This window comes from Burkholderia sp. BCC1999 (genome assembly GCF_905339975.1).
GTDB lineage: Bacteria > Pseudomonadota > Gammaproteobacteria > Burkholderiales > Burkholderiaceae > Burkholderia.
Genome location: NZ_CAJPHP010000006.1, coordinates 280,180 through 331,992 on the forward strand (window position 1 = coordinate 280,180; position 51,813 = coordinate 331,992).

Sequence of the window (51,813 nt, forward strand, 5' to 3'; positions counted from 1 at the left end):
ACCTGCCTATCGCGTGATTCCCACCCGTTTTCCGGCGATCAACCTGTTCGACCGCGTGGCGTCGGCCGACGATTTCGACGCGCTGTATGCGCTCGAATCGCTGACCAACGATCGCATCCGCAACGAAATCGGCGCACTCGACCTCGTACCGCCTGCCGAGCGCCGCTACGGGCTGGGCTGGGGGCCGATCATGGCCGCGTTCACGCACCTGAATCCGCAGGGCAGCCGCTTTTCCGACGGCAGCTACGGCGTGTTCTACTGCACCCGCTCGCGCGATACGGCGATCGCGGAAACGCGCTATCACAGCGCGCTGTTCCTGGCCGCGACGAAGGAGCCGCCGATGCGCCAGCAAATGCGGCTCTATACCGTGCTCGCGCAGGGCAGCGTGGTCGACGTGCGTACGTGGCCGCAGCGCGATCCGGCCTTGCTGCATCCGCTCGACTACGGCGCGGGGCAGGCGCTCGGCCGCGCGGTGCGCAACGCGGGCGGTGCGGGGATCGTCTATCCGTCGGTGCGCGACCCGCGCGGCGAGTGCCTGGCGGCGTTCCGCACCGCGCTGCTGCGCGATTGCCATCACGCGGCCTATCTCGAATACAACTGGAACGGTTCGGGCGTCGATGCGGTGTTCGAATTGAACCAGGTCGGCTAGCGTTCGCGCGCTCGCGGGCGCTCGCAGGACGCGTGCGCCAGCCGGTCCATCAGCCCATCAGGGCAGCGGCCAGTCGCCCGCGTGGCGTGCGCGCGCCTCGGCCTGCGTCATCGACCACGTGCTGCCGGTACGCGGCTCGGCGAGCGTGAGCCGCCCGGAAGGCGCGAACGCACCCGTGTCGATGAACCATTGCGCACCGATCCGCTGCGGCGCCCGCACGGGTGTGTGTCCGGTGCAGGTCAGCGACAGCCCGGCCTGCCGCGCCGGATCGGCGAGCCCCTGGACGAGATCGCGGCCCCAGATCAGCCGCTCGCGTACGTCGTGCGCATAGCTGCCCGTGTCGAGATCGGCGTCCGAGCCGAAGAATTCCGCATGCAGCACGTTGAAGCGCCCGGGGCCGTCGCCGATCACGCGCACCAGCGGTAGCGCGTCGACGCGCGCCGCATGCGCGTGCAGCCGTTCCGGCGGCAGGTCGGCGCCCCAGTCGCCGCCGATCCCGCGCCACGCGTCCGGCGACAGCTTGCCGCGCGACACGAGGCTCAGCACTTCCTCGTGGTTGCCGCGCACGACGTGGCACCACGGGCGGTCGAGCAGGTCGAGCGTGGCTTCGGAGGCCGGGCCGCGGTCGACCAGATCGCCGACCGAGAACAGGCGGTCGCGGGCCGGATCGAAGCGGATGTCGTGCAGCAGCGCGCGCAGCACGTCCACGCACCCGTGCAGGTCGCCGACGACCAGGTCACGGCCGGCGGCATTCGCGGGGTGGTGGCAGAGGGGGGCGGTGGCAGTCATCCCCTTATCTTAGGCGCTCGCGCCCATCGCCACGTCGCGATGGAATGGCGATAATCGGGGCGCGTTACCCGCCGGGGCGGCGCAGCGGGCTGCCCCGCGCGCCGTTCGAACCCTTTCCATCCGCTTTCGGAATCACACGATGACGTTTTATCCGCAGGTATTACGCAACCGGCCGCGCATGGTCGCGGCGTTCGTCGCAGGCGTGCTGTGCGCGGTGCTGCTGCCGTTTCCGCTGCGTCCGGCCGTGCGTGCGCTGATCGGCTGGGATTGCGCGGTCTGGCTGTATCTCGTGCTGATGTGGGTGCGCATGGTCACCGCGCATCACCACAAGGTGCGCGAAGTCGCGATCCGCGAAGACGAAAACGCGACGACCGTGCTGACCGTCGTGTGTTTCGCGACCGTCGCGAGCGTGGCGGCGATCGCGATCGAACTCGCGACCGCCAAGAGCGTGGGCTTCAGCGCGGGCCTCAGCCACTACGCGATCACGGGCGCGACGCTGTTCGGCGCGTGGTTCCTGATCCCGACGATTTTCACGCTGCATTACGCGCGGCTCTATTACGGCTCGCCATCCAATGACCGCGCGCTGCGTTTCCCCGATCGCAATCCCGAACCCGATTACTGGGATTTCCTGTATTTCGCGTTCACGCTCGCGGTCGCGTCGCAGACGGCCGACGTGTCGCTGGCGAACCGCTCCGCGCGGCGCTCGGTGCTGGCGCAGTCGATCCTGTCGTTCTACTTCAACATGGCCGTGCTCGGGCTGTCGATCAACGTCGCGGCCGGCCTGCTGAGCTGACGCCGGTTACTTGAGCAGGTCGTACGGGCCGCCGCGTTCCAGCGCCCGCTGGTACGCGGGCCGCGCATGGATTGCGTCGAGGAAGCGTGCGATCGCGGGATAGCGGCTGCCGCCACCGCGCGCGGTCGCGGCTTCGAGCGGAAAGCTCATCTGGATGTCGGCCGCGCTGAAGCTGTCGCCGACGAACCAGCCCGTGCGCTGCAGCGCACCGTCGATATGGCCGAGATGCAGCGCGATCTGCGGATCGACGAAGCCCGATTGCAGCGTGTCGGCGATCTTGCGCGCGATCGGCCGCGCGAAGAACGGCATCGGCGCATGCGCGATCCGCAGCGCGACGAGCTTGAGCAGCAGCGGCGGCATCGCCGACCCTTCCGCGTAATGCAGCCAGTACGTGTAGTCGTGCCGCTCGGGCGTGCCGGGCGGCGGCGCGAGGCGTCCGTTGCCGTAGCGCTCGACCAGGTACTCGATGATCGCGCCCGATTCGGCGAACGTACGGCCCTCGTCGGTAACGATGGGCGACTTGCCGAGCGGATGGATCGCGCGCAGTTCGGGCGGCGCGAGCATCGTTTTCGGATCGCGCTCGTAGCGGACGATCTCGTATGGCACATCCAGTTCTTCGAGCAGCCAGAGCACGCGCTGCGAGCGCGAGTTGTTCAGGTGATGGACGGTGAGCATGGCGAGGCCGGAAAGGGGCGGGAACGACATCATACCCAGCGCGCGCGACATGCACGCGGATCCGGTCCCGCGCCGCTTTGGGCCGCTTTGGGCCGCTAGGCGCGCCGCACCGCGACCCACGCTCCCCAGAACAGGCTCGAGAAAAAGCGCAGCGGCGTATCGAAGCCCGCATCGCGCAGCAGGTCGAACACGGCTTCCTCGGAGGCCGGTGGATCGGCGCCCTGCAGGATCTTCGCGAGTTGCGCGCGCACGGCGTCGGGCGTGGCGCCCTTCATGCGCCAGCGCTGCTGCCACGCGTCGAGCAGGCGAGGGTGGTCCGCGTAGCGGCGATGGTTGCCGGCGAGCACGAGCGGCGCGCCGGGTTTCAGGCGCCGCGCGATCGCGTGCAGCAGCGCGGCCTTCGCATCGTCGCCCGGCACGTGATGCAGCACGCCGATCAGCGTCGCGCCGTCGAACGTGGGGGCATCGGGCAGCGCATCGACGCTGTTCTCGACGAAGCGTGTGCGCGGCCCGAAGCCCGCGGCCTCGACGTTCGAGCGCGCAAGCGCCAGCATCGGCGCGGACGGGTCGGCCGCCGTGAATTGCCAGCCCGGTTCGAGCGCGGCCGCCACGCAGATTTCCTGCCCCGTGCCGCCCGCACCCGCGACGAGGATGTGCGCATCGGTCACGCCGATCGCCGACGCGAGCATGCATGCGCCGAGTTCGTGGCACGCATCGTAGCCGGCGAGCGCGATGCGCGATTGCTCGGCATATTCTTGCGCGCGTGACGGATCGAATTTCGCGGCGCTGGCGGGAAGCGACATGGCGGGTTCCTTGGGTTTGTGGCGGACGACGTGTCCGCGAGCATGACGCGGATCGTAGGGGCGCGCGGCCCGCGCAACAAGGCGGGCAGACATTCCGGTATGCCGACTACCCGACTCGCCGGCACATGCCGGCGTGCCTGTTTTCCAGGGGTCGATTCGCATTTAAAAATGTCTGACCAGCTCGCATCGCGATGGCGAATCCGGCGCATACTCGGTTCTCTCCCCCCGCCTGGCCGTCGCATGCCGGGCCCCGATGCGCCGCGCCACGGGCGCGGCCATGCCGCTCGGCACGCACGAGGAGCGCATGATGTCCGATTGTCCGCACGATCCGTACGCGCAGCACTACATCCATTGTTTGCCGTTTGGCGCGCAGCCCTGTGGCGCGCTTTGCACGACACCGCGCACGCATTTCCGCGTGTGGGCGCCGGGCAGTACACAGGTTCAACTCGAACTCGATTCCGGCTCCGACCCGACGCTCGTTCCGATGTCGGCCGCCGGCCCGAACTGGTTCGAAGTCTTCGCCGACTGCGGCGCGGGCACGCGTTACCGCTATCGCCTCGACGATGCCGTGTCGATTCCCGATCCCGCGTCGCGCTCGCAACCCGACGGGCTCAACGGCCCGAGCGAGGTCGTCGATCCGCGCGCGTTCACGTGGCGCAACACGTTCTGGCGCGGGCGGGCGTGGGAAGACATGGCGCTCTACGCGATCCGCCCGCACGCGGTGGGCGGCTTCGAAGGCGTGCGTCGCCGCCTGCCGCAGCTCGCGCGGCTCGGCGTGACCGCGCTGGAACTGCTCGCGTCGCCGCACGACAGCCTGCCGTTCGCGCCGCTCGCGGCCGAGGGTGGCCCCGACGCGCTGAAGGCGCTGATCGACGAAGCGCACGGCTACGGTCTCGCGGTGCTGCTGGAGCTCGACTACGCGCGCTTCGGCAGCGGCACCGATGCGCTGCGTCACTACGCGGCGCCGTTCTTCCATACGCGCGACGATCCGCTGCAGGCTGCGCCGCTGGCGCTCGATCATCCGGAAGTCTGCGATTTCTTCTGCGACAACGCGCTGTACTGGATCGACGAATACCGTTGCGACGGGCTGCGCCTGCGCGAGGCCGACCGGATCGGCGTGTCGTGGCTGCGCGAGATCGCGGACCGCGTGCGCGCGGCCGTGCCGGCCGACCGGCTCATCCATCTCGTGCTCGGCAGCGAGCGGCATCCCGCGCATCTCGCCGATACCCATTTCGATGCGCAGTGGAATGGGTGCGGCGAACGCGCGCTGCATCGGCTGACAGGGCGCGATACGTCGGCCCACGAAGGCATTTCCGCGCACCAGTCGATCCACACGCTCGCGCGCGCACTGACCGCGGCCGGTGCGGCATTCCAGCCGGCCGCGTCGGGAGAGGGCATGGCGGCCGACAGCGCGCTGGCGCTGACGTCGCTCGTGCTGTCCGACGGCGCATGGCGCGACAGCGGCCAAAGCGACCAGGAGCAGGAGGCCGGCCTGGCCGCGCTCGCGCTGTCGCTGCTCACGCCGCAGATCCCGTTGATCTTCGATGAAACCGCGCGCGATGCCGATCGTGCGCATTTCGTGCAGTCCGCGCTCGCGGTGCGCGCGAAGCTGATTGCGCCGCGGCTGTCCGATTGCCGGCCGCAGGACGCGCATGCGCTGAAGGCGGACGGCGACGGCGATGCCGACGCGCTGCTCGCGTCGTGGCGGCTCGCCGACGACGAGACGCTGACGATCGCGCTGAACCTGTCGCCCGATGCGGTGCGCTTCGATGCGCCGAGAGGGCGCGTCGTGTTCGAGACGCCGGCACGCGCGCGCGACCGTGTCGATGAAGGGGAATTGCCGCCTTATTCGCTCGTCGCGTGGCTGACGGGCGACGTCAATCGCTACGCGCTGACGCACGACGCGCGGCGTATCGATGACGGTTCGTGGCGCGGCATGCGTCCGAACCTGAACGCATGAGCCGATGACGGCGTGAGGGTTGGAAGGCCGGGTGCATGCGCGCCCGGCCGTGCGGCAGGAACGCCCGGACTTACCAGAACCCGCGAATGCCCGCGATGCCGTACGCGCCGTGGCGGCGCGCGTCGTCGAGATGCGCATGCGTCATTCCGCCAAGCGCGAAGACGGGCAGCGCGACCTGCGCGGCCAGCGCATCGAATTGCGCCCAGCCGAGCGTCGGCGCACCGGGGTGACTGAGCGTCGGCAATACGGGCGACAGCGTGACGAAGTCCGCGCCCGCGCGCGCGGCCAGCAGCAGATCGTCATGCGAGTGACAGGCGGCGGACACCCATCGTCCGGCCGGCAGCGGCCGCTGCGTGGCGGCGCGCAACGCGGTGCCGTCGAGATGCCAGCCGGCGCCGTCGAGCCGCATGACGCCGGCGGCATCGATCGGCCCATTGAGCATCAGGTGCGCGCCGGCCGCATCACAGCGCGCGAGCGCCGCGGCGGCGAGTTGCGCGAACGCGGCCGTGTCGAGCGACTTCACGCGCAGTTGCACGAGCGTTTCACCGCGCGCGAGCACGGCCGACAGCCGGTCGAGGAACGCCGCGCAATCGGCCGCCGACGCGGACGCCGGTTCCGGCGTGATCACGTAGCAGTGCGGCAGCGGTGCGGCCGTGGCGTTCATCGCGTGTGGCGCTGCGCGGCCGTCATTCGTCGGCCTCTTTCACGACCTTCGGATAGATGCGCACAAGCACGATGCGCGGCCCGTTCATCTTCTTCACGACGATGTCGAAGCGGTCGAATGACACGCGCTGCCCTTCGGTCGGCAGGTCGCTGAGTGCATGGATCACGAGGCCGCCGACCGACTCCGCGCGACCTTCGTCGATGTCGATGCCGAGTGCCTGTTCGAGCGACACGACGGGCAGGCTGCCCTTGCCCATCAGCGTGCCGTCGTCGAGGCGGCTCCAGTCGGCATCGCCCTGGCGGAATTCGTCGTGGATCTGGCCGACCAGCGCGCCGAGCAGGTTGTCGAGCGTCAGGAAGCCGATCGGCTTCTCGCCCTTGTTACCGACCAGCGCGAAGTGCGGCGCGCCCTTGCGGAAGCGGCGGAACAGGTCGAGCGCCGGCGTGTCGGGCCGTACGTACTGCACGGGGCGAACGTAGTCGGACAGGTCTTCGAGCGCCGCGCCGGCATGACGCGCGAGCAGCAGGTCCTTCAGGTGGATCAGCCCGCTCACCTGTTCGCGCGACGCATCCTCGAACAGCGGATAGCGGCTGAAGCGGTGCCGCGCGACGATCTCCATGTTGTCCGGCAGCGGCAGGTCGCGCCGCAGGCCGATCATTTCATGGGCCGGCCGCATCAGGTCAGACACGGTCATCGACGAAAAATCGAGCGAATGCGCGAGCGTGTTCCACTCGTCGTCGCTGTACGTGCCGCGCGCCGGCTGGGCGGCATTGCCGGCCGTGCTGCGGCGGCTGCGCAGGATCAGCTTCAGCTCGTCGGTCGAGTAGTGTGCGTCGCCGCCGTGGTCGGCCGACAGCCCCGCGAGCCGCAGCACCGCGTTGGCGCTGTTGTTGAGCACCCAGATCGCCGGATACATCGCCCAGTAGAACGCATACAGCGGCAGCGCGACCCATAGGCCGACCTTCTCGGACTGGCGGATCGCCATCGATTTCGGCGCCAGTTCGCCGACGACGATGTGCAGGAACGAGATCAGCGAGAACGCGAACACCAGCGAGATCAGGTGCACGACGCGCTCCGACTGCACGCCGATCAGGTCGAGCACCGGGGTGAGCAGTTGCGCGAAGGCCGGCTCGCCGACCCAGCCGAGGCCGAGCGACGCAAGTGTGATGCCGAGCTGACACGCGGAAAGGTACGCGTCGAGGCGGCCGTGCACGATGCCGAGGATGCGGCCGCGCAGGCCGTGCTTGCGGGCCAGTGTCTTGACGCGCGTGGCGCGCAGTTTGACGAGGCCGAATTCGGCCGCGACGAAGAACCCGTTGAGGGCCACCAGGAACAACGCGCCGATGAGCGCGAAGATCTGTAACAAAGAATCGCTCCGGTTATGACAGGCCCATCAGTATAGAGCCAGAAAGGAATTTGTAATGTCTCGGGCGGCCGAATACTTACACCGGCGCCTCGCAGGGGATGGCGAACGTGAGGGTTGCCGGCGCACCGTCGGCGAACGCGGTATGCGAGAACGTGCCGCCGTGCGCGAGCGCGACGCGCTGGCACAGCGCGAGCGTCCAGGCGATCCGCTTCGCGTCGCGCTCGCGCAGCATCTCGCGCCGGGCGAACGCTTCGAACGCGTGCGGCTGCGCCGGATCGGCGAGTGCGGCGGCATTCACGGTGCAGGTGACGCGTGCGGTGAACTGCGCGCCGTCGCGCGTGCATTCGAACGTCACGCGTGCGCCGGCGGCGCTGGCTTCGACGGCGGTCGTCAGCATCGTCCACAGCGCCTGCGCGATGCGCGCGCGGTCGACGGTCAGCGACGGCTCGCCGTCCGGCAGCGTCGCATCGAGCGCGACCTGCCGTGCATCGGCGAGCGTCGCGCGCACGAGCGCGATCGTGTCGTCGAGCAGCGCGCGCAGCGCGAACGGCTGCGGCTCGAGTGCGAGCGTGCGGGTTTCCGCGCGCGGCGCGTCGAGCACCTCGTCGATCAGCGCAACCTGCTGGTCGATGCCCGTGCGGATGCCCGCGAGCGCGCGTTGCAGGTTCGGGTCGGCATTGGCGAGCTGGCGCTCGAGCACGTACGCCCAGCTGTGCATCGCGTTCAGCGGGCTGCGCAGGTCGTGCGACGCGGTGGAGAGCGCCTGGTCGCGCAGGAACAGCGCGGCCTGGGCAGCGTAATGCGCTGCGCGTTCGCGCAGCAGGTCGGCGGCGGGATCGACGGAAGTGGACGTCACGGAGCTGGCCTGTCGGAAGCGGTTGGCGTGCAAGTCACGCGAACCGCCATTATAGGGACGGTGCGTGTCACGCCGGCAGCGCGTCCTCGTCCTTTTTCCGGGCGTCGCCGTTCGGCAGCAACTGGCAGGCGAGCAGGCCGGCCAGCATCAGCGCGCAGCCGACGAGCGCGCGCAGCGTCAGCGTTTCGCCGAGCGCGGCCCAGCCGGCGATCGCCGCGAACACGCCTTCCATGCTGAAGATCACGGCCGCGTGCGCGGGCGCCGCGTCGCGTTGCGCGACGACCTGCAGCGTATAGCCGACGCCGACCGACAGCAGCCCGCCGTACAGCAGCGTCGGCAGTGCGTTGCGCAGCATCGCGCCGCTGACCGGCTCGATGACGAGGCCGACCGCGAGGCATGTCGCGCCACATACGACGAATTGCATGAACGCGAGCACGAGCGGATTGTGGCGCTTCGCGAAATGGCCGACGGCCATCACGTGCGCGGCGATGATCACGGCGCCGGCGAGCTGGAACCAGTCGCCGTACAGCACCGAGAAGTGCTCGTTGATGCTGAGGAAATACAGGCCGATCGCCGCGAGCAGCGCGCCGAACCACGTGCCCGGGCCGATCCGGTGACGGGCGAACACGCCCATCAGCGGCACGATCACGACGTACAGCGAGCTGATGAAGCCCGCGTTGGCGATGCGCGTGTATTGCAGGCCGATCTGCTGCAGCGAAATCGATACCGCCAGCAGCGCGCCGAGCGCGAGACCCGGCAGCAGCAGCGCCGGCTCACGGCGGATCGCCGCGAACTGCGCGCGCGACGCCGTGTTCAGCATCAGCAGCGGCACCAGCACCAGTGCGCCGAGCAGGAAGCGCAGCCCCGTGAACAGGAACGGCCCGATCACGTCGAGGCTCAGGCGTTGGGCGACGAAAGCCGAGCCCCAGATCGCGGCGGCGGCGAGCATCAGCAGGTTGGCACGGAGGTGCTTGCGGGCTTCGAGCTTCATTGGAATTCTTCTGATGATTGCGGGCGGCGTAATCCGCTAGTTTACGCCGAGATTGCAAGGCCGTCGGCAAACCTTCGCAATGCGGTGGCGGCGCGTGCGTCGCGTACGCGCGAATACAGCACGACCTGCGACAGCGGCAGCGGCGGCAGCCCGAATTTCGCGCCGACGTCGACCAGCGTGCGCGGTGCGACGCGCCGTGCCAGTGGGCAGACGGCCAGCCCCGCGGCGGCGGCGGCCGTGACCGCCGCCACGCCGCCGCCCGTAAAGCGTTCGCGCCACGGCCGCCCTGCGCGGTCGAGCGCGCGCAGCGCGGCGGCCCGCACGCCGCACGGGTTGGCCAGTACCGCGAGCGGTAGCGGTTCGCCCACGCGCGGTGCCCAGTCGGGCGCGGCGAGCCACGCCAGCGGTTCTGAAAACAGCAGCGTGCCGTCTTCGCGCGGCGGATCCTCGCCCGGCTCGTGCCGCACGATCACCGCATCGAGCCGGCGTTCGTCGTATTGCGCGAGCAGGTTCGTCGACGTCCCGAGATGCATTTCCAGCGACAGCCCCGGATCCTGCCGATGCAGGCTCGTGAGCACGGCCGGCAGGTCGGGCACCGCGACGTGCTCGCTGACGCCGAGCGACAGGCGGACCGTGCCGGCCGAGATCGCGCCGAGCGCGTGATCGTGCGCATCGAGCAGCGCGCGGGCGGCCGGCAGGAAATTCTCGCCGTCGGCAGCCAGCTTGACGACACGCGGCGTGCGCGCGAGCAACGGCTTGCCGAGATGGGCCTCCAGCCGCTTCAGCTTCAGGCTGACGGCCGATTGCGTGGTGCCGAGTGCATCGGCGGCGCGCGTGAAGCTGGCGAGATCGGCGACCAGCACGAAGGCGCGCACGGCATCGAGATCGAGTACTTTCATTTCGAATGTAAATGAATGAAATATTCATCAATGACTGTTCATTATAGTTCTGCGCGCCTAACCTGACCCTGTGTTTCCGTTCTTCAACGTCAATTTCACCGACAGGAGCAGGACCATGCCATTCACTCGTATCGCCGTACGCGAAGGCAAACCGGCCGCCTACCGCGCGGCACTCGTCGACGGCGTGCATCGCGCACTGATGCAGACCTTCAACGTGCCCGAGGACGACATCTTCATGGTCGTGACCGAGCATGCGGCCGAGAATTTCGTGTACGGACGTCATTACCTCGACGTCGAACGCAGCGACGATCTGGTGATGATCCAGATCACCGCGAACAACACGCGCACGCTCGAGCAGAAGCGCTCGCTGTACCGGACGATCGCGGAGAACCTCTCGCGGAAGCCCGGCGTGCGACAGCAGGACGTATTCATCAGTCTTGTCGAGGTACTGAAGGAAGACTGGTCGTTCGGCAACGGCCTTGCGCAATACGCCGTTTGATATCCGACAGGGCGGCAGGGCCAGATCGTCGCCGGCGCGTTTTTGCGACGTGTACTATTGAAGCTGCTTCACGGGCGACGCCGGCGCGGTCGATGCGCCGGCGATTCTTCTTGTGCGGGAGCCTTCATGTCGCGTGTGCTGGAAATCGTGTTGTCGCTGTCGCTGGAAGGTTGGCCGGTCAAGGCTGCGAGTCGCACCCGCGGCACGCAGCGCGACTTTGGCGCCGAACTCGTACGTGCGTGGCGGATCTGCCCGCAGGTGCGGATGCGGCGCGGCCATGAACGCGTGACGATCGAGCCGTGCCAGATCGAGGAGGCCGAGGCGAGCCCCGGCGCAAGCTGGTGGACCTGGGTCGAATCGAACGCGCATGGCAGGCGTGTCGTCGCGGCGCGCACGAAGGCGTTCGCACCCGGCGTCACCGAGCGCGAGCTGTTCGATGCGGAGCATGCGGGCATCGTCGTCGCGATGCCGTTACCGGTACCCATGACGACGACCGCAACCGATGCCGCCGCACCGACCGACGAAGTCGATGGCGTCGCGCCTGACGCCGCCGCGCCTCCGGAGGCAGGTGCGCAGCCCGAAGCGTCGGCGCTGCGCCTCGTCAGCGAACGGCGGCGCGGGCGGTGGGCCGACGACAGCGGCGTCGTGGTCGAGATGACGCTCGACGACATCACGCTGTACGGCGGCGGCGAGCCGCCACGCCGCTATGTCGAGTTGCGTCTTGCCGCACCCGACTGGGAAACCGTCGCCGCGCGCACGGCCGCGTTGCAGGCACTGTTTGCCGCGGCGCGCGAACTGAGCGGTGCGTGGCCCGCGTTCGTGCAACTGACGAGCGTGATCGACCGCGCCTGTGCGGGCGAGCCGATGGCCGCCGGACTGGTCAAGGCGCAGCTCGTCGACCTGACCGGCATCCGCACGCAACGCGCCGCACTGTTCGCGCTGTCCGGCGATATCACCGCGCAGTGGCTCGGCAACGAGGGCGGCGTGCTGGATCGCGACGATCCCGAATTCGTCCACCAGATGCGCGTCGCGCTGCGCCGCCTGCGCACGCTGATGCGTTTTTTCCCGCTTTTTGCCGACCGCCAGTGGCGCGACACGCTCGGCGTCGACCTGCGCTGGCTCGCCGCACTGCTCGGCACGGTGCGCGACTGGGACGTGTTTTCGACCGAAAGCCTGCCCGCGCTGATCGCCGCCGACGGCGGCGACGGCGACTGGGATGGCACGCTCGACGCGGCACGCGCGCAGTCGATGGCCGCGCGGGTCGAGCTGCGGCAGGCGCTGCATTCGGCCCGCTACGCGCGGCTGACGCTCGGCTGGCTCGAATGGCTGAGCACGCTTGCGCTGCCGGCGGCCGAAGGCGGCGATGCACCGTCGCTGCGGCGGCACGCGACGAAGCGCGTGCGCCGGCTGTTCGGCCATCTCTACGCATCGCCGTCGCTTACGTCGCTCGATACGGCTGCGCGCCACCAGGTGCGGATCGATGCGAAGCGGCTGCGCTATGCGCTCGAGTTCTTCGCGTCGCTGGCATCGCGCCGCACGCGCAGCGAGACGGTCAAGACGCTCACGCGCGTGCAGAGCGTGCTCGGCGAAGCGAACGACACGATGGTCGCGCTGCATCACCTCGAACAGCTGGCGGCGCCGCCGTACCAGCTCGGTTTCGTGCGCGGCTACGGCGCGGCGCTCGAACAGCGCGCGGCGCGCGACGCCGAAACGCTGCTGGCCAGCCTGCGTCCGCCGAAGCTCGACGGCAAGCCGGGCCGAGCAGCGCGGTGACTATAATGGCCGCCCGTTTCTCGCACGCATCCCGATGACCGACGCACCGCATTCTTCCTCGTCCGCCGAACCGCTCGAACTGGGCGGCGAGCTGTGGTTGCGCGCCGGCGAGCAGACGCTCGGCGGCGCGACGCGCATCGCGCTGCTCGCGGCGATCGGCGATACCGGTTCGATCACGCGCGCGGCGAAGGCCGTCGGCCTCAGCTACAAGGCTGCGTGGGACGCAGTCGACACGATGAACAATCTCGCCGGCGAACCGCTCGTCACGCGGTCGACGGGCGGCAAGGGCGGCGGCGGCACGACGCTGACACCGCGTGCGACGTCGCTGATCGCCGCGTTCCGCACGATCGAGCGCGAGCATCGCCGATTCATCGAGGCCGCGAGCGCGGCCGTCGCCGGCTTCGACGTCGACTGGGCGCTGATCGGCCGGATCGGGATGAAGACCAGCGCGCGCAACCAGTTGTTCGGCAAGGTCGCGTCGATCGTGCGCGGCACCGTCAACGACGAGGTGACGCTCACGCTGCCCGGCGGGCAGCCGGTCGTTGCCGTGCTCACGCACGAAAGCGCCGATGCCCTCGGCCTGCGGGAAGGCGCGGATGCGTGCGCGCTGGTGAAGGCGTCGTGGGTCGTGCTCGCGGTCGACGCTGGCGGGCCCGACCTGAAGGTGTCCGCGCGCAACCGGTTGCGCGGCAGCGTCGAAGCCGTCGCGGCGGGCGCGGTGAACAGCGAGGTGACGCTGGCGCTCGACGGCGGCGGGACGCTGACGGCCGTCGTCACCAACGACAGCTTCGCGGCGCTGCAACTCGACGTTGGCCGGCCGGCGATCGCGCTGTTCAAGGCATCGAGCGTGATTCTCGCGGTGACGGGCTGACGAAGCACCGGAGCGGTGCGATTCGAAGATCGTATGACGGACGGGGCGAAGCCGGCATCGCACAGTGCGTGCGCGGCGCCGGCTTCGTTTCCGCTTTCAGCATATGCCGCTACGCGCGGCTTCTCTCAGGCTCCAACCTGCCTGCCACGACCACGGCCTCGCGCGTTCAGGTGACGCGCGTCGGCCACTCGGCGTGCGGCGGGTTCGCCTGCACGCGTCCTTCGCTCAACTGCACGACCTGGTCGCCGAATGCGGCGACGTCGTCGGGGTCGTGCGAGATCAGCACCATCGGGATATCGAGCCGCGCCTGCAGCTCGGCGAGCTCGTGGCGCATGCGCTGGCGCATCGCGCCGTCGAGCGCCGCAAACGGTTCGTCGAGCAGCAGGATGCGCGGTTGCGCGACCAGCGCGCGCGCCAGTGCGACGCGCTGCTTCTGCCCGCCCGACAGTTGCGACGGATACTGCCCCGCGAGCGTTTCCAGGTCGAACGCGCGCAGCCAGTACGCGACCTCGGGCGGCACCGCTTTCGCGCGCGGGTTGCGCAGCCCCGACGTGAGCCCGAACGCGATGTTCTGGCGCACGTTCAGATGCGGAAACAGCGCGTAATCCTGGAACAGGTAAGCGACCCGACGGGCGCGGGTCGGCACGTCGATGCGGCGCGCGGCGTCGAACAGCGCTTCGCCGTTCAGCGTGATCGAGCCTTCGTCGGGCGACAGCAACCCTGCGATCGCCTGCAGCGTCATGCTCTTGCCCGCGCCGGACGGCCCGAACAGCACGACGCGCTGCGTCGTCGCGGTGAACGACATGTCGAGCGTGAAGCGCCGCTCGGCGTTCGCGTAGGTCTTGCGGATGTCGACGACGAGGCTCATGCGGGCCTCCGCCGAAGCAATCCGGCCGCGCAACGATATGGACGGGGCACGCGCTTCATGTCAGCTGGCTCCGCCGGGCGCGCGACGGCACGAGCCAGCCGGTCGCGAGCAGCACGAGCACGCAGGTGATCGACGTCACCAGCACGAGGAAGTTGGCCGTGTTGTCGTCGCCGGCCTGCACGGCCGCGTAGATCGCGACCGACAGCGTCTGCGTGCGGCCGGGCAGGTTGCCCGCGATCATCAGCGTCGCGCCGAATTCGCCGAGCGCGCGTGCAAACGCGAGCAGCGCGCCCGCGAGAATGCCGCGCGTGGCGAGCGGCAGCGTCACGCGGAAGAACACCGCGACTTCGCCGAGCCCGAGCGTGCGCGCCGCGCGTTCGAGATGCGGGTCGACGCCTTCGAACGCGGCACGCGCCGACTTCAGGATCATCGGAAACGCGACGACCATCGACGCGATCACCGCGCCTTGCCACGTGAAGACCAGCTCGATGCCGAGGTCGTCGAGCCACGCGCCGAACACGCCGCGCCGGCCGAGCAGCACGAGCAGGTAATAGCCGAGTACCGTCGGCGGCAGCACGAGCGGCAGCGTCAGGATGGAATCGACGACATCGCGCAGCGGCGAGCGCCAGCGCGCAAGCACGAATGCGGCCGCGACGCCGAGCACGATGTCGAGCGCGGTTGCCCAGCCGGCAACCTTCAGCGACAGCAGCAGCGGTACCCAGGCGTCTTGCATCGCGTGACGCTCACTTGCCCGCGGGCTTGAAGCCGAACGTCGACAGCACGGCCTGGCCCTGCGGCGACGCGACGAAGTCGATGAACGACTGCGCCTGCGCGGCGTGCCGGCTGTCCTTCACCACGGCGATCGGGTAGGTGATGGCCGTCTTGGTCGGTACCGTCAGCGCGACCTTCACGCGGCCCGGCATGATCGCGGCGTCTGTGCCGAACACGAAGCCCGCGTCGACCTCGCCGCGCGCGACGTAGTCGAGGCTCTGGCGCACGTTGGCGGCCAGCACACCCTTCGCGCTGACGGCATCCCACACGCCGGCCGCGCGCAGCGCGCCTTCGGTGTAACGGCCGACCGGCACCGATGCCGGGTCGCCGTATGCGATGCGCTTCACGCCGGGCGCCGTCAGGTCGTTCAACGACGTCGGTGCGGCCGTGCGGCTGTCCGCCGGCACGATCAGCACGAGCGAGTTCGCCGCGAAATCGCGACGCGTGCCGGGCACGATCACCTTCTCTTCCGCCGCGCGATCCATTGCCTTCTGGTCAGCCGACGCGAACACGTCGGCCGGCGCGCCCTTGGCGATCTGCTGCATCAGCACGTCCGATGCGCCGAAGTTGAACAGCACCTTGGTGTCCGGATGCTGCTTCTCGTACGCGTCGCCGACGGCCTTGAACGCGTTCGTCAGGCTGGCGGCGGCCGACACGACCAGTTCGTCGGCGGCGCAAGCGGGCGCGCTGAACGCGACACCGGCAGCGGCAAGCGTGGCGATCGGCAGCAGGCGGAGCAGGGTGCGGCGAAGCGGACGGACGGATGAGCGCATGATGGATTCGTTTTGAATGGGTGGAAACCGTAATCGTAATATAGGGTGGGTTATAACGCTCGACATACCGTTCATGCGACGGCGCGCATGAAATGGTCAGACCTGAAAAGGGGCGGCCGGGCGGCCGGTCACGTGCGAAGCGGGCGCGTCGACGATTCGGTGCGCTGCAGCGACGACGGCTGCGACGCGGGATGGTAGTTCGGGTTGGCCTTCCAGCGCGCGCGGACGAACGGGCGCTCGTGGCCGGACAGTTGCAGCGCGACCTTGGTGACCCAGCGATGCGACGGCACCGTGATGCCGTGCAGCGCGACGGTGACGATCGCGAGGCTCGCGACGACCGCCGGCACCGACCAGCGGTGCGGCACCGCGCGCCACGAGCCGGCGATGAACGCGAGCGCGGCGATCGCGCCGACGATGCAGCCGGTGATCGATTCGGACGGCGAATGTGCGTCGAGTGCGACGCGCGACACGCCGACCGCGACGCCGGCCGCGAGCCCGAGCGCGATGCCGGCGATCCGCACCGGCGTGCGCGTGCGGATCAGCGCAAGGAAGATCGCGACCGGATACACCGACGTCGACAGCATCGCATGGCCGCTGAACCCGGTGAAATCCCACGCGCGGATGCCGATGCCCCAGCCAAGGAACGCGATCTTCGTGAGCGCCACCACGCCGATCGCAGCCGCCAGCACGCCGAGCCACGCGGCCGCGCGCTGCCACGAGTAGCCGAGTGCAAGCCAGACGGCGATCGTGATCGCGAGCGGCAAGGTCAGGCCGGCGCCGCCGAACGCGGTAATCATGATCCACAGGTGAGACGACAGGTCGAACATCGGGAAGGGGACGAACGAAGGCGGGGAGAATGCTTAAATCAACGCGCGAGCCGGGAAGAACGACTACAACGGATACAAGCGGCGAAACCCCAGTATAGCGCCGCGTGTGCATGAGGCCCGTTTTTTGCGCCGGCGGGAACTATCCGCATGCAGGAAAAATCCCAGAAACAATGTTATGGTGCATTGCACAAAGTCGAACGATGCATCCGTTGCGACGCCTTCATGGCGCCCCTATTTTTCCTGACTGCGAGCCCGATCGATGACCAAAAGTCTGACCAAGGTGTGGGTGGGCGGCATGAAACGCATGCTGTCTCCGGTCGCCAAGCGCGCGGCGCGCGATGCGCAGCGCATCACACGCGACGCACTCGAGGCTGCGGCCTCTCCCGCTGAATCCGATTTGTCCCCGCCACGCGAATCGCGCGTGCGTCCGCGTGCTGCCGCGTGGGCGGCGGGCGAGTGGACGCGCGGCGAACATCCGATGGCGCCCGCGCTCGGGCGCCTCGTCCAGAATCTCGCGTACGGCCTGTACGTGCCGCCTGGCCGCCGGCGCGGCACGATGCCCCTCGTCGTGATGCTGCACGGCTGCCAGCAGTCCGTCGACGAATTCGTGCAGGGCACGCGGATGAACCTGCTGGCCGACAAGCACGGTTTCGCGGTGCTGTATCCGGAGCAGTCGTTGCGCGTACACGCACACGGCTGCTGGCACTGGTATGAAGATACCGACCGCGCGGGCCGTGGCGAGGCGAACACGGTGGCGTCGCTGGTCGATGCGCTCGTCGACGAGCACGGTTTCGATGCGTCGCGCGTCTACGTTGCGGGGCTGTCGGCCGGTGCGGGTCTTGCGTCGCTTCTTGCGCTGCACCATCCGGACCGCTTCGCGGCGGTGGCGCTGCATTCCGGTCCCGCGCTCGGCGAGGCGAATTCCGGCATCACCGCGATGGACGTGATGCGGCGCGGCCTGCGACAGAACCCGGCCGCGGTGATCGATGCGCTGGTCGATGCGGCTGCGTATCCCGGCATGCCCGCGCTGATCGTCCAGGGTGACGGCGACCACGTCGTCGCGCCGAAGAATGCCGATCAGCTGACGGTGCAGTTCATGCGCCTGAACGGGCTGGCCGATGCCCGCGGCGCACTGCGCGGCGGCGAACGCGTCGAGACGCGCGAAGCAGGCGCGCAGATCACCGACGTGTGCCGCGACGGCGAGCCTGTCGTGCGGCTTTGTCATGTGAAAGGGCTCGATCATGCGTGGTCCGGTGGCGACGAAGCCGTGCCGTTTCACGCAGCGGTCGGCCCCGATGCAAGCGCGATGATCTGGGCTTTTTTCGAGGCCAATCAACGCACTGTGGCGACCTGACGACGCACCCTCCGATCAATGCTAGCCAAATCCTAGGGTTTTCCCTATAATTCGGGAAAACCCTAGTCAAAGAACCTTTGGATTGCGAGATCGAACATGTACCTGCTGAGCCACCTCTTCCTGATGCTGACCAAGAACGCTGAAAAGGCCTCGAAAGAGCGCGCCGAGGCGTACCTGGCCGATGCCACCGACATCTACGATCTCGAATTCCGCATGCGCAAGATCGATCGCGAAGCGGCGATGAACCGCCCGTACTCGATCGGCTCGCGCTAAGCAGCGCAGGCGGGCGCGCTGGCCCGCCGTTTCGACGAATCGCGCAAATGGGCGCGTGCGGCTACATGCCGCACGCGCCCTTTTTGCATGTGCGCTCCAGCGTCGCGTCAGACGACCGTCAGGCGCACCGGCACGTTGTTGCGCGTCGCGTTCGAATACGGGCACACGTGGTGGGCCTTTTCGACCAGCGCCTGCGCGTCTGCCTTGTCGAACCCGGGCAGCGACACGCGCAGCTCGACGTCGAGCCCGAAGCCGCCTGCGTCGTTCGGGCCGATGCCCACTTCCGCCGTGACCTGCGTATCGGCCGGCAGCGCCTGCTTGTTCTGGCCGGCGACGAATTTCATCGCGCTCAGGAAACAGGCCGAGTAACCTGCGGCAAACAGTTGCTCCGGATTCGTGCCTTCCGCACCCGTGCCGCCGAGTTCGCGCGGCGCGGCCAGCTTCACTTCCAGCTTGTTGTCGGCGGATACTGCGCGGCCGTCGCGGCCGCCCGTGCTCGTGGCGCTGGTCTTGTACAGAATGTTCATCGTGCAGCTCCTGTCGGGAAAAGGGGAAAAGCGGTCCGGTCAAACGGGATGTCGCCGGCCACGAAGAAAATATAGAACACAAATCATTAGTGTGCAAATGAAATTTTGAAGAAAAACCCGGCAGTGCCGGGCCGAGTGGTCGGCGCTCGCGTGTCAGCGTTCGTTGGCGGCCGACAGCGCGGTGCGCAATTGCTGGAGATCGGCGCGCAGCCTGATCAGGAAGTCGGGCGTCTGCTGCATCGCGCAAAAGAGATCGGCGGGTACCGAGCGCGCGCGATCCTTCAGTGCGCGGCCTTCCGGCGTCACGCGCACGTTCACGACGCGTTCGTCGGCCGAACTGCGCACGCGTTCGACGTAACCGAGCGCCTCGAGTCGCTTGAGCAGCGGTGTGACGGTGGCCGGATCGAGATCGAGCCGCGCGGCGATGTCCTTCACCGCGATGTCGTCGCGCTCCCACAGCACGAGCATCGCGAGATATTGGGGATAGGTCAGCGACAGCTTGTCGAGCAGCGGCTTGTACGCCTTCGTCATCGCGTGCGAAGTCGAGTAGAGCGCGAAGCACAGTTGCTCGTCGAGCGTCTGGGGCAGTGCGGGTGGGCGGTCCATGATTCGGGTGGCGCGACTGACGCGCGAACAATTTGTACGCAAATTATTTTGCGCGCAAAAGATCGGGTTGAACAGGGGCGCCCGGCGAGGGTTGCCGGTGCTCGATGCAGAACAAGGGGGGGGAGATCAGAAGTGCGCCGGAAGGACACCCGGCGCGATGAACGGCGTGACGGCCGGCGACGCGCGCCGGCCGGAGGGGGGTCAGCGGCCCGACGTAGTCGTCGGCGCGCCCGGTTCCTGTACGCCGAAGCAGCCGCGATAGGTCGCGTAGAACGAGCAGTACAGCATCGTGACGATGATGATCGTCACCGGCATCATGATGGTCAGCGCATACGCGCCGGCGCCGAGCGCCTGCAGCAGCAGCGACAGCGCGAGCGACGTGCCGAGCGCGACGGCGAACCACAGCACGCCGTACACGACGAAGGCGCCGCGATTGCGCCAGCAGCTGACGACGCTGAAGAACAGCGCCTTTGCAGGCGGCACGTCATGCCACGCGACCAGCACCGGAGCGAACCAGAACAGCATCGCGACCGGCAGGTACAGCAACGTCGCGAAGAACAGCGCGCCGAGCGTGCCTTGCGCGGCCAATGCTTCCGGCGTCGTGCCCGCTTCGTCGGCCGCGCCCATCATCACGTGGAACAGCGCGCCGCCGTCGACGAACGACGAAGCTGCGAACACCAGCACCATCGACGCGACGTAGATCACGCCGAGCACCAGCAGCCGCTGGGTCGCGACGGTGCCGTATGAGCGGAAGCCGTCGACGAGGATCGTCGGCATCACAGGCTTGCCGGCCACCGTGTCGCGGCACGCGGCCATGAAGCCGACCGCGATGCCGGGAATGAACACCAGCGGCAGCGCCGAGCCGATCACGGGCACCATCGACACCAGCGTGATCGCCAGCAGGTACGTAAAGAACAGCGTAATGAACGCGAGCGGGTTCCGGCGGAACAGCCAGACGCCTTGACGGAACCAGACATAGCCCGTTTTGGCGGGCACTTCGATCAGTTGCATGCGGTTTGGATCTCGGGAAGCGCGGGCGTATGCGCGATACGCTCGCGCAGGATGCGTTCGAAATGGCCGGGGTCGTGCGGCTTGAGCATTTCGGCCGCACGCGGCAGGTAGAAGTCGTACAGGCGCGACACCCAGAAGCGGTACGCACCCGCGCGCAGCATGTCGCTCCAGTGGCGGCGCTCCTCGGCCGTGAACGGCCGCACGGTCTGATAGGCGCGCAGCAGCGCATCGGCGCGCGCGACGTCGAGCACACCGGTCGCGAGGTCGACGCACCAGTCGTTGACCGTCACCGCGACGTCGAACAGCCACTTGTCGCAGCCGGCGAAATAGAAGTCGAAGAAGCCGCCGAGCCGCACGTCGTGGCCGGTGTCGGGCGCCGCGTGCGCGAACAGCACGTTGTCGCGGAACAGGTCGCAATGGCACGGCCCGGCCGGCAGCGCCGCGTAGTCGTCCGACGCGAAGAAGGCCGCCAGGTGTGCGAGCTCGCCTTCGAGCAGTGCGCGTTGCGCATCGGTGATGAACGGCACGATCGCCGGCACGTTCTCCTGCCACCACGGCAGGCTGCGCAGGTTCGGCTGGGTGTTCGCGTAGTCGCGCCCTGCGAGGTGCAGGCGCGCGAGCATCTGCCCGACCTCGATGCAGTGTTCGACCCCCGGCGCGAGCTCGGCCGCACCGTCGAGCTTCGTGACGATCGCGGCCGGCTTGCCGTGCAACTCGCCGAACAAGGCGCCGTCGTCACGCGGAATCGGATCCGGCACCGGCACGCCGTGGCCGGCCAGATGGCGCATCAGGTCGAGGTAGAACGGCAACTCTTGCGCCGACAGCTTTTCGAAGATCGTGAGGACGTACTCGCCGCGTGTCGTCGTCAGGAAGAAATTGCTGTTTTCGATACCGGACGGAATGCCGCGGAACGCAAGCACGTCGCCCAGTTCGTAGTGGCGCATCCATTGCGCGAGATCGGAGTCGGAAACAGCAGTGAAAACGGCCATGCGGGATGCGTCAGGTCAGGGTGTCGGCACGCGGGCGGCGTGCGTCGCGACAGCAGGTGAAGGGAGGCGGCGCACCGCGAACGACGCGGCGGGCCACGGAATCAGTAGCGCAGGTTCAGCGACGGCAGGCGCGTGATCGGGATGCCCGCGTCGTGCGGCTTCGGCGACGTATCGGGCGTCGAGCTCATCTGGTAGCGCGTGCCGAAATTCGACTTCACGTCGATCTCGACCGGCTTGCCGCGGTCGCGGTACTCGGTGACCTCGGTGCCGTTCTTGCTCTTTTCGTGGAAGCTCGGCGTGCGGCGGATGTCCGCGAAGTCCACTTTCGACGTGACTTCGGCACCCGGCCGGTTGATCTTGCGGAGATCGGGCAGGCCGGCGGCCTCGTTGGCCTCGGCCCGGGCCTGCGCGTCGGCGTCAGGCGTGCTGCCGGCGGCGTAAGCGGCGCTGGCGGCGGCAAACGCGGCGGCAGCGACGACGAGAATGAGCGGCTTCATGATGAGTCTCCAGTGAACCTACCAATTTTAGCAAATACTGCGCGTCATCCGGCCCTCGCGTGCGCAGGGGCGGCCATAAGCGTGACCGGGTTCCGTGGTAATGTCGTCCGATCAGACGAGGTGATGAAAATGAAGAACGATTTGAGCCGCCGGCACCGAGTGCTGTCGCCCGAAAGCCCGTCGGTCGAGGCTTTCGACGATCCGATCGCCGCGGTTGCGCGGCTGTCCGCCATTTACGACACGAATACGGGGTTCCTGCGCGACGCGTTCGCGCGCTATCGCCGCCACGAACCGATAACCGAGCATGTGCGCGCGTGCTATCCGTTCGTGCGGATCCGCACCGATGTCAACACGCACGTCGATTCGCGCCGCTCGTACGGTTTCGTCGCCGGCCCCGGCGTGTTCGAGACGACGGTCACGCGTCCCGACCTCTTCGCGAACTACTATCGTGAGCAACTGCGCCTGCTGGCGAAGAACCACCATGTCAAGATCGAGATCGGCGTGTCGTCGCAGCCGATCCCGATTCATTTCGCGTTTCCGGAAGGCATCCATCTCGAGGGCGAGCTCGACCGCGACCGCCTGCTCGCGATGCGCGACATCTTCGACACGCCCGACCTGTCGTATCTCGACGACCGCATCGTCAACGGCACGTTCGAGCCGGCGCCGGGCGAGCCCCATCCGCTCGCGCTGTTCACGGCCGCGCGGGTCGACTTCTCGCTGCACCGGCTGCGCCATTACACGGCGACGTCGCCCACGCATTTCCAGAACTACGTGCTCTACACGAACTACCAGTTCTACATCGACGAGTTCGTGAAGCTGGGCCGCACGGTGATGACGGAGAGCGACGATCCCGAGGTGCGCGCATATCGCAGCCAGTACAGCTCGTTCGTCGAGCCGGGCGATGTCGTCACGTACAACGCGAACCTCGGCAGCGAGCCGGCCGAGGGCGCCGCGCCGCCGCGCCTGCCGCAGATGCCCGCGTATCACCTGAAGCGCGCGGACGGCAGCGGGATCACGATGGTCAACATTGGCGTCGGTCCGTCGAACGCGAAGACGATCACCGATCACATCGCGGTGCTGCGTCCGCACGCGTGGGTGATGCTCGGCCACTGCGCGGGGCTGCGCAACACGCAGCGTCTCGGCGACTACGTGCTCGCGCACGGCTACGTGCGCGAGGATCACGTACTCGACGACGACCTGCCGCTGTGGGTGCCGATTCCGGCGCTGGCCGAAGTGCAGCTCGCGCTCGAGCGCGGGGTGGCCGACGTCACGCGGCTGGAGGGCGTGGAACTGAAGCGCGTGATGCGCACGGGCACGGTCGCAAGCGTCGACAACCGCAACTGGGAACTGCGCGATCATCGCGAGCCCGTGCAGCGGTTGTCGCAGAGCCGTGCAGTCGCGCTCGACATGGAAAGCGCGACGATCGCCGCGAACGGCTTCCGCTTTCGCGTGCCGTACGGCACGCTGCTGTGCGTATCGGACAAGCCGCTGCACGGCGAGCTGAAGCTGCCGGGCATGGCCGACACGTTCTATCGCGGGCAGGTCGACCAGCATCTGCAGATCGGCGTGAGGGCGATGGAGATCCTGCGTACCAACGGGCTCGACAAGCTGCATAGCCGCAAGCTGAGAAGCTTTGCGGAAGTGGCGTTCCAGTAATGTAAACGCCGGCCCTGGTGAGGGTGCGTGCCGCTTGCTCGCCAGCCGCTGCTGCTTCGGATGACCGGCATGGGTGGCGGGATTGGCCTCGGACAAGGGCAATCCCGCCATCGACGTCATGCGATCCAGCCGACTGCCGGATCGTTCGTTCGAGACGAGCGTGATAGCCGGCGGTTCGCGGCCGCGCGCCAGCCAGGCCGGTGCGGTACCGATACCCTGGCCCGGCGGGCCACATGCGCCGCGCTCACCATTGCACCGGTTCGACCATCCTGTCGAAGGCCGCCTCGAGCATCGCGGTTTCGCGGTCGTCGAGCGCCAGATCGAGTGCCGCGAGCGCATCGGTCATGTGATACGGCTTCGACAACCCGACGATCGGCGCCGTCACGCCGGGTTGCCGCAGCGCCCATGCGAGGGCGATCCGGGCGGGCGGCAGGCCGCGCGCCTGCGCCACCTGCCTGACCGCTTCGACGGTTGCGGCGACCGTGTCGCGACCGTCGTACCACGACACCATCTGCTGATCGGTCGCGGCGCGCGTCGTCTCCGCGCTGCGCGAGCCGGCCAGCAGCCCGCGGCCGAGCGGAGACCATGGCGTGTACGCGATGCCTTCCTCGACGCACAGCGGCAGCATGTCGCGCTCGTCTTCCCGGCAGATCAGGCTGTACTGGCTCTGCATCGATACGAACGGCGCGAGGCCGTGATGCTGCTGGAAGGCGAGCATCTTCATGAATTGCCACGCGTGCATCGACGATGCGCCCAGATATCGGACCTTGCCGCTCCTGACGATGGTGTCGAGCGCATCGAGCGTTTCGTCGATCGGCGTATCCGGATCGAACCGGTGGATGACGTAGAGATCGACGTAGTCGGTGCCAAGGCGCTGCAGCGACGCGTCGATGCTCGCGAGCAGGTGCTTGCGTGACAGCCCGCGTGCATTCGGCCCGTCGCCGGTCGGAAAGAACGCCTTGGTGGCGATTGCCACGTCATCGCGTGTCGTGAAGTCACGCAGTGCGCGTCCGAGAATGCGCTCGCTCTCGCCCCCCGAGTAGATGTCGGCCGTATCGAAGAACGTTACGCCCGCATCGAGCGCCGCGCGGATGAACGGGCGCGCCACGTCCTCGGTTACCACCCACGGTCGCCACGACGGATGGCCGTAGGTCATGCAGCCCAGGCACAGCTTCGATACCTTCAGCCCGGACGTTCCCAGTCTCACGTATTCCATCGGTTCGACCTCCGTTGCGGCGCCGGTCAGCGCATGCCGCCGATCGTGTAGCCGCCGTCGACAAGGATCGACTCGCCGGTCACGAAACGTGCTTCGTCGCTGCAGAGCCAGACGGCCGCGTCGGCCACGTCTTCAGGGGTGCCGATCCGCCGTACGGGCGTAAACGCGGCGAACGGCCGAAACATCTCGTCGTCGCCGAAGCGGCGTGCCATCGGCGTGTCGATGATGCCGGGATTCACGTTGTTGATCCGGATGCCGTGCGGGCCGCCTTCGAGCGCGACCGCGCGCACCAGCGCATCGAGTGCGCCCTTGCTCGCCGAATAGGTCGACGAGCCGGCAAGCGCGCCTTTCGCGAGCCACGACGACGTGTTGACGATCGCACCGCCGCCGTGCGCGAGCATCGCTTCCATCTCGTATTTGATCGACAGCCACGTGCCCTTGAGATTGGTGGCCATCACGTCGTCGAAGTCGGCCTCCGATTGTTCTACGATCGGCGCGAACGTGCCTTCCGTCCCGGCATTGTTGAAGGCTGCGTGCAACGCACCGTAGCGCGCGATCGTCGTGTCGATGAGCGCGCGCACGCCATCGGCGGAGGCGACGTCTACCGCTATTGCGAAGGCTTCGCCGCCGCCTTCGGTAATGGTCCGGACGGTTTCGTCGAGCGGAGCCGCGCGCCGTCCGGCGACGACGACGCGAGCGCCGTCGCGCGCGAACGCGAGCGCGGCTGCCCGTCCGATGCCGGTGCCGCCGCCCGTGACGAGTGCGACGCGCCCGCCGAGCCGGTGCTGCGTCGTGGTGGAACGGGTTGATAAGATGCGTGAATCGGACATGATGTGCATGGCTCCGTGCCAGGATGAAATCAGGCGGCCGATGGGCCGGCGTTCAGTCTTCGCCGTCCGGAACCGTCAGCGGTGTGCCGGGCGTGCCTGCGTAGAACACGATCAATTCGGCGGTCTCGCTGCCGGTCTCGCCGCGATGGGCGCCGTCGACCATTTCCGGCACCACGTCGCCGGGGCCGAGCGCCAGCCGCTTGCCGTCGCTGCGACGCACGGCGGTCAGATGGCCCGACAGGACGTAGCCGATGTTGATCGACGGATGCGTATGCCACGGCAGTACGGCGTGCGGCGGGATGCGGTAGCGTACGACCGTCACCTCCGGTCGACCGGCCGGATAGGCGCGGTAGGGCGAGCCGTCCCACGCGTGCGTGGTTCGCAGCAATACCGTTTCGACGGTGCGGGCAGGCGCACCGGTTTCCTGAGCGAGCGCGGGCGATGAAATACCGGCGATGAGCGGCGCGGCCACGGCGGCGGCCCGGAAAGCGGTGGTAAATGCGCGCAGTTTCATGGCGAACGGCCCGTTGGGGCTGAGCGTTGAGGACGGCGCCATTGTGCGAAGCGGAACGGCACGCGCATAGCGCCGGTCCGGTTGAAACCGATTCAACTTGACGGAGCGGTGTCGCGGCGCGATTGATGAAGGCCCGGGCGTGCCCGGTTCGACGGGAGCATCGAATGGATCGTTTGAAGGCGCTGACGGTGTTCGTCCGCGTCGCAGTCGCGGGCGGCATCAGCGCGGGTGCCCGCGAGCTTGGCATGACGCCGCAGGCGGCCAGCAAGCAGGTGGCCGCGCTGGAGGCTTTGCTGAATATCCGGTTGTTCCAGCGTTCGACACACCGGATTGCGTTGACGGTCGAAGGCGAGCGCCTTCTCGCGCAGTGCCGCGGCGCCGTCGGGGAGTTGGAGACCGCGCTGCGCATGCTCGACGACGCTCGCGAGCACACGGTCGGCATGCTACGCGTTGCGGCGCCTTACTCGTTGGCACGGCGTTTTCTCGCACCGTTGCTCGGCGAATTCTGCGACCAGCATCCGGGCATGACCGCAGAACTGATCGTCAGCGACGACATGGCCGACATCGTCGAGCAGCGGATCGATATCGCGGTTCGAACCGGGGATCTGCCCGACAGCGGGCTGATCGCACGGCGCATTGCCGGGCTGCAACTGATCGTCTGCGCGGCGCCCGCGTATGTGCGCCGCCATGGCGAACCGCAGACGATCGACGCACTGAGCGATCATCGCTGCACCGCGTTTCTGTACCCTCGCACGGGCAAGCCGTTCCCGTGGGAATTCCTCGTCGATGGACGAGTCGACACGCGCCAGATCGTCCCGTTCATCGCGACCAACGACATCGACGCGGAACTCGATACGGTGCTGAGCGGTGCCGCGATCGGCCAGTTCTTCGGCTATTCGGTCCACGAGCATGTACGCGAAGGTCGTCTCGTGCCGCTGCTGACCCGGCACGTCACTTGCCGATATGGCCTCTACCTGTGCATGCCGCAGCGTGAGCATCTGCCGCGCCGGAACCGTTTGTTGATGGATTTCCTCGTTGCACGGCTCGGTGCGCATCCGGATCTGGAGCCGCTTTCGTTTGTGGAGGCCCGTGCTTGACATGGCACGTTGCCGGGGTAGGGCGAAGGTTGACGTTCGTTCCGACCTGCGCGGTCGATCCGGCGCGCCGGGGCGGGCCCGGCACGGCGCCAAAAGCAACAAGGCCGCCCGGCGCCGAAGCGCGCGGACGGCCTTGCATGGCGGGTGAGCGCGCGGTGTCGCTTAGCACTCGCCCTTCTTCGCGTGTCCCGGCGGGCAGTGATAGCCGCGACGATCGTCGGGGCCGCGATGACGCTGGTGATCTTCCCACTCACGGCGTTCCCAGTAGCGGCGGCCGTCCCAGTAGCGGTCGCCGTGCCAGCCGACGATGACGGCCGGTGCGGGGGCGACCATGACGGGCGCAGGCGCGACGACGACCGGCGCAGGCGTGCCGATGTTGACGTCGACGTTGACGGCGTGAGCGAGGCTCGACAGCGAGAGGCCGAGCCCGGTGAAGGCGAGGGCGATCAGAGAGCGCTTCATGTTCTTTTCCGTGATGTCGTTGTGAGGTGGCCGGCGCGACGCGATGGAAGCGAGGGGGACCGTTCCACCGGGGGAACGCCGCGCCGACGGAATGCAGTGTGCGGGTACGACACGGAAAAGGCGAGGCAGGTTTATTACGGAGAGTTGCCGGTCGGCAGAGGCGGGGTGCGGGTATGCGCCTGCGCCATTTGACAATGGTGGGCCGCAGGTGCGGATAGACACTCCGCATCGCACAGCACGGGCTGCGCGGATTTGACATTCGGCGGCGCGCGCCGCGAAGCGGGATTAACGGTGCGTTACAAAGTGACGCGCGGTAGGCAGCCGAAGCGCTGCCCTCCGCGCATCAAGCAGCACGCAGACCGTCAGGCCGGCGGCTGCCACGGATGCGTTACAGATAGAACATCCGGTCTTCTTCAGGCCGCGGCGGATGATCGTCGTCGTCCGAACCTTCTTCCTCGCCACTGTCCTCGTAGAACGCGAGGACGGCGTCGAGCACCTGGTCGGGATCGTCGATCACCTGCATCAGATCCATGTCGTCCGGATTGATCAGGCCCATCGGGATCAGCTGGTCGCGGAACCACTGCAGCAGCCCCTTCCAGAATTCGCTGCCCACGAGAATGATCGGCACGAGGCGCGACTTCTTCGTCTGGATCAGCGTGAGGACTTCGGACAGCTCGTCGAGCGTGCCGAAGCCGCCCGGCATCACGATCACCGCATCCGAGTTCTTCACGAACGTGACCTTGCGCGTGAAGAAGTGGCGGAAGCGCAGCGAGATGTCCTGGTAGTGGTTACCGGCCTGTTCGTGCGGCAACTCGATGTTCAGGCCGACCGACGGCGCCTTGCCGGCGTGCGCGCCCTTGTTCGCGGCTTCCATGATGCCGGGGCCGCCGCCGGAGATCACGGCGAAGCCGGCATCGGACAGCTTGCGCGCGATCTGCACGGCGAGCTTGTAGTGCGGCGTGTCGGGTTTGAGGCGGGCAGAACCGTAGATGCTGACAGCCGGGCGGATCTCCGACAGGTACTCGGTCGCCTCGATAAACTCTGCCATAATCGTGAACATCTGCCACGATGCGCGCGCCTTCTTGGCCGTCGCGCGTTCTTGATCTGCGAGCGAACGCAGACTCGGAATCACTTTTCTCTTGTTCATAATGCCTGAAGAACGAAATCTGGAAGGTAAGACCCTGCTATTGGTTGACGGTTCGAGCTATCTGTATCGGGCTTACCATGCGATGCCTGATTTGCGTGGCCCTGGCGGGGAGCCGACCGGAGCGCTCTACGGAATCATCAACATGCTGCGCCGTATGCGCAAGGAAGTCAGTGCAGAGTATAGCGCTTGCGTGTTCGATGCAAAGGGCAAGACGTTCCGTGACGACCTTTATGCCGACTATAAGGCAAACCGTCCGTCGATGCCGCCCGATCTTGCATTGCAGGTCGAACCGATTCACGGCGCCGTGCGTGCGCTCGGCTGGCCGCTGCTGATGGTCGAAGGCGTCGAGGCCGACGACGTGATCGGCACGCTCGCGCGCGAAGCCGAACGGCACGGGATGAACGTGATCGTGTCGACCGGCGACAAGGATCTCGCGCAGCTCGTGACCGACCGCGTCACGCTCGTCAACACGATGACCAACGAGACGCTCGACCGCGACGGCGTGATCGCGAAGTTCGGCGTGCCGCCCGAGCGCATCATCGACTACCTCGCACTGATCGGCGATACCGTCGACAACGTGCCGGGCGTCGAGAAGTGCGGACCGAAGACGGCCGTGAAATGGCTCGCGCAATACGACAGCCTCGATGGTGTGATCGAGCACGCGGGCGAGATCAAGGGCGTGGTTGGCGACAACCTGCGCCGCGCGCTCGACTTCCTGCCGCTCGGCCGCACGCTCGTGACGGTCGAGACGGCGTGCGATCTCGCGCCGCATCTCGAATCGATCGAAGCGTCGTTGAAGACTGACGGCGAAGCGCGCGACCTGATGCGCGACATCTTCGCGCGCTACGGCTTCAAGACCTGGCTGCGCGAAGTCGACAGCGCACCGGCCGAAGGCGGCGGCGCCGATGCGCCGGAAGGCGAGCCGGCGCCGGTGGTGGCGGCCGCCATCGTGCGCGAATACGACACGATCCAGACCTGGGAACAATTCGACGCGTGGTTCGCGAAGATTGATGCGGCCGCACTGACCGCGTTCGACACCGAGACGACCGCGCTCGACCCGATGCTCGCACGGCTCGTCGGCCTGTCGTTCTCGGTCGAGCCGGGCAAGGCCGCGTACCTGCCGGTTGCGCACCGCGGCCCCGACATGCCCGAGCAGCTGCCGATCGACGAGGTGCTGGCGCGCCTGAAGCCGTGGCTCGAATCGGCCGATCGCAAGAAGGTCGGCCAGCATATGAAGTACGACGCGCAGGTGCTCGCGAACTACGACATCGCGCTGAACGGCATCGAGCACGACACGCTGCTCGAATCGTACGTCGTCGAATCGCACCGCACGCATGACATGGACAGCCTCGCGCTGCGTCATCTGGGTGTCAAGACGATCAAGTACGAAGACGTCGCGGGCAAGGGCGCGAAGCAGATCGGCTTCGACGAAGTGGCTCTTGCGGAGGCCGCCGCATACGCGGCCGAAGATGCGGACGTCACGCTGCAGCTTCATCACGCGCTGTATCCGCAGGTCGCACGCGAACCGGGCCTCGAGCATGTGTATCGCGAGATCGAAATGCCGGTGTCGCTCGTGCTGCGCAAGATGGAGCGCACGGGCGTGCTGATCGACGATGCGCGCCTGCAGGCGCAAAGCACCGAAATCGCGACGCGCCTGATCGAGCTTGAAGCGCAGGCGTACGAACTGGCGGGCGGCGAATTCAATCTCGGCTCGCCGAAGCAGATCGGGCAGATCTTCTTCGAGAAGCTGCAGTTGCCCGTCGTGAAGAAGACGCCGAGCGGCGCGCCGTCGACCGATGAAGAGGTGCTGCAGAAGCTGGCGGAGGACTACCCGCTGCCGAAGCTGCTGCTCGAGCATCGCGGGCTGTCGAAGCTGAAGTCGACCTATACCGACAAGCTGCCGCGCATGGTGAATCCTTCGACGGGCCGCGTGCACACGAACTATGCGCAGGCCGTCGCGGTGACGGGCCGCCTCGCATCGAACGATCCGAATCTTCAGAACATTCCGGTGCGCACGGCCGAAGGCCGGCGCATCCGCGAGGCGTTCATCGCGCCGCCGGGCCACCGGATCGTGTCGGCCGACTATTCGCAGATCGAACTGCGGATCATGGCGCACATCTCGGGCGATGCGTCGTTGCTGCGCGCGTTCTCGCAGGGCGAGGACATCCACCGCGCGACGGCCGCCGAGGTGTTCGGCGTGACGCCGCTGGAGGTCAATTCCGACCAGCGCCGGATCGCGAAGGTGATCAACTTCGGGCTCATCTACGGGATGAGCGCGTTCGGCCTCGCGTCGAACCTCGGCATCACGCGCGACGCCGCGAAGCTTTATATCGATCGCTATTTCGCGCGCTACCCGGGCGTCGCGCAGTACATGGAAGACACGCGCTCGGTGGCGAAGGAGAAGGGCTATGTCGAAACCGTTTTCGGTCGCCGCCTGTGGCTGCCGGAGATCAACGGCGGCAACGGCCCGCGCCGCCAGGCAGCCGAGCGCGCGGCCATCAACGCGCCGATGCAGGGCACGGCCGCCGACCTGATCAAGCTGTCGATGATCGCCGTGGACACCTGGCTCACGCGCGACAAGCTCGCGTCGCGCATGATCATGCAGGTGCACGATGAACTGGTGCTCGAGGTGCCCGACGAAGAGCTGTCGCTGGTGCGCGAGAAACTGCCGGAAATGATGTGTGGCGTCGCGAAGCTGAAGGTGCCGCTCGTCGCCGAAGTGGGCGCCGGCGCGAACTGGGAAGAGGCACACTGACGCACCCCCGTGCGGTTCGCGTTTCCCGCGGCATATTGTTGCAGGGATGCTGAATATCGAGCTGGTTTGCTTGTGGTCAACGCGCAAGCTCCCGGACAATGCATGTCATTGACACGGGGGCAGCGCGCCCCGCGTTCCGGGGCGGTCGCATCGAAGTGCTTCGAACTGCACATCGATGATGTCCGAACCGGTTAATCCACCGGGCGGCGCGAATGGATCGTGTTTGCTTCGTCCGGCGGCAGCAGTTTCGAATCGCAAAGGGGGAATCAGATGCATCGGATCATCATCGTAGGCGGAGGCGCGGGCGGCCTGGAACTGGCGACGCGGCTCGGCGACCGTTACGGCGCGCGCGGCAATCGTCCCGCGCGTGCGCTTGTCACGCTCGTCGACCGCAATCCGACCCACATCTGGAAGCCGCTGCTGCACGAAGTCGCGGCCGGCAGCATGGACCCGTTCACGCAGGAGCTCGAATATGCGGCGCAGGCGCGCTGGCATGGCTTCGAATTCCAGCAGGGCGAGCTGACAGGGCTCGATCGCGCGGCGAAACGCTTGACGCTGTCACCCATCAACGACAGCGACGGCGAGGAGCTGCTGCCGGCGCGCGAGTTGGAATATGACACGCTCGTGATCGCGATCGGCAGTACGACCCACTTCTTCGGCGTGCAGGGCGCATCGGAAAACGCGATCGCGCTCGATACGGTCGGCGAGGCCGAGCGCTTCCGCAAGCGGCTGATCGCCGCGTGCATGCGCGCCGAGCATCAGGCGCCGGCGCCGACCGCGCCGGGTGAAGCGGCCGAGCCGCGCATCCAGGTCGTGATCGTCGGTGGCGGCGCGACGGGCGTCGAATTGTCCGCCGAGTTGCGCAACACCGCGCAGGTGTTGTCGGCCTACGGGTTGCACAAGCTCGACCCGCGGCACGACGTCGGCATCGTGCTGATCGAATCGGGGCCGCGGATCCTTCCGGCGTTGCCGGAGCGCGTGTCGTCGGCGACGGCCGAATTGCTCGAAAAGATCGGCGTGCGGCTGATGCTCGCCGAGCGCGTGACCGAGGTGGCGCCCGGGGCCGTCCATACGGCAAGCGGCAAGACGGTGCGTGCCGACCTGACGGTCTGGGCCGCGGGCATCAAGGCGCCATCCGTGCTCGCCAGTCTCGATGGCCTCCAGGTCAACAAGCTCGGCCAGCTCGACGTGCGCCGCACGCTGCAGACCTTTACCGACGACAACGTGTTCGCGCTCGGCGATTGTGCGGCATGCGCATGGCCCGGCAACGAGCGCAACGTGCCGCCGCGCGCGCAGGCCGCGCACCAGCAGGCGACCTTCCTGCTGAAGGCAATCGGCTGCCGGCTCGACGGGCGCCCACTGCCCGAATTCACGTATCGCGACCTGGGCTCGCTCGTGTCGCTCGGCCATTTCAGCGCGGTCGGCAACCTGATGGGCGGGCTGATCGGCGGCAACATGCTGATCGAAGGGCTGTTCGCGCGCTTCATGTACATGTCGCTGTACCGGATGCACATCGCCGCGCTGCACGGCTATCCGCGCATGATGCTCGACACGGTCGCGCATTGGCTGCGGCGCACGACGCTGCCGCGCGTCAAGTTGCACTGAGCGCGTGTTCGCGTGGGAAACGGGCGGGGAGCGCGCACGTCGTGCGTAGTCCCTGCCTGTCGTTTTTGCGGGCAGCCGGGCTGCCGTGCCCGCGTGTGACGGGCAATATCGACCGCGTGTTTTTCGTTTCAATTTGCCAGCATCCGATTGCGCGACGGCGATCGATCTGCGGCGTGTTGCATCGCGATTCGACCGGCCGCCTGCGGTTTTTTCACGACGATCGACGTGTCGAATCAACGCGCCGTAATCGAGTCTTACACATCTGACAGTTGACGCGACAACGGATTATTGGGCATCTTGTCCGGGTTTCCGTTTGCGGCGGGGTGCCAACCGCCGCGACATCCGTGCCGCGCGTCGGCGCGATGCCCCGTCCATATGCATCCAGAATCGTGACGGTGGCGCCCAATCGAGGAGTGCATTCATGTTGAAACCCGAAGTCGACAGCCTGGTTCCCCACGTTCCGTTCTCGCGCCGCAAATTCATGCAGGCCGCTCTGGGCGGCACCTTCGCGGCGGCCGTGCTGCCCGTTTCGGCGCAGACGGTCACGACCGACAGTACCGGGCTGGATGTCGACACCATCGAGATCCGCTCGGGCGATGCGAGCGTGCCGGCTTATCGCGCACAACCGGTCGACAAGACGAACCTGCCGGTCGTCATCGTGATTCACGAGATCTTTGCGGTGCATGCGCATATCGCCGACATCTGCCGCCGCTTTGCAAAGCTCGGCTATCTCGCGATCGCGCCGGACCTGTTTGCGCGGCAGGGCAACGTGTCGAAGTATCCGACGATCCAGGGGGTCGTCGACAACATCGTCAGCAAGGTGCCGGACCGGCAGGTCACCGAGGATCTCGATGCGACGGTCGCGTGGGCCGGCAAGAACGGCGGCGACCTGTCGCGTCTCGGCGTGGTCGGGTTCTGCTGGGGCGGCCGTCAGAGCTGGCTGTATGCCGAGCACAATCCGCACGTGCGTGCGGCCGTTGCATGGTACGGGTTCGTCGAAGGCAAGACCGACGAGATGACGCCGTTCAACCCGGTCGATCATGCGTCGTTGCTGAAGGTGCCGGTGCTCGGGCTCTACGGCGAGAAGGACACGAACATCACGCAGGCATCGCTCGCCGACATGCGCAAGGCGATCCAGACGAGCGATTCGAAGCTCGCGCGCGAATCGGAGATCGTCGTGTATCCGGATGCCGGTCACGCGTTCTTTGCCGATTACCGGCCGAGCTATGTGAAGGCCGATGCCGAGGAGAGCTGGAAGCGCGCGATCGCGTGGCTCCACAAGTACGGCGTGATGTAAACGACAAGCGGCGGCCCATGCCGCCGCTTTATCACCGCTGCGTGGTGCTCGCGCTTACGGCGTCGGGCCGGTTGCGATCGGCCGCGACGGATCGGCGCTCCATTCGCTCCACGAGCCCGGATACAGCGATGCGCCGTGCAGGCCGGCCACCTCCATTGCCAGTGCGTTGTGGCACGCCGTCACGCCGGAGCCGCATTGCAGGATCACGCGGTTCGGCTCGGTGCCTGCCAGCACGGTCGAGAACGCCTCGCGCAGTTCATGGCCGGTCTTGAAGCGGCCGTCGGCGTTCAGGTTGTCCTTGAAGAAGCGGTTGCGCGCGCCGGGGATGTGGCCGCCGACACGATCGATTGTTTCGTTTTCGCCGCGGTAGCGGTCGGGTGCGCGCGCATCGATCACGACGCGCGTGGGTGCGCTCACGTTGGCGAGTACGGCTGCCGCGTCGACCGTCGATTCGAGCGGCGCAGCCGCGCGGAAATCGCCGGCGGCCGGTTGCGGCACGTCGGCCGTCAGCGGCTGGCCGGCCGCTTCCCAGGCCTGCAGGCCGCCGTCGAGCACGGCGACCGAATCGTGGCCGAGCCAGCGCAGCAGCCACCACAGGCGCGCCGCATAGGCGCCGCCTTGCGCGTCGTACGCGACGACTTGCTGGCCCTGCTTGAGGCCGCGGCTGGCGAGCAGCGTGGCGAATGCGTCGCGGGTCGGTAGCGGATGGCGGCCGTTGGTGCCCGTCTTGCGGCCCGACAGGTCGCGGTCGAGATGGAGATACTGTGCGCCCGGGATATGGCCGGCCGCATACGCGGCTTCGCCGGCAGCGGGATCGACGAGATCGAAGCGGCAGTCGAACAGGACGACGCTGCCGGGCGCCGCGGCCAGGCGCTCGGCGAGATTGGCGGCGGAGATGAGTGTGGTGTAGTGAGTGTGTGGCATGACGACTCCCTGGAGTGCAATTGGCCTGACACTCCAAGTCTAAACAAAAAAAGACGGGCCGAAGCCCGTCTTTTCGTCTGCCGGATGCCGCGCGGCGTCAAAGCGCCGCACCGGCTGTCAGAGGTCGCCGAGGTGGCGGCGCAGGAACTCGTGGAAGTGCTGCATGCCGTCTTCCATCGGGCTCTGGTACGGGCCGACCTGCGACTCGCCGCGTGCCATCAGTGCACGGCGGCCTGCGTCCATCCGCATCGCGATCTCGTCGTCCTCGACGGCCGTTTCCATATAGGCGGCGCGCTCGGCCTCGACGAACTCGCGTTCGAACAGCGCGATTTCCTCGGGGTAATAGAACTCGACGATGTTGGTCGTCTTCTGCGGGCCTTGCGGAATCAGCCACGACACGACGAGCACGTGCGGATACCACTCGATCATCAGGCCCGGGTAGTAGACCATCCAGATCGCACCGAACTCCGGCGGCACGCCGTTGCGGAACTTCAGCACCTGCTCGTGCCATTTCTGGTAGGTCGTGCTGCCCGGTTTCGCGAGGGCGTTGTGCACGCCGACCGTCTGCACGCTGTACCAGTCGCCGAACTCCCATTTGAGGTCGTCGCACGACACGAAGCTGCCGAGGCCCGGGTGGAACGGGACGACGTGGTAATCCTCGAGGTAGACCTCGATGAACGTCTTCCAGTTGTAATCGCACTCGTGCACTTCGACGTGATCGAAGTGGTACTCGGAGAAGTCGAAGTGATGCTTCGTGCCGAGGTTGGCGAGGTCGCGCGCGACATTCCGGCCCTCGGCCTCGAACAGCAGCCCCTGCCAGTTTTGCAGCGGGCTCTTGCCGAGGTTCAGGCACGGCTTGTCGGGGAAGTGCGGCGCGCCGAGCAACTCGCCTTCCAGGTCGTACGTCCAGCGGTGCAGCGGGCACACGATATTCTGCGTGTGGCCGCGCCCGTTAAGCATGATCGCCTGACGGTGACGGCAGACGTTCGACAGCAGTTCGATCTGGTTCGTCTGGTTGCGGACCAGCACGCGGCCTTCCTTCTCGGACGGCAGCGCAAAATAATCCCCCGCCTCGGGCACCATCAACTCGTGCCCGACGTAACGAGGTCCTTTCTTGAAGAGGGTTTCGATCTCGCGCTCGAGTAGCGCCTCATCGAAATATGCAGTGACTGGAAGCTGGCTGTGAGCCGACTTCAACTGAAGCGCATCGCTCAGATTGGACATTCCCACTCCCGGTGTTAGCGTGAAAGCAGTGAACAACCCAACCATCGAAAAATCGATTTAGGGAAACGGGGAATTATACCCGGTTCGCCTCGCAAGGCTAGGATTAAGTGCCTGATTTGTGTCAATTTTTTGTCGGGCGACCACCGGAAGGCGCACAATGTGTGTCGGAGATGGGGCCGGAATATGTTCCGGGGTGCCCACGACGGCAGGTCGGAAAATTCTCTTTTGCCGTAGAATGTCCGACTTGTTTTGAAATTTGACACCCTCGTCCATGGCGAAAACCGCATCCCCAGGCGCCACGCCGCCCGGCAATGGCACCGAACCGTTGCCGGACAATTATGAGATGGCGCTCGCGGAACTTGAGACGCTGGTTGCCCGGATGGAAGGCGGCGCGTTGAGCCTCGAGGATTCACTGACGGCATACCGCCGCGGTGCGACCCTCGTTGCGTTTTGCCAACAGCAGCTCGAGAAAGTGGAGCAGCAGGTTCGCGTGCTCGACGGCGCGACGCTGAAGCCGCTTTCGTCCGGAACGGCCGCCACGGACGGCGAAGACGACGATCTATGACATTCGAACAATGGATGCGGTCTGTGCTTGACCGTGTCGAGAACGCACTCGGCCACTATCTGCCGGCTGAAACCGCGATGCCCGCGAAACTCCACGAGGCGATGCGCTACGCGGTCCTCGGCGGTGGCAAGCGTGTTCGCCCGCTGCTGTGCCATGCAGCCGGCGAACTGAGCGGCGCGACGGAAGCGGCACGCAATGCGGCGGCGGCGGCGCTGGAGATGATCCACGTCTACTCGCTCGTGCATGACGACATGCCGTGCATGGACGACGACGCATTGCGCCGCGGCAAGCCGACCGTGCACGTGCAGTACGACGAGCCGACGGCACTGCTGGTTGGCGATGCGCTGCAGTCGCAGGCATTCGTTGCGCTGACCGACGCCGATGCGCTGTCGCCCGTGCAGCAGGCTGCGCTCGTGCGCGAACTGGCGCTCGCGAGCGGCTCGATCGGCATGGCCGGCGGGCAGGCGATCGATCTGGCGAGCGTCGGCGTCAAGCTGACGCGCGAGCAGCTCGAGACGATGCACCGGATGAAGACCGGCGCACTGTTGCGTGCAGCCGTGCGGATGGGCGCGCTGGCTGGCGAGACGCCTTCGGCGGAAACGATGGCTGCGCTCGACGTCTATGCGGGGGCCGTGGGTCTGGCGTTCCAGGTCGTCGACGACATTCTCGACGTCACGACCGATTCGGCGACGCTCGGCAAGACGGCCGGCAAGGACGCGGCGAACGACAAGCCGACCTACGTATCGATCCTCGGCCTCGAGGCGTCGCGCGAGCTGGCAGCGCAACTGCGCGCCGAAGCGCACGACGCGCTGAAACCGTTCGGCGCACGCGCACAGCGTCTCGCCGAACTTGCCGACCTGGTAGTGAACCGGGTCAGCTGACGCGAAAGCCCGCCGCCGCGCATACGCTACGATGCGTGCAACAGAATGCGGGCGCGTTTGATTTCCTACAATGGAACGACGATGTACGACTTGCTGAAAACCATCGACGACCCGGCGGATTTGCGCCGCCTCGATCGTCGCCAACTGCAACCGCTCGCGGATGAACTGCGCGCGTTTGTGCTCGACAGCGTGTCGAAGACGGGCGGCCATTTGTCGTCCAACCTCGGGACGGTCGAGCTGACGATCGCGTTGCACTACGTGTTCAACACGCCGAACGATCGCATCGTCTGGGACGTGGGCCACCAGACCTATCCGCACAAGATCCTGACGGGCCGTCGCGACCAGATGCATTCGCTGCGTCAGCAGGACGGCATCTCGGGCTTCCCGCGTCGCAGCGAATCCGAATACGACACGTTCGGCACCGCACATTCGAGCACGTCGATCTCGGCCGCGCTCGGCATGGCGATCGGCAGCCAGCTGAACGGCGACGACCGCTTCTCGATCGCCGTGATCGGCGACGGCGCGATGACGGCCGGCATGGCGTTCGAAGCGATGAACAACGCGGGCGTGTCGGAAGATGCGAAAGTGCTCGTCATCCTGAACGACAACGACATGTCGATCTCGCCGCCGGTCGGCGCGCTGAATCGCCATCTCGCACGCCTGATGTCGGGCCGCTTCTATGCGGCTGCGCGCGCGGGCGTCGAGCGCGTGCTGAGCGTGGCGCCGCCGGTGCTCGAACTCGCGCGCAAGCTCGAGGAGCACGCGAAGGGCATGGTCGTGCCGGCCACGTTGTTCGAGGAGTTCGGCTTCAACTACATCGGCCCGATCGACGGTCACGATCTCGATTCGCTGATCCCGACGCTGCAGAACATCCGCGAACTGCGCGGTCCGCAGTTCCTGCACGTGGTGACGAAGAAAGGCCAGGGCTACAAGCTCGCCGAAGCCGATCCCGTGCTCTACCACGGCCCCGGCAAGTTCAATCCGGCCGAAGGCATCAAGCCGTCGACCACGCCCGCGAAGAAGACTTACACGCAGGTGTTCGGCGAGTGGCTGTGCGACGAAGCCGAGCGCGATACGCGCGTCGTCGGCATCACGCCCGCGATGCGCGAAGGCTCGGGCATGGTCGAGTTCGAGAAGCGCTTCAAGGACCGCTACTACGACGTCGGCATCGCCGAGCAGCACGCGGTGACGTTCGCGGGCGGCATGGCAACCGAAGGCCTCAAGCCGGTCGTCGCGATCTACTCGACGTTCCTGCAGCGTGCTTACGATCAGCTGATCCACGACGTCGCGCTGCAGAACCTGCCGGTCGTGTTCGCGATCGACCGCGCGGGCCTCGTCGGCGCGGACGGTGCAACGCACGCGGGTGCATACGATCTCGCGTTCATGCGCTGCATCCCGAACATGACGATCATGGCCGCATCCGACGAGAACGAATGCCGCCAGATGCTGCACACGGCGCTGCAGCAGCCGAACCCGACCGCGGTGCGCTATCCGCGCGGCGCGGGCACGGGCGTGGCGACGGTGAAGGAATTCACCGAGATCCCGCTCGGCAAGGGTGAAGTGCGTCGCCAGACGTCGCAGCCGGAAGGCAAGCGCGTCGCGATTCTCGCATTCGGCACGATGGTCGCACCGTCGCTTGCGGCAGGCGAAGAGCTCGACGCAACCGTCGCGAACATGCGTTTCGTGAAGCCGGTCGACGCTGCGCTCGTGCGCGAACTCGCCGAGACGCACGACTACCTCGTCACGGTCGAGGAAGGCTGCGTGATGGGTGGCGCGGGTTCGGCCTGCGTGGAAGCCCTGATGGAGAGTGGGGTTATCCGACCCGTACTACAATTGGGCCTCCCTGACCTGTTCATCGATCACGGCGATCCCGCGAAGCTGCTGTCGCAATGCGGCCTCGACGGCGCGGGCATCGCGAAATCGATTCGCGAACGCTTTCTGAACCCGGCGGCCGATGTCGCCGGTCAGGCGAAGCGCGTCGCATAAGCTGGCGCCGCCTGCGGGCGGTGCCGGTGCGACTGGCGCAACCGGTCTTCATTGATGCGGAAAACATGGGCCTGCGGGCCCATGTTGCTTTTCCGGCTGCCGCATGACGCGGCGTGCGCGTCGTCGAACGCGCGGCTTACAAGGATTGAACAAGATGAACCAGATGAATCCCGCCTTCGTGATGCCCGACGTGCAGAGCACGGTGGATACCCGTCAGATTCCGATTCAGCGCGTGGGCGTGAAGGCGGTCCGGCATCCGTTGACGGTGTGTACCGAAAGCGGCGACGTGCAGCCGACCGTCGGTGTCTGGAACCTCGACGTCCGCCTGCCTGCGGACCAGAAGGGCACGCATATGTCGCGCTTCGTCGCGCTGCTCGAAGAGAATCGCGCGCCGCTGACGGTCGAGCGTTTCCGCGCGATGCTCGCGTCGATGCTCGAGAAACTCGAAGCCGAAGCCGGCCGCATCGAGGTCACGTTTCCGTACTTCGTGAACAAGACGGCGCCGGTGTCGGGCGTACAGAGCCTGCTCGACTATGAAGTGACGCTCGCGGGCGAAAGCCGCAACGGCGACACGCGCCTGTTCCTGAAGGTGCTCGTGCCGGTGACGAGCCTCTGCCCGTGCTCGAAGAGGATCTCGCAGTACGGCGCGCACAACCAGCGCTCGCACGTGACGATCGACGCGGAGCTCGCGGCCGACCTGCCGGTCGAGGCGCTGATTCGCATCGCGGAAGAAGAGGCGTCGTGCGAACTGTGGGGCCTGCTGAAGCGTCCGGACGAGAAGTTCGTCACCGAGCGTGCATACGAGAATCCGAAGTTCGTCGAGGATCTCGTGCGCGACGTCGCGCAGCGTCTCGATGCCGACGAGCGCGTGGTGGCGTATGTGCTCGAAGCAGAGAACTTCGAGTCGATCCACAATCACAGCGCGTATGCGCTGATCGAGCGCGACAAGCGTCAGGCCGCATAACGCTGCGTCCTTTTGTCGTGCCAATGAGAAAGGCCGCTCACCGAGCGGCCTTTTTTGCGCGGATTGCGTGGTTCAGCGTGCGAGCGACGCGAGGTCCCAGCGCGGCTTCACGGTGAATGCGTAGTCGGCATTCGCCTGCTCGGGCCAGCGGCCCAGCCGCAGTGCGCCCGCCAGCGCGATCATCGCGCCGTTGTCGGTGCAGAGCGCGAGATCGGGATAGTGCACGTCGAAGCCGCGCTTGGCCGCGGCGGCCGACAGCGCCGCGCGCAACTGGCGGTTCGCGCCGACGCCGCCCGCGACCACGAGGCGCTTGAGCTTCGTCTTTTTCAGTGCGGCGAGCGACTTCGCGACGAGCACGTCGACGGCCGCGTCGACGAAGCCGCGCGCGAGGTCTGCCTTCGCGCTGTCGAGCGCAGTGCCCTCCAGCTTCGCCGCTTCGAACTTCTTCATCTGCGTGAGCACGGCCGTCTTCAGGCCGCTGAAGCTGAAGTCGAGATCGCCCGAATGCAACATCGGGCGCGGTAGCACGACCGCGCCCGGCGTGCCCGTCTCGGCGAGCTTCGACACTTCCGGGCCACCCGGGTAGCCGAGGCCGATCAGCTTCGCCGTCTTGTCGAACGCTTCGCCGGCCGCGTCGTCGAGCGTTTCGCCAAGCGTTTCGTATACGCCCACGTCGGTCACGCGCATCAGTTGCGTGTGGCCGCCGGACACCAGCAATGCGATGAACGGGAACGGCGGCGGTTCGTCGACGAGCAGCGGCGACAGCAGGTGGCCCTCGAGGTGATGGATGCCGACGGTCGGCTTGTTCCATGCGAGGGCGAGCGCATTGGCGATGCTCGCACCGACCAGCAGCGCGCCGGCCAGGCCGGGGCCCTGGGTGAACGCGATCGCGTCGATGTCGTCGCGGCGCGTGCCGCTTTGCGCCATCACTTCCTCGAGCAGCGGCAATGCGCGGCGGATGTGGTCGCGCGATGCGAGCTCGGGCACGACGCCGCCGTACTCGCGGTGCATCGCGATCTGCGAATGGAGCGCGTGCGCGAGCAGGCCGCGCTGCGTGTCGTAGAGCGCGAGGCCGGTTTCGTCACAGGAGCTTTCGATGCCGAGAACGAGCATGGGTGCGGGCAGGGCGCGCTGTTTCGAGCGCGCCGCAGGAAGGTCAACGTAACCGGAAAGTATAGCAGGCGAGGGCCAGCCGCCGCTGGCGGCGGCCCGGGGCCGATGCCGGGCAGGTACAATCCGCGCCATGGAAACTTTTGACATCGCCGTGATCGGCGCGGGCGCCGCCGGGATGATGAGCGCCGCGGTTGCCGGGCAGCTCGGCCGCCGCGTCGTGCTGATCGATCACGCGCCGCGGCTCGCCGAGAAGATCCGCATCTCGGGCGGCGGCCGCTGCAACTTCACGAACCTGTACGCCGGGCCCGACAACTATCTGTCGTCGAATCCGCATTTCGCGCGTTCGGCGCTGGCGCGCTATACGCCGCGCGACTTCCTCGGGCTGCTCAAGCGCCATCACGTGACCTGGCACGAAAAGCACAAGGGCCAGCTTTTTTGCGACCACGGCAGCGACGCGGTCATCGACGTGCTGAAGCACGAGTGCGACGCGGGTGGCATTGCGTGGCGCCGGCCGGTCGTCGTCGACGCGGTGCGCCACGCGCCGGCCGATGGCTTCGTGCTCGACACGCAGCAGGCGGGGGCGATCGGTGCGCGCGCGCTGATCATCGCGACGGGTGGCCTGTCGATCCCGAAGATCGGCGCGACCGATTTCGGCTACCGGCTGGCGAAGCAGTTCGGCCACAAGCTCGTCGATACGCGGCCCGCGCTCGTGCCGCTGACGTTCGCGCCGCAGGACTGGGAGCCGTTCGCGGCACTGTCTGGCGTGTCGCTCGAAGTGCGCGTGTCGACTGGCGACAAGAGGCGCGGCGGCGAATTCGTCGAGGATCTGCTGCTGACCCATCGCGGCCTGTCGGGGCCCGGCATCCTGCAGATCTCGAGCTACTGGCAGCCCGGCGACCCGATTCGCGTCGACCTGCTGCCGCAGCGTGACACGGTGGCCGACCTGCTCGACGCGAAGCGCTCGTCGAAGCGCCAGATCGGTTCGCTGCTCGCCGACTGGGTGCCGTCGCGCCTCGCGCATGCGTGGCTCGACACGCATCGCGTCGCGGCCGACGCGCGGCTCGCGGACCTGCCCGACAAGACGCTGCGCCAGATCGGCGAGGCGCTGTCCGGCTGGACGCTGACGCCGAACGGCACCGAGGGCTACAAGAAGGCCGAAGTGACGAAGGGCGGGGTCGATACGCGCGAGCTGTCGTCGTCGACGATGATGAGCGCGCGCGTGCCGGGGCTGTTCTTCGTCGGCGAAGCGGTGGACGTGACGGGCTGGCTCGGCGGCTACAACTTCCAGTGGGCGTGGGCGTCCGGCACGGCGGCCGGGCAAGCCGCGGCGGAGTATTCGCGCGGCGCCTGACGGGCCGGCTCCCCTTGGCGGGACCAGGCCCCGTGCCTTTGGACAATCCAATCGCTCTGCTATACTCGGTAGTCTTTCCCTGCAAACCTTTATTCGTGTCGGATCATGACGATCATTCGCGTTAAAGAGAACGAGCCGTTCGAAGTTGCAATGCGTCGCTTCAAGCGCACGATCGAGAAGAACGGTCTGCTGACCGAACTTCGGGCGCGCGAGTTTTTCGAGAAGCCGACCGCGGAGCGCAAGCGCAAGAAGGCCGCTGCAGTGAAGCGTCATTACAAGCGAATTCGCAGCCAGACGTTGCCGAAGAAGCTGTACTGAACGATTGGGCGCCGCGCGGTTCGCTGAGCGGCGCACCGGCGACTCCGCGCGATTCGGTACGATCGCGCAGCCGATCAGGCGGCGAGTCGCCGATGCCGGATTCGAGCAACCCGCTTGAGACACTGTCCCAAGCGGGTTTTTGTGTTGACGCCCATTCGCGGGCGTCGGATTCACGTTTCCATTCCGGGTGAAAGATGAGTTTGAAAGAGCAGATCAGCGAAGACATGAAGGCCGCAATGCGCGCGAAGGAAAGCGAGCGCCTGGCGACGATTCGCCTGCTGATGGCCGCGATCAAGCAGCGTGAGGTCGATGATCGCGTCACGCTCGACGACGCGGGCATCACGGCCGTGATCGACAAGATGATCAAGCAGCGCAAGGATTCGATCAGCCAGTTCCAGGCCGCAGGCCGCGACGACCTCGTCGCGAAGGAGCAGGCCGAGCTGGTCGTGCTGGGCGGCTACATGCCCGCGCAACTGTCGGACGCCGAAGTGGCGGCCGAAGTCCAGGCGGCGGTCGCGCAAACCGGTGCGGCCGGCCCGCAGGACATGGGCAAGGTGATGGGCGTGCTGAAGGGCAAGCTCGCCGGCCGTGCCGACATGACGGCCGTTTCCGCGCAGGTCAAGGCCGCGCTCACGAAGTAAAACCCGTTCCCGGCGCGCCCAGCGATGCGTGCGCCGGGCATCGTATTGTCTTTTTTCGCTCGATCCCACGGTGATTCCGCATTCGTTCCTGCAGGACTTGCTGAACCGCGTCGATATCGTCGACGTGGTGGGCCGGTACGTGCAGCTCAAGAAGGGCGGCGCCAACTTCATGGGGTTGTGCCCGTTCCATAACGAGAAGAGCCCTTCGTTTACCGTCAGTCCGACCAAGCAGTTCTATCACTGCTTCGGTTGCGGCGCACACGGCACGGCGATCGGCTTCCTGATGGAACACGCGGGGCTCACGTTCCCGGAAGCCGTGCAGGAACTCGCGCAGTCCGTCGGGCTGACCGTGCCGCACGAACCGTCGATGCGCGGTGGCGGCGGGGGCGGGGGTGGTGGCGACTATCCGGCGCCGGTGTCGAAATCGGTCGCGACCGCGCTGTCCGATGCGATGACGGCCGCGTGCGACTACTACCGCAAGCAATTGCGCGGTGCGACCGTCGCGATCCAGTACCTGAAGAACCGGGGCCTGACCGGCGAGATCGCCGCGCGTTTCGGTCTCGGCTACGCACCGGATGGCTGGCAGAACCTCGAAGCCGCGTTCCCGGACTATCGCGACGAATCGCTCGTCGAGTCGGGGCTCGTGATCGTCAGCGAGAAGACCGACGCGCAGGGCGTCGCGCGCCGCTACGACCGGTTCCGTGAGCGGATCATGTTCCCGATCCGCAACGTGAAGGGGCAGGTGATCGGCTTCGGAGGCCGCGTGCTCGGCAGCGGCGAACCGAAGTACCTGAACTCGCCCGAAACGCCGCTGTTCAACAAGGGCAGCGAGCTGTACGGGCTGTTCGAGGCGCGGCTCGCGATTCGCGAGCGCAAGTACGTGCTGGTCGTCGAAGGCTACATGGACGTCGTCGCGCTCGCGCAGCTCGGGTTTCCGAACGCGGTCGCGACGCTCGGCACCGCGTGCACGCCGATTCACGTGCAGAAGCTGCTGCGCCAGACCGACACGGTCATTTTCAGTTTCGACGGCGATTCGGCCGGACGGCGGGCCGCGCGGCGCGCGCTCGAGGCCTGCCTGCCGCATGCGGGCGACAATCGCACGATCCGGTTCCTTTTTCTGCCGACCGAACATGATCCGGACAGCTATGTACGCGAGTTCGGTGCGGACGCGTTCTCCGAGCAGGTCGAGCGCGCGATGCCGCTGTCGCAATTTCTGCTGAACGAAGCAATTTCGGGCAAGGCGCTCGATCAGCCGGAAGGGCGCGCGAAGGCGTTGTTCGATGCGAAGCCGCTGCTGCAGGCGCTGCCCGCGAACGCGCTGCGCGCGCAGATCATGCACATGTTCGCCGACCGCCTCGATATCCCGTTCGAAGAGGTCGCGGGGCTGTCCGACGTCGATACGCGGATCGCGGCGCCGCCGCGCCAGGCGCCCGCGCGCAGCGAGCGCCGCCGCGTGACGGACAGCGAAAAGCGCGCACTGCGCACGCTGGTGATGCATCCGCGCATCGCGTCGCAGCTCGACGACGAGCAGATTGCGACCCTGCGCGCGTTGCCGCGCATCGGCGAGTTGTTCGCGGAAGTCGTCGACCATGCGCGCGCGCTGGGCGACGGCGCGGAGTTCCGGCTGCTGTCGGATGTCCTGCGGACGTCCTCGAACGGAGCGACTTACGAGGAAATCTTCCGCGAAATTCTGGACTATGATGAAAACGTCCGCGATTTGCTGTTACAGAATCCGGAAGACGAGACGGTGCCCGAGCGGCAGCGTGAACAGGAACGGATCGCGGGGGAGGAGCTGCAGGCGGCGGTGCTCAAGATGCGCTATGACGCTTGCTGCGACCGGCTTGACCGGCTGGCGCGGCAATCCACCTTCACACCCGAGGAATTGGCCGAATTGACGGAATTGAACCAGCAGCGAACCGACATGAAACGTCGGCTCGGGCTGTAGGCGGCCGGGGAGCTTAGAGAGGGCTCCCCAGCGTGCTATAATATAAGGTTTCCAGCGGTTTGTTTTCCAAGCAGAGGCGAGAATCGCGATGGCAAAGACGACAGGCGGAAAGAAAGCAACAGGCAAGGGCTCGACGGAGCCGACCAAGAAGGTCACAGCGGCCAAGTCTGCTTCTTCCACCAGGACAACGTCTTCAGCCACGTCAGCCTCAGCGGGAAAGAAAACCGCGGCCGGCACTGCTCAGGCTGCGCCGGCACCGGCAGCCAGAACACGGGCTGCCGCGAGACCCGACTCCGGGCCGGCCAAGCCGGCGGCGAAGCGGGCAAGTGCGAAAAGCGCAAGGGACACGACTGCCGACGCGGACGAAACGGCAGTACGTACTACTCATGCACCCACGGTTCAACCGGCTGTCGTCCAGCAGCCGCGAGTCGATATAGCCGGTACGGCGAACTCCATGACCAAAAAGCTGAACGAAGTATCCGTCGTTGACGACGCAAATCAGAGCGACGAGCAGCCCGCAGCCGCGGCTGCACCGGGCAAATCCAAGGTGCGCGATCGTCGCGCCAAGGAAAAGGCGCTGCTGAAGGAAGCGTTCGCGACGAGCACGCCGGGCACGGCCGAGGAGCTCGAAGAGCGCCGCGTGAAACTGCGCGCGCTGATCAAGCTCGGCAAGGAGCGCGGCTTCCTGACGTACGCCGAAATCAACGACCACCTGCCGGACAACTTCACCGAGACCGAAGCCCTCGAAGGCATCATCGGCACGTTCAACGACATGGGCGTGGCGGTCTACGAGCAGGCGCCGGACGCGGAAACGCTGCTCCTGAACGACAACGCGCCGGCCGCGTCGTCGGACGATGAAGTCGAAGAGGAAGCGGAAGTCGCGCTGTCCACCGTCGATTCGGAATTCGGCCGCACGACCGATCCGGTCCGGATGTACATGCGTGAAATGGGCACGGTCGAGCTGCTCACGCGCGAAGGCGAAATCGAGATCGCGAAGCGGATCGAGGACGGCCTGCGCCACATGGTGATGGCCATCTCCGCCTGCCCGACGACGATCGCCGACATCCTCGCGATGGCCGAACGCGTCGCGAACGAAGAGATCCGCATCGACGAGCTCGTCGACGGCCTGCTCGATCCGAATGCTTCGGACTCCGCCGATACCGACGGCTTCTCCGCGAAGGAAGCGGAAGCCATCGAGAACGAGGACGAGGAAGCCGAAGAGGAAGAGGAAGAAGAGGAAGAGGAGGAAGACGACGGTGCCGCGCAGGCATCGGCGAACGCCGCCCAGCTCGAAGCGCTCAAGCGTGCCTCGCTCGAGAAGTTCTCGCAGATCAGCGAGTGGTTCGACAAGATGCGCCGCGCGTTCGAAAAGGAAGGCTACAAGTCGAAGGCCTACCTGAAGGCGCAGGAAACGATCCAGACCGAACTGATGACGATCCGCTTCACCGCGCGTACCGTCGAACGCCTGTGCGACACGCTGCGTGCGCAAGTGGATGAAGTGCGCCAGGTCGAACGTCAGATCCTGCACACCGTCGTCGACAAGTGCGGCATGCCGCGTTCGGAATTCATCGCGCGCTTCCCGGGCAGCGAGACGGATCTCGACTGGTCCGAGAAGATCACGGCCGAAGGCCATTCGTACAGCGCGGTCCTGTCGCGTAACATCCCGGCGATCCGCGAACAGCAGCAGCGCCTGCTCGACCTGCAGGCGCGTGTCGTGCTGCCGCTGAAGGACCTGAAGGAAACCAACCGCCAGATGGCGGCCGGCGAACTGAAGGCACGCCAGGCGAAGCGCGAAATGACCGAGGCCAACCTGCGTCTCGTGATCTCGATCGCGAAGAAGTACACGAACCGCGGCCTGCAGTTCCTCGACCTGATCCAGGAAGGCAACATCGGCCTGATGAAGGCGGTGGACAAGTTCGAATACCGTCGTGGCTACAAGTTCTCGACCTACGCGACGTGGTGGATCCGTCAGGCCATCACGCGTTCGATCGCGGACCAGGCGCGCACGATCCGTATTCCGGTTCACATGATCGAGACGATCAACAAGATGAACCGCATCTCGCGGCAGATCCTGCAGGAAACCGGTCTCGAGCCGGATCCGGCAACGCTCGCCGAGAAGATGGAGATGCCGGAAGACAAGATCCGCAAGATCATGAAGATCGCGAAGGAGCCGATCTCGATGGAAACGCCGATCGGTGACGACGACGATTCCCATCTTGGCGACTTCATCGAGGACAACAACACGGTCGCGCCGGCGGATGCCGCGCTGCATGCCAGCATGCGCGACGTCGTGAAGGACGTGCTCGATTCGCTGACGCCGCGTGAAGCGAAGGTGCTGCGGATGCGTTTCGGTATCGAGATGAGCACCGACCACACGCTCGAGGAAGTCGGCAAGCAGTTCGACGTCACGCGCGAGCGGATCCGTCAGATCGAGGCCAAGGCGCTGCGCAAGCTGCGTCACCCGAGCCGTTCCGACAAGCTGAAGTCGTTCCTCGAAGGGAACTGATTTCCAGCGTCTGTCCTGCGAACGCCGCCGGTATCTGCATGATGCCGGTGGCGTTTGTCCCCTTTGTTGTTACAATGCCGGCCCGGCTGCGTTGCCGGGGCGGCGTGTAGCACGCGTCGTATCTCAACAGGGCTTGTAGCTCAGCGGTTAGAGCAGTCGACTCATAATCGATTGGTCGCGGGTTCGAACCCCGCCGGGCCCACCAGATTTCATGCCGCGCCACGCTGTGTCGTGGTGTGCCGTTAAGCATAAGTTGTCCGCCTGGACACGTTATGCCTTATTTCGCGATCGGCCACGTTTTCCTTGATCGGGAATCGGCTGTATATTCCAAGGTTTGGTTCGCGGTGGCAATCGACCGCGATTCGACGCGAAAAAGCCGACCCACCGGGTCGGCTTTTTCGTTTCTGATATACCGCGGCATGCCCAGTTAAGTCCGGGCGCCTCCTAGCCCCTCTGACGTCTATCTATGGCGCCTCGGATGCTCACGGGGCATCCGGGTTGAACGACTGCGCCGGCGACTGATCGACCGGCACGCAGCACTTGCTCAACGATGGCCGTCTGCGCGCGTTGGTTTTCGGAGGGCGGTGGCCTGGCTGACCCCGAAAAATTGGACGCCGTCCAACACTTTCGGGGCTCGCATTCTTCGCCAACACATCGATTGACTGCAAACGGAGAAACGGCTTACCCGACGATCTCCCGTGCCTCGGCAGCTTCGGTATCTGCAATCGGGCGCTCGAGCTGATGGGTCACCAGCGTGGTGAATACACGCATCTTCATCCGAACGAACACGTCAATCTCGCACAAAGCACGAACGACGTTTATCCAACGGCACTGCGCATCGCGACATTCTTTGCCATCGAACATCTGCTCGAAGCAATGACGCGACTGCATGCGGCGTTCGATGAAAAGGCATTGGAGTTTGCTGGGCTGTTGAAGCTGGGGCGTACACAACTTCAGGATGCTGTTCCGATGACATTGGGACAAGAGTTTTCGACCTATGCGGTCATGCTCGAAGAGGATATGGCGCGGCTGCGTGAAGCGTCGGCATTGATTCGTGAAATTAACCTCGGGGCCACCGCTATTGGAACGGGGATCACCGCGCATCCGGAATACGCGCAAAAGGCGCTCGAGGCGCTGAGCCGGATTACGGGTATTGAACTGAGCACGGCCCCGAATCTCATCGAAGCTACGCAGGACTGTGGCGCGTTCGTTCAGATTTCCGGTGTTCTAAAGCGTATCGCCGTGAAACTCTCAAAGACCTGCAATGACCTGCGGTTACTTTCAAGCGGGCCGCGTGCCGGCTTTGGGGAAATCAATCTGCCACCCATGCAGGCTGGCTCTTCCATCATGCCCGGCAAGGTCAATCCGGTTATCCCGGAGGTTGTCAACCAGGTGGCGTTCGAGGTTTTTGGAAACGACATTACTGTGACTTTTGCCGCCGAAGGTGGCCAACTCCAGCTCAATGCCTTTGAGCCGATCATCGCAAGCGCACTCTTTCGCAGCTTCAAGCATCTGACTGCGGCGTGCATCACGCTCGCTGAAAAATGCGTGAAGGGCATTACAGCGAATGGAGAGCACTTACGCGAGACGATGGAGCGGTCCCTCGCACTCGCCACGGCATTGAACCCATACATTGGCTACAAAAACGCGACGGCCGTTGCGGCGGAAGCCCATGCGCACGGAAAAACTATCAGGGAAGTGGTGCTTCGTCGTCAACTGATGACAGAAGCGCAACTCGACGAGGCACTGCGTCCGGAGGCTCTTGTTCAGCCGCGCATTTACGGAAACTTGGTCGGTCTGATTGCCTCCGCGGGAACGGGTGATGAGCCGGACGTCGTGGCGCAGTAAGGCCATCGAGCACGCCAAAACAAGTATCGGAGTTTGTATGTCGATTTTACGCACGGAGCTCGGGCTCACCACGACTGTCGCGAAGGCACTCATTGAAGCAGGTTGTGTTCAGTTTCGCGTCGACGAGCCATTTCGCTTGCCGTCAGGGTGGACCAGTCCGGTCTATATGGATTGCCGGCGCCTCATCTCGTTTCCAAAGCTCCGGCGCGACTTGGTGAACGAAAGCTTGCAACTTCTGCGCGAGCGCAATTGTTTGGAAGGTATCGATGTCGTTGTCGGCGCGGAGTCGAGTGGTATAGCACTGGCCGCATGGATTGCGGACTCCCTGCAGTTGCCGCTGCAGTACGTGCGCAAGAAGGCCAAAGGTCTTGGCCCATCGACGCAAATCGAAGGGGTGGTTGAAACCGGCGACCGCGTACTGCTGGTTGACGACCTGATGGCTGCGGGAGAGTCGAAGCGCGAGTTCTGCCGTGCGCTCAACGAAGTCGGTGCAAAGATAAAAGACATCTTCGTCATTTTTGACTATGGCGTGTTCCCGACGGCAGAAGTGCTGGAGCGTTGGGGTGTGACCGTCCATTCGTTGGCTACCTGGCAAGATGTGCTGGTCGCTGCAAGACGTGAGGGTCTTGTCGACAGACGCTCACTGAACGAACTTGAAGCGTATCTCAAGGACCCGGTCTCCTGGTCTCACGCGCATGGTGGAATCGTCTGGACCCGACGTTAAGCCTGCCGGCAAAACACGCAGGCAAGGAAGTTTCAACTTACATCATTTTGTGGGGCAATGCCCTGTGCTGACCCTTGGCACGGAGCGTTCTGCCACGCCCGGACAAAGCGTTTCCAACCTGAAATTACTCGAAGGCCATGGACGATCAACTCAAGCAAAG

General features: G+C 66.3%; 48 protein-coding genes, 1 tRNA gene and 1 pseudogene (1 of these 50 only partly in view). 25 read left to right on the forward strand and 25 right to left on the reverse strand.

Going from position 1 to position 51,813, the window contains the following annotated elements; all coding sequences use genetic code 11:
* A protein-coding gene (locus tag U5809_RS11105) for an RES family NAD+ phosphorylase (protein WP_282511395.1) crosses the window boundary here: on the forward strand, window positions 1-649 show its 3' portion. The gene continues 47 nt to the left of window position 1, outside the view; only the last 649 of its 696 coding nucleotides appear in the window; its start codon lies off the left edge, out of view; its stop codon occupies window positions 647-649.
* A gap of 57 nt (window positions 650-706) precedes the next feature.
* On the opposite strand, the gene U5809_RS11110 is transcribed toward U5809_RS11105, so the two are convergent.
* Window positions 707-1,438 (reverse strand): metallophosphoesterase, encoded by a 732-nt coding sequence (locus U5809_RS11110; RefSeq protein WP_322086536.1) that lies wholly within the window; start codon window positions 1,436-1,438, stop codon window positions 707-709.
* 139 nt (window positions 1,439-1,577) lie between these two features.
* On the opposite strand from U5809_RS11110, the gene U5809_RS11115 reads away from it, so the two are divergent.
* Complete coding sequence (locus U5809_RS11115) at window positions 1,578-2,231, forward strand: DUF1345 domain-containing protein (RefSeq protein ID WP_282511114.1); 654 nt, start codon at window positions 1,578-1,580, stop codon at window positions 2,229-2,231.
* 6 nt (window positions 2,232-2,237) lie between these two features.
* Here the strand turns inward: U5809_RS11115 and U5809_RS11120 are convergent, their stop codons facing one another.
* Together U5809_RS11120 and U5809_RS11125 are read right to left on the reverse strand one after the other, a co-directional pair.
* Window positions 2,238-2,906: a glutathione S-transferase gene (locus U5809_RS11120; RefSeq protein WP_322086576.1), complete on the reverse strand. Its 669-nt coding sequence runs from the start codon at window positions 2,904-2,906 to the stop codon at window positions 2,238-2,240.
* A 95-nt stretch (window positions 2,907-3,001) separates the two neighbouring features.
* A complete protein-coding gene (locus tag U5809_RS11125) occupies window positions 3,002-3,709 on the reverse strand; it encodes a class I SAM-dependent methyltransferase (RefSeq protein WP_322086537.1) in 708 nt (235 codons plus the stop codon).
* A gap of 307 nt (window positions 3,710-4,016) precedes the next feature.
* On the opposite strand from U5809_RS11125, the gene U5809_RS11130 reads away from it, so the two are divergent.
* Window positions 4,017-5,669: a DUF3459 domain-containing protein gene (locus U5809_RS11130; RefSeq protein WP_322086577.1), complete on the forward strand. Its 1,653-nt coding sequence runs from the start codon at window positions 4,017-4,019 to the stop codon at window positions 5,667-5,669.
* Between the two features lie 70 nt (window positions 5,670-5,739).
* Here the strand turns inward: U5809_RS11130 and U5809_RS11135 are convergent, their stop codons facing one another.
* From U5809_RS11135 to U5809_RS11155, 5 genes are all read right to left on the reverse strand, one after another.
* Window positions 5,740-6,333 carry a thiamine phosphate synthase gene (locus U5809_RS11135; RefSeq protein WP_322086538.1) on the reverse strand — a complete coding sequence of 198 codons (594 nt, stop codon included), beginning with the start codon at window positions 6,331-6,333 and terminating at the stop codon, window positions 5,740-5,742.
* 22 nt (window positions 6,334-6,355) lie between these two features.
* The gene (locus U5809_RS11140) at window positions 6,356-7,699 is read right to left on the reverse strand and encodes a hemolysin family protein (RefSeq protein WP_322086539.1); all 1,344 of its coding nucleotides are present in this window, start codon (window positions 7,697-7,699) and stop codon (window positions 6,356-6,358) included.
* A 76-nt stretch (window positions 7,700-7,775) separates the two neighbouring features.
* Window positions 7,776-8,555, reverse strand: coding sequence for a HAMP domain-containing sensor histidine kinase (locus U5809_RS11145; RefSeq protein WP_322086540.1), 780 nt, complete (start codon window positions 8,553-8,555; stop codon window positions 7,776-7,778).
* 67 nt (window positions 8,556-8,622) lie between these two features.
* A complete protein-coding gene (locus U5809_RS11150; RefSeq protein WP_322086541.1) occupies window positions 8,623-9,546 on the reverse strand; it encodes a DMT family transporter in 924 nt (307 codons plus the stop codon).
* A gap of 41 nt (window positions 9,547-9,587) precedes the next feature.
* Entirely contained in the window at window positions 9,588-10,445 is an 858-nt protein-coding gene (locus U5809_RS11155; RefSeq protein ID WP_322086542.1) for a LysR family transcriptional regulator, read from the reverse strand.
* A gap of 115 nt (window positions 10,446-10,560) precedes the next feature.
* On the opposite strand from U5809_RS11155, the gene U5809_RS11160 reads away from it, so the two are divergent.
* The 3 genes from U5809_RS11160 (at window position 10,561) to U5809_RS11170 (ending at window position 13,588) form a co-directional block, all read left to right on the forward strand.
* A complete protein-coding gene (locus U5809_RS11160; RefSeq protein WP_322086543.1) occupies window positions 10,561-10,944 on the forward strand; it encodes a tautomerase family protein in 384 nt (127 codons plus the stop codon).
* Between the two features lie 126 nt (window positions 10,945-11,070).
* Window positions 11,071-12,717: a CHAD domain-containing protein gene (locus U5809_RS11165; protein ID WP_322086544.1), complete on the forward strand. Its 1,647-nt coding sequence runs from the start codon at window positions 11,071-11,073 to the stop codon at window positions 12,715-12,717.
* 34 nt (window positions 12,718-12,751) lie between these two features.
* Window positions 12,752-13,588, forward strand: a complete 837-nt coding sequence (locus U5809_RS11170) for a TOBE domain-containing protein (RefSeq protein ID WP_322086545.1) — start codon at window positions 12,752-12,754, stop codon at window positions 13,586-13,588.
* 166 nt (window positions 13,589-13,754) lie between these two features.
* Here U5809_RS11170 and U5809_RS11175 read toward each other — a convergent pair whose 3' ends face one another.
* The 4 genes from U5809_RS11175 to U5809_RS11190 form a co-directional block, all read right to left on the reverse strand.
* Window positions 13,755-14,456 (reverse strand): sulfate/molybdate ABC transporter ATP-binding protein, encoded by a 702-nt coding sequence (locus U5809_RS11175; RefSeq protein WP_322086546.1) that lies wholly within the window; start codon window positions 14,454-14,456, stop codon window positions 13,755-13,757.
* Between the two features lie 55 nt (window positions 14,457-14,511).
* Window positions 14,512-15,189 carry a molybdate ABC transporter permease subunit gene (gene modB / locus U5809_RS11180; protein ID WP_322086547.1) on the reverse strand — a complete coding sequence of 226 codons (678 nt, stop codon included), beginning with the start codon at window positions 15,187-15,189 and terminating at the stop codon, window positions 14,512-14,514.
* A gap of 10 nt (window positions 15,190-15,199) precedes the next feature.
* Window positions 15,200-16,000 (reverse strand): molybdate ABC transporter substrate-binding protein, encoded by an 801-nt coding sequence (modA, locus tag U5809_RS11185; RefSeq protein WP_322086548.1) that lies wholly within the window; start codon window positions 15,998-16,000, stop codon window positions 15,200-15,202.
* Between the two features lie 128 nt (window positions 16,001-16,128).
* Entirely contained in the window at window positions 16,129-16,827 is a 699-nt protein-coding gene (locus U5809_RS11190) for a phosphatase PAP2 family protein (RefSeq protein ID WP_322086549.1), read from the reverse strand.
* Between the two features lie 259 nt (window positions 16,828-17,086).
* Between U5809_RS11190 and U5809_RS11195 the strand changes: the two genes are divergently transcribed.
* The gene (locus U5809_RS11195) at window positions 17,087-18,181 is read left to right on the forward strand and encodes a PHB depolymerase family esterase (RefSeq protein ID WP_322086550.1); all 1,095 of its coding nucleotides are present in this window, start codon (window positions 17,087-17,089) and stop codon (window positions 18,179-18,181) included.
* A 96-nt stretch (window positions 18,182-18,277) separates the two neighbouring features.
* Window positions 18,278-18,454, forward strand: coding sequence for a DUF3563 family protein (locus U5809_RS11200; protein ID WP_081051934.1), 177 nt, complete (start codon window positions 18,278-18,280; stop codon window positions 18,452-18,454).
* 107 nt (window positions 18,455-18,561) lie between these two features.
* On the opposite strand, the gene U5809_RS11205 is transcribed toward U5809_RS11200, so the two are convergent.
* From U5809_RS11205 to U5809_RS11225, 5 genes are all read right to left on the reverse strand, one after another.
* Window positions 18,562-18,981, reverse strand: a complete 420-nt coding sequence (locus U5809_RS11205) for an organic hydroperoxide resistance protein (RefSeq protein WP_176046005.1) — start codon at window positions 18,979-18,981, stop codon at window positions 18,562-18,564.
* Window positions 18,982-19,134: 153 nt separating this feature from the next.
* Window positions 19,135-19,587: a MarR family winged helix-turn-helix transcriptional regulator gene (locus tag U5809_RS11210; protein WP_282511074.1), complete on the reverse strand. Its 453-nt coding sequence runs from the start codon at window positions 19,585-19,587 to the stop codon at window positions 19,135-19,137.
* A 201-nt stretch (window positions 19,588-19,788) separates the two neighbouring features.
* Window positions 19,789-20,598, reverse strand: coding sequence for a BPSS1780 family membrane protein (locus tag U5809_RS11215; protein WP_322086551.1), 810 nt, complete (start codon window positions 20,596-20,598; stop codon window positions 19,789-19,791).
* Window positions 20,589-21,587, reverse strand: a complete 999-nt coding sequence (locus U5809_RS11220; protein ID WP_322086552.1) for a homoserine kinase — start codon at window positions 21,585-21,587, stop codon at window positions 20,589-20,591. The genes U5809_RS11215 and U5809_RS11220 overlap by 10 nt, the downstream gene beginning before the upstream one ends.
* A 101-nt stretch (window positions 21,588-21,688) precedes the next feature.
* Window positions 21,689-22,084 (reverse strand): hypothetical protein, encoded by a 396-nt coding sequence (locus tag U5809_RS11225; RefSeq protein ID WP_322086553.1) that lies wholly within the window; start codon window positions 22,082-22,084, stop codon window positions 21,689-21,691.
* Window positions 22,085-22,213: 129 nt separating this feature from the next.
* Between U5809_RS11225 and U5809_RS11230 the strand changes: the two genes are divergently transcribed.
* Window positions 22,214-23,740: an AMP nucleosidase gene (locus U5809_RS11230; protein ID WP_176046000.1), complete on the forward strand. Its 1,527-nt coding sequence runs from the start codon at window positions 22,214-22,216 to the stop codon at window positions 23,738-23,740.
* Between the two features lie 244 nt (window positions 23,741-23,984).
* On the opposite strand, the gene U5809_RS11235 is transcribed toward U5809_RS11230, so the two are convergent.
* From U5809_RS11235 to U5809_RS11245, 3 genes are read right to left on the reverse strand one after another with little or no spacing between them, the layout of a single operon-like run.
* A complete protein-coding gene (locus tag U5809_RS11235; protein WP_322086554.1) occupies window positions 23,985-24,956 on the reverse strand; it encodes an aldo/keto reductase in 972 nt (323 codons plus the stop codon).
* Window positions 24,957-24,982: 26 nt separating this feature from the next.
* Complete coding sequence (locus U5809_RS11240) at window positions 24,983-25,786, reverse strand: glucose 1-dehydrogenase (RefSeq protein ID WP_322086555.1); 804 nt, start codon at window positions 25,784-25,786, stop codon at window positions 24,983-24,985.
* A gap of 52 nt (window positions 25,787-25,838) precedes the next feature.
* Window positions 25,839-26,300, reverse strand: coding sequence for a cupin domain-containing protein (locus U5809_RS11245; RefSeq protein WP_322086556.1), 462 nt, complete (start codon window positions 26,298-26,300; stop codon window positions 25,839-25,841).
* Window positions 26,301-26,464: 164 nt separating this feature from the next.
* On the opposite strand from U5809_RS11245, the gene U5809_RS11250 reads away from it, so the two are divergent.
* Window positions 26,465-27,397: a LysR family transcriptional regulator gene (locus U5809_RS11250; protein WP_322086578.1), complete on the forward strand. Its 933-nt coding sequence runs from the start codon at window positions 26,465-26,467 to the stop codon at window positions 27,395-27,397.
* Between the two features lie 162 nt (window positions 27,398-27,559).
* Here the strand turns inward: U5809_RS11250 and U5809_RS11255 are convergent, their stop codons facing one another.
* Together U5809_RS11255 and U5809_RS11260 are read right to left on the reverse strand one after the other, a co-directional pair.
* Entirely contained in the window at window positions 27,560-27,859 is a 300-nt protein-coding gene (locus U5809_RS11255; protein ID WP_322086557.1) for a hypothetical protein, read from the reverse strand.
* 388 nt (window positions 27,860-28,247) lie between these two features.
* Window positions 28,248-29,006, reverse strand: a complete 759-nt coding sequence (locus U5809_RS11260; protein ID WP_322086558.1) for a TIGR00730 family Rossman fold protein — start codon at window positions 29,004-29,006, stop codon at window positions 28,248-28,250.
* 1 nt (window position 29,007) lies between these two features.
* On the opposite strand from U5809_RS11260, the gene polA reads away from it, so the two are divergent.
* From polA to U5809_RS11275, 3 genes are all read left to right on the forward strand, one after another.
* The gene (gene polA / locus U5809_RS11265) at window positions 29,008-31,761 is read left to right on the forward strand and encodes a DNA polymerase I (RefSeq protein ID WP_322086559.1); all 2,754 of its coding nucleotides are present in this window, start codon (window positions 29,008-29,010) and stop codon (window positions 31,759-31,761) included.
* 270 nt (window positions 31,762-32,031) lie between these two features.
* The gene (locus U5809_RS11270) at window positions 32,032-33,366 is read left to right on the forward strand and encodes an NAD(P)/FAD-dependent oxidoreductase (protein WP_322086560.1); all 1,335 of its coding nucleotides are present in this window, start codon (window positions 32,032-32,034) and stop codon (window positions 33,364-33,366) included.
* Between the two features lie 421 nt (window positions 33,367-33,787).
* On the forward strand, window positions 33,788-34,663 hold the full coding sequence (locus tag U5809_RS11275; protein ID WP_282511048.1) for a dienelactone hydrolase family protein: 876 nt from the start codon (window positions 33,788-33,790) through the stop codon (window positions 34,661-34,663).
* A gap of 54 nt (window positions 34,664-34,717) precedes the next feature.
* Here U5809_RS11275 and U5809_RS11280 read toward each other — a convergent pair whose 3' ends face one another.
* The gene (locus tag U5809_RS11280) at window positions 34,718-35,587 is read right to left on the reverse strand and encodes a sulfurtransferase (RefSeq protein WP_322086561.1); all 870 of its coding nucleotides are present in this window, start codon (window positions 35,585-35,587) and stop codon (window positions 34,718-34,720) included.
* A gap of 117 nt (window positions 35,588-35,704) precedes the next feature.
* Window positions 35,705-36,811, reverse strand: coding sequence for an aromatic ring-hydroxylating dioxygenase subunit alpha (locus U5809_RS11285; RefSeq protein WP_322086562.1), 1,107 nt, complete (start codon window positions 36,809-36,811; stop codon window positions 35,705-35,707).
* 271 nt (window positions 36,812-37,082) lie between these two features.
* On the opposite strand from U5809_RS11285, the gene U5809_RS11290 reads away from it, so the two are divergent.
* From U5809_RS11290 to folE2, 4 genes are all read left to right on the forward strand, one after another.
* Window positions 37,083-37,376, forward strand: coding sequence for an exodeoxyribonuclease VII small subunit (locus U5809_RS11290; protein WP_011355806.1), 294 nt, complete (start codon window positions 37,083-37,085; stop codon window positions 37,374-37,376).
* Window positions 37,373-38,257 (forward strand): farnesyl diphosphate synthase, encoded by an 885-nt coding sequence (locus U5809_RS11295; RefSeq protein WP_322086563.1) that lies wholly within the window; start codon window positions 37,373-37,375, stop codon window positions 38,255-38,257. Before U5809_RS11290 ends, U5809_RS11295 begins: the two co-directional genes overlap by 4 nt.
* An 81-nt stretch (window positions 38,258-38,338) precedes the next feature.
* Window positions 38,339-40,243: a 1-deoxy-D-xylulose-5-phosphate synthase gene (gene dxs, locus U5809_RS11300; protein WP_176045988.1), complete on the forward strand. Its 1,905-nt coding sequence runs from the start codon at window positions 38,339-38,341 to the stop codon at window positions 40,241-40,243.
* A gap of 154 nt (window positions 40,244-40,397) precedes the next feature.
* Window positions 40,398-41,207 (forward strand): GTP cyclohydrolase FolE2, encoded by an 810-nt coding sequence (gene folE2 / locus U5809_RS11305; protein WP_322086564.1) that lies wholly within the window; start codon window positions 40,398-40,400, stop codon window positions 41,205-41,207.
* 72 nt (window positions 41,208-41,279) lie between these two features.
* Here the strand turns inward: folE2 and tsaD are convergent, their stop codons facing one another.
* Window positions 41,280-42,320: a tRNA (adenosine(37)-N6)-threonylcarbamoyltransferase complex transferase subunit TsaD gene (tsaD, locus tag U5809_RS11310; RefSeq protein WP_322086565.1), complete on the reverse strand. Its 1,041-nt coding sequence runs from the start codon at window positions 42,318-42,320 to the stop codon at window positions 41,280-41,282.
* A 130-nt stretch (window positions 42,321-42,450) separates the two neighbouring features.
* Here tsaD and U5809_RS11315 point away from each other — a divergent pair, with 130 nt between their 5' ends.
* The 8 genes and pseudogenes from U5809_RS11315 to U5809_RS11350 all read left to right on the forward strand — a co-directional run bounded on the left by U5809_RS11315 (window position 42,451) and on the right by U5809_RS11350 (window position 51,653).
* The gene (locus U5809_RS11315; protein WP_415877939.1) at window positions 42,451-43,671 is read left to right on the forward strand and encodes an NAD(P)/FAD-dependent oxidoreductase; all 1,221 of its coding nucleotides are present in this window, start codon (window positions 42,451-42,453) and stop codon (window positions 43,669-43,671) included.
* Window positions 43,672-43,776: 105 nt separating this feature from the next.
* Window positions 43,777-43,989: a 30S ribosomal protein S21 gene (rpsU, locus tag U5809_RS11320; RefSeq protein ID WP_006751743.1), complete on the forward strand. Its 213-nt coding sequence runs from the start codon at window positions 43,777-43,779 to the stop codon at window positions 43,987-43,989.
* A gap of 194 nt (window positions 43,990-44,183) precedes the next feature.
* A complete protein-coding gene (locus U5809_RS11325; RefSeq protein ID WP_027782559.1) occupies window positions 44,184-44,630 on the forward strand; it encodes a GatB/YqeY domain-containing protein in 447 nt (148 codons plus the stop codon).
* Between the two features lie 70 nt (window positions 44,631-44,700).
* Window positions 44,701-46,575: a DNA primase gene (gene dnaG / locus U5809_RS11330; protein WP_322086566.1), complete on the forward strand. Its 1,875-nt coding sequence runs from the start codon at window positions 44,701-44,703 to the stop codon at window positions 46,573-46,575.
* A gap of 88 nt (window positions 46,576-46,663) precedes the next feature.
* Window positions 46,664-49,081: an RNA polymerase sigma factor RpoD gene (rpoD, locus tag U5809_RS11335; protein ID WP_322086567.1), complete on the forward strand. Its 2,418-nt coding sequence runs from the start codon at window positions 46,664-46,666 to the stop codon at window positions 49,079-49,081.
* A 129-nt stretch (window positions 49,082-49,210) separates the two neighbouring features.
* Window positions 49,211-49,286 (forward strand) — tRNA-Ile (locus tag U5809_RS11340).
* Between the two features lie 512 nt (window positions 49,287-49,798).
* Window positions 49,799-50,929, forward strand: a pseudogene (locus U5809_RS11345) (aspartate ammonia-lyase); the annotation flags it as partial.
* 37 nt (window positions 50,930-50,966) lie between these two features.
* On the forward strand, window positions 50,967-51,653 hold the full coding sequence (locus U5809_RS11350) for an orotate phosphoribosyltransferase (protein WP_322086568.1): 687 nt from the start codon (window positions 50,967-50,969) through the stop codon (window positions 51,651-51,653).
* Window positions 51,654-51,813: the final 160 nt, after the last annotated feature.

What these genes read in the sequence shown, in the direction of transcription:
- U5809_RS11110 (WP_322086536.1), bottom strand. Translation starts at nt 1,438, where the DNA reads ATGACTGCCACCGCCCCCCTCTGCCACCACCCCGCGAATGCCGCCGGC.
- U5809_RS11115 (WP_282511114.1), top strand. Translation starts at nt 1,578, where the DNA reads ATGACGTTTTATCCGCAGGTATTACGCAACCGGCCGCGCATGGTCGCG.
- U5809_RS11120 (WP_322086576.1), bottom strand. Translation starts at nt 2,906, where the DNA reads ATGCTCACCGTCCATCACCTGAACAACTCGCGCTCGCAGCGCGTGCTC.
- U5809_RS11125 (WP_322086537.1), bottom strand. Translation starts at nt 3,709, where the DNA reads ATGTCGCTTCCCGCCAGCGCCGCGAAATTCGATCCGTCACGCGCGCAA.
- U5809_RS11130 (WP_322086577.1), top strand. Translation starts at nt 4,017, where the DNA reads ATGTCCGATTGTCCGCACGATCCGTACGCGCAGCACTACATCCATTGT.
- U5809_RS11135 (WP_322086538.1), bottom strand. Translation starts at nt 6,333, where the DNA reads ATGAACGCCACGGCCGCACCGCTGCCGCACTGCTACGTGATCACGCCG.
- U5809_RS11150 (WP_322086541.1), bottom strand. Translation starts at nt 9,546, where the DNA reads ATGAAGCTCGAAGCCCGCAAGCACCTCCGTGCCAACCTGCTGATGCTC.
- U5809_RS11155 (WP_322086542.1), bottom strand. Translation starts at nt 10,445, where the DNA reads ATGAAAGTACTCGATCTCGATGCCGTGCGCGCCTTCGTGCTGGTCGCC.
- U5809_RS11160 (WP_322086543.1), top strand. Translation starts at nt 10,561, where the DNA reads ATGCCATTCACTCGTATCGCCGTACGCGAAGGCAAACCGGCCGCCTAC.
- U5809_RS11165 (WP_322086544.1), top strand. Translation starts at nt 11,071, where the DNA reads ATGTCGCGTGTGCTGGAAATCGTGTTGTCGCTGTCGCTGGAAGGTTGG.
- U5809_RS11170 (WP_322086545.1), top strand. Translation starts at nt 12,752, where the DNA reads ATGACCGACGCACCGCATTCTTCCTCGTCCGCCGAACCGCTCGAACTG.
- U5809_RS11175 (WP_322086546.1), bottom strand. Translation starts at nt 14,456, where the DNA reads ATGAGCCTCGTCGTCGACATCCGCAAGACCTACGCGAACGCCGAGCGG.
- modB (WP_322086547.1), bottom strand. Translation starts at nt 15,189, where the DNA reads ATGCAAGACGCCTGGGTACCGCTGCTGCTGTCGCTGAAGGTTGCCGGC.
- modA (WP_322086548.1), bottom strand. Translation starts at nt 16,000, where the DNA reads ATGCGCTCATCCGTCCGTCCGCTTCGCCGCACCCTGCTCCGCCTGCTG.
- U5809_RS11190 (WP_322086549.1), bottom strand. Translation starts at nt 16,827, where the DNA reads ATGTTCGACCTGTCGTCTCACCTGTGGATCATGATTACCGCGTTCGGC.
- U5809_RS11195 (WP_322086550.1), top strand. Translation starts at nt 17,087, where the DNA reads ATGACCAAAAGTCTGACCAAGGTGTGGGTGGGCGGCATGAAACGCATG.
- U5809_RS11200 (WP_081051934.1), top strand. Translation starts at nt 18,278, where the DNA reads ATGTACCTGCTGAGCCACCTCTTCCTGATGCTGACCAAGAACGCTGAA.
- U5809_RS11205 (WP_176046005.1), bottom strand. Translation starts at nt 18,981, where the DNA reads ATGAACATTCTGTACAAGACCAGCGCCACGAGCACGGGCGGCCGCGAC.
- U5809_RS11210 (WP_282511074.1), bottom strand. Translation starts at nt 19,587, where the DNA reads ATGGACCGCCCACCCGCACTGCCCCAGACGCTCGACGAGCAACTGTGC.
- U5809_RS11215 (WP_322086551.1), bottom strand. Translation starts at nt 20,598, where the DNA reads ATGCAACTGATCGAAGTGCCCGCCAAAACGGGCTATGTCTGGTTCCGT.
- U5809_RS11220 (WP_322086552.1), bottom strand. Translation starts at nt 21,587, where the DNA reads ATGGCCGTTTTCACTGCTGTTTCCGACTCCGATCTCGCGCAATGGATG.
- U5809_RS11225 (WP_322086553.1), bottom strand. Translation starts at nt 22,084, where the DNA reads ATGAAGCCGCTCATTCTCGTCGTCGCTGCCGCCGCGTTTGCCGCCGCC.
- U5809_RS11230 (WP_176046000.1), top strand. Translation starts at nt 22,214, where the DNA reads ATGAAGAACGATTTGAGCCGCCGGCACCGAGTGCTGTCGCCCGAAAGC.
- U5809_RS11235 (WP_322086554.1), bottom strand. Translation starts at nt 24,956, where the DNA reads ATGGAATACGTGAGACTGGGAACGTCCGGGCTGAAGGTATCGAAGCTG.
- U5809_RS11240 (WP_322086555.1), bottom strand. Translation starts at nt 25,786, where the DNA reads ATGTCCGATTCACGCATCTTATCAACCCGTTCCACCACGACGCAGCAC.
- U5809_RS11245 (WP_322086556.1), bottom strand. Translation starts at nt 26,300, where the DNA reads ATGAAACTGCGCGCATTTACCACCGCTTTCCGGGCCGCCGCCGTGGCC.
- U5809_RS11250 (WP_322086578.1), top strand. Translation starts at nt 26,465, where the DNA reads ATGGATCGTTTGAAGGCGCTGACGGTGTTCGTCCGCGTCGCAGTCGCG.
- U5809_RS11255 (WP_322086557.1), bottom strand. Translation starts at nt 27,859, where the DNA reads ATGAAGCGCTCTCTGATCGCCCTCGCCTTCACCGGGCTCGGCCTCTCG.
- U5809_RS11260 (WP_322086558.1), bottom strand. Translation starts at nt 29,006, where the DNA reads ATGAACAAGAGAAAAGTGATTCCGAGTCTGCGTTCGCTCGCAGATCAA.
- polA (WP_322086559.1), top strand. Translation starts at nt 29,008, where the DNA reads ATGCCTGAAGAACGAAATCTGGAAGGTAAGACCCTGCTATTGGTTGAC.
- U5809_RS11270 (WP_322086560.1), top strand. Translation starts at nt 32,032, where the DNA reads ATGCATCGGATCATCATCGTAGGCGGAGGCGCGGGCGGCCTGGAACTG.
- U5809_RS11275 (WP_282511048.1), top strand. Translation starts at nt 33,788, where the DNA reads ATGTTGAAACCCGAAGTCGACAGCCTGGTTCCCCACGTTCCGTTCTCG.
- U5809_RS11280 (WP_322086561.1), bottom strand. Translation starts at nt 35,587, where the DNA reads ATGCCACACACTCACTACACCACACTCATCTCCGCCGCCAATCTCGCC.
- U5809_RS11285 (WP_322086562.1), bottom strand. Translation starts at nt 36,811, where the DNA reads ATGTCCAATCTGAGCGATGCGCTTCAGTTGAAGTCGGCTCACAGCCAG.
- U5809_RS11290 (WP_011355806.1), top strand. Translation starts at nt 37,083, where the DNA reads ATGGCGAAAACCGCATCCCCAGGCGCCACGCCGCCCGGCAATGGCACC.
- U5809_RS11295 (WP_322086563.1), top strand. Translation starts at nt 37,373, where the DNA reads ATGACATTCGAACAATGGATGCGGTCTGTGCTTGACCGTGTCGAGAAC.
- dxs (WP_176045988.1), top strand. Translation starts at nt 38,339, where the DNA reads ATGTACGACTTGCTGAAAACCATCGACGACCCGGCGGATTTGCGCCGC.
- folE2 (WP_322086564.1), top strand. Translation starts at nt 40,398, where the DNA reads ATGAACCAGATGAATCCCGCCTTCGTGATGCCCGACGTGCAGAGCACG.
- tsaD (WP_322086565.1), bottom strand. Translation starts at nt 42,320, where the DNA reads ATGCTCGTTCTCGGCATCGAAAGCTCCTGTGACGAAACCGGCCTCGCG.
- U5809_RS11315 (WP_415877939.1), top strand. Translation starts at nt 42,451, where the DNA reads ATGGAAACTTTTGACATCGCCGTGATCGGCGCGGGCGCCGCCGGGATG.
- rpsU (WP_006751743.1), top strand. Translation starts at nt 43,777, where the DNA reads ATGACGATCATTCGCGTTAAAGAGAACGAGCCGTTCGAAGTTGCAATG.
- U5809_RS11325 (WP_027782559.1), top strand. Translation starts at nt 44,184, where the DNA reads ATGAGTTTGAAAGAGCAGATCAGCGAAGACATGAAGGCCGCAATGCGC.
- rpoD (WP_322086567.1), top strand. Translation starts at nt 46,664, where the DNA reads ATGGCAAAGACGACAGGCGGAAAGAAAGCAACAGGCAAGGGCTCGACG.
- U5809_RS11350 (WP_322086568.1), top strand. Translation starts at nt 50,967, where the DNA reads ATGTCGATTTTACGCACGGAGCTCGGGCTCACCACGACTGTCGCGAAG.